The 55163-nt window shown below is 54.6% G+C and carries 65 protein-coding genes, 1 tRNA gene and 1 other annotated feature (1 of these 67 running past the window's edge); of the genes, 27 read left to right on the top strand and 39 right to left on the bottom strand.

Annotation, left to right across the window (positions count from 1 at the left end; genetic code table 11):
- Positions 1-377: 377 nt before the first annotated feature.
- The 12 genes from IJT02_00485 to IJT02_00540 all read left to right on the top strand — a co-directional run bounded on the left by IJT02_00485 (position 378) and on the right by IJT02_00540 (position 11281).
- Entirely contained in the window at positions 378-1334 is a 957-nt protein-coding gene (locus tag IJT02_00485) for an FkbM family methyltransferase (GenBank protein ID MBQ7543398.1), read from the top strand.
- 174 nt (positions 1335-1508) lie between these two features.
- The gene (gene rpsB / locus IJT02_00490) at positions 1509-2324 is read left to right on the top strand and encodes a 30S ribosomal protein S2 (GenBank protein ID MBQ7543399.1); all 816 of its coding nucleotides are present in this window, start codon (positions 1509-1511) and stop codon (positions 2322-2324) included.
- 3 nt (positions 2325-2327) lie between these two features.
- The gene (locus tag IJT02_00495; protein MBQ7543400.1) at positions 2328-3200 is read left to right on the top strand and encodes an elongation factor Ts; all 873 of its coding nucleotides are present in this window, start codon (positions 2328-2330) and stop codon (positions 3198-3200) included.
- 30 nt (positions 3201-3230) lie between these two features.
- Positions 3231-3980 (top strand): UMP kinase, encoded by a 750-nt coding sequence (locus IJT02_00500; GenBank protein ID MBQ7543401.1) that lies wholly within the window; start codon positions 3231-3233, stop codon positions 3978-3980.
- 5 nt (positions 3981-3985) lie between these two features.
- On the top strand, positions 3986-4543 hold the full coding sequence (frr, locus tag IJT02_00505; protein ID MBQ7543402.1) for a ribosome recycling factor: 558 nt from the start codon (positions 3986-3988) through the stop codon (positions 4541-4543).
- Between the two features lies 1 nt (position 4544).
- Entirely contained in the window at positions 4545-5348 is an 804-nt protein-coding gene (locus IJT02_00510; GenBank protein MBQ7543403.1) for a protein-glutamate O-methyltransferase CheR, read from the top strand.
- A 5-nt stretch (positions 5349-5353) separates the two neighbouring features.
- On the top strand, positions 5354-5710 hold the full coding sequence (locus IJT02_00515; GenBank protein ID MBQ7543404.1) for a hydrogenase maturation nickel metallochaperone HypA: 357 nt from the start codon (positions 5354-5356) through the stop codon (positions 5708-5710).
- Positions 5707-7728, top strand: coding sequence for a UvrD-helicase domain-containing protein (locus IJT02_00520; GenBank protein ID MBQ7543405.1), 2022 nt, complete (start codon positions 5707-5709; stop codon positions 7726-7728). The genes IJT02_00515 and IJT02_00520 overlap by 4 nt, the downstream gene beginning before the upstream one ends.
- Positions 7688-8245 carry a dephospho-CoA kinase gene (coaE, locus tag IJT02_00525; protein ID MBQ7543406.1) on the top strand — a complete coding sequence of 186 codons (558 nt, stop codon included), beginning with the start codon at positions 7688-7690 and terminating at the stop codon, positions 8243-8245. Before IJT02_00520 ends, coaE begins: the two co-directional genes overlap by 41 nt.
- Positions 8242-10056, top strand: a complete 1815-nt coding sequence (gene pepF, locus IJT02_00530) for an oligoendopeptidase F (GenBank protein MBQ7543407.1) — start codon at positions 8242-8244, stop codon at positions 10054-10056. Before coaE ends, pepF begins: the two co-directional genes overlap by 4 nt.
- Positions 10053-10895 (top strand): HAD family phosphatase, encoded by an 843-nt coding sequence (locus IJT02_00535; protein MBQ7543408.1) that lies wholly within the window; start codon positions 10053-10055, stop codon positions 10893-10895. The genes pepF and IJT02_00535 overlap by 4 nt, the downstream gene beginning before the upstream one ends.
- A complete protein-coding gene (locus IJT02_00540) occupies positions 10889-11281 on the top strand; it encodes a signal peptidase II (GenBank protein MBQ7543409.1) in 393 nt (130 codons plus the stop codon). The genes IJT02_00535 and IJT02_00540 overlap by 7 nt, the downstream gene beginning before the upstream one ends.
- Positions 11282-11299: 18 nt before the next feature.
- On the opposite strand, the gene IJT02_00545 is transcribed toward IJT02_00540, so the two are convergent.
- From IJT02_00545 to IJT02_00610, 14 genes are all read right to left on the bottom strand, one after another.
- Complete coding sequence (locus IJT02_00545; GenBank protein ID MBQ7543410.1) at positions 11300-11704, bottom strand: Rrf2 family transcriptional regulator; 405 nt, start codon at positions 11702-11704, stop codon at positions 11300-11302.
- Entirely contained in the window at positions 11704-12990 is a 1287-nt protein-coding gene (locus IJT02_00550) for an O-acetylhomoserine aminocarboxypropyltransferase/cysteine synthase (protein ID MBQ7543411.1), read from the bottom strand. The genes IJT02_00545 and IJT02_00550 overlap by 1 nt, the downstream gene beginning before the upstream one ends.
- An 84-nt stretch (positions 12991-13074) precedes the next feature.
- Positions 13075-13536, bottom strand: a complete 462-nt coding sequence (locus tag IJT02_00555) for a hypothetical protein (protein ID MBQ7543412.1) — start codon at positions 13534-13536, stop codon at positions 13075-13077.
- A complete protein-coding gene (gene argF, locus IJT02_00560; protein ID MBQ7543413.1) occupies positions 13533-14471 on the bottom strand; it encodes an ornithine carbamoyltransferase in 939 nt (312 codons plus the stop codon). The genes IJT02_00555 and argF overlap by 4 nt, the downstream gene beginning before the upstream one ends.
- An 87-nt stretch (positions 14472-14558) precedes the next feature.
- Complete coding sequence (locus tag IJT02_00565) at positions 14559-15956, bottom strand: LCP family protein (GenBank protein ID MBQ7543414.1); 1398 nt, start codon at positions 15954-15956, stop codon at positions 14559-14561.
- Between the two features lie 9 nt (positions 15957-15965).
- Positions 15966-16553 carry a nicotinate-nucleotide adenylyltransferase gene (gene nadD / locus IJT02_00570; GenBank protein MBQ7543415.1) on the bottom strand — a complete coding sequence of 196 codons (588 nt, stop codon included), beginning with the start codon at positions 16551-16553 and terminating at the stop codon, positions 15966-15968.
- Complete coding sequence (gene obgE, locus IJT02_00575; GenBank protein ID MBQ7543416.1) at positions 16550-17845, bottom strand: GTPase ObgE; 1296 nt, start codon at positions 17843-17845, stop codon at positions 16550-16552. Before obgE ends, nadD begins: the two co-directional genes overlap by 4 nt.
- 63 nt (positions 17846-17908) lie before the next feature.
- A complete protein-coding gene (gene rpmA / locus IJT02_00580; GenBank protein MBQ7543417.1) occupies positions 17909-18190 on the bottom strand; it encodes a 50S ribosomal protein L27 in 282 nt (93 codons plus the stop codon).
- Positions 18191-18192: 2 nt separating this feature from the next.
- Positions 18193-18519, bottom strand: a complete 327-nt coding sequence (locus IJT02_00585) for a ribosomal-processing cysteine protease Prp (GenBank protein MBQ7543418.1) — start codon at positions 18517-18519, stop codon at positions 18193-18195.
- A 1-nt stretch (position 18520) separates the two neighbouring features.
- Positions 18521-18835 carry a 50S ribosomal protein L21 gene (rplU, locus tag IJT02_00590; protein ID MBQ7543419.1) on the bottom strand — a complete coding sequence of 105 codons (315 nt, stop codon included), beginning with the start codon at positions 18833-18835 and terminating at the stop codon, positions 18521-18523.
- Positions 18836-18933: 98 nt separating this feature from the next.
- Entirely contained in the window at positions 18934-19440 is a 507-nt protein-coding gene (locus IJT02_00595; protein ID MBQ7543420.1) for a hypothetical protein, read from the bottom strand.
- Positions 19382-19771 carry a glycosyltransferase family 2 protein gene (locus IJT02_00600; protein MBQ7543421.1) on the bottom strand — a complete coding sequence of 130 codons (390 nt, stop codon included), beginning with the start codon at positions 19769-19771 and terminating at the stop codon, positions 19382-19384. The genes IJT02_00595 and IJT02_00600 overlap by 59 nt, the downstream gene beginning before the upstream one ends.
- Positions 19772-19968: 197 nt before the next feature.
- Positions 19969-20184, bottom strand: coding sequence for a heavy-metal-associated domain-containing protein (locus IJT02_00605; protein ID MBQ7543422.1), 216 nt, complete (start codon positions 20182-20184; stop codon positions 19969-19971).
- Between the two features lie 3 nt (positions 20185-20187).
- Positions 20188-21714, bottom strand: a complete 1527-nt coding sequence (locus IJT02_00610; GenBank protein ID MBQ7543423.1) for a carbon starvation protein A — start codon at positions 21712-21714, stop codon at positions 20188-20190.
- A 96-nt stretch (positions 21715-21810) separates the two neighbouring features.
- Here IJT02_00610 and IJT02_00615 point away from each other — a divergent pair, with 96 nt between their 5' ends.
- Both IJT02_00615 and IJT02_00620 read left to right on the top strand, forming a co-directional pair.
- Complete coding sequence (locus IJT02_00615; GenBank protein ID MBQ7543424.1) at positions 21811-22500, top strand: aspartate/glutamate racemase family protein; 690 nt, start codon at positions 21811-21813, stop codon at positions 22498-22500.
- A gap of 47 nt (positions 22501-22547) precedes the next feature.
- Positions 22548-23723: a hypothetical protein gene (locus IJT02_00620; GenBank protein ID MBQ7543425.1), complete on the top strand. Its 1176-nt coding sequence runs from the start codon at positions 22548-22550 to the stop codon at positions 23721-23723.
- Positions 23724-23761: 38 nt separating this feature from the next.
- On the opposite strand, the gene IJT02_00625 is transcribed toward IJT02_00620, so the two are convergent.
- The 6 genes from IJT02_00625 to IJT02_00650 form a co-directional block, all read right to left on the bottom strand.
- Entirely contained in the window at positions 23762-25270 is a 1509-nt protein-coding gene (locus IJT02_00625) for a YifB family Mg chelatase-like AAA ATPase (GenBank protein MBQ7543426.1), read from the bottom strand.
- Positions 25267-25878, bottom strand: coding sequence for a DedA family protein (locus IJT02_00630; GenBank protein MBQ7543427.1), 612 nt, complete (start codon positions 25876-25878; stop codon positions 25267-25269). The genes IJT02_00625 and IJT02_00630 overlap by 4 nt, the downstream gene beginning before the upstream one ends.
- Positions 25878-26900: a class II fructose-bisphosphatase gene (gene glpX, locus IJT02_00635; GenBank protein ID MBQ7543428.1), complete on the bottom strand. Its 1023-nt coding sequence runs from the start codon at positions 26898-26900 to the stop codon at positions 25878-25880. The genes IJT02_00630 and glpX overlap by 1 nt, the downstream gene beginning before the upstream one ends.
- A 120-nt stretch (positions 26901-27020) precedes the next feature.
- Positions 27021-27509, bottom strand: coding sequence for an ACT domain-containing protein (locus tag IJT02_00640; protein ID MBQ7543429.1), 489 nt, complete (start codon positions 27507-27509; stop codon positions 27021-27023).
- Positions 27510-27589: 80 nt separating this feature from the next.
- Positions 27590-29944, bottom strand: a complete 2355-nt coding sequence (locus IJT02_00645; GenBank protein MBQ7543430.1) for a PBP1A family penicillin-binding protein — start codon at positions 29942-29944, stop codon at positions 27590-27592.
- Between the two features lie 122 nt (positions 29945-30066).
- Positions 30067-30681, bottom strand: coding sequence for a hypothetical protein (locus tag IJT02_00650; GenBank protein MBQ7543431.1), 615 nt, complete (start codon positions 30679-30681; stop codon positions 30067-30069).
- 126 nt (positions 30682-30807) lie between these two features.
- Here IJT02_00650 and rpmG point away from each other — a divergent pair, with 126 nt between their 5' ends.
- From rpmG to IJT02_00700, 10 genes are all read left to right on the top strand, one after another.
- Complete coding sequence (gene rpmG / locus IJT02_00655; protein MBQ7543432.1) at positions 30808-30957, top strand: 50S ribosomal protein L33; 150 nt, start codon at positions 30808-30810, stop codon at positions 30955-30957.
- A gap of 55 nt (positions 30958-31012) precedes the next feature.
- Positions 31013-31088: transfer RNA gene (locus IJT02_00660), tRNA-Trp, on the top strand.
- Between the two features lie 24 nt (positions 31089-31112).
- The gene (gene secE, locus IJT02_00665; protein MBQ7543433.1) at positions 31113-31328 is read left to right on the top strand and encodes a preprotein translocase subunit SecE; all 216 of its coding nucleotides are present in this window, start codon (positions 31113-31115) and stop codon (positions 31326-31328) included.
- A gap of 1 nt (position 31329) precedes the next feature.
- Positions 31330-31866, top strand: coding sequence for a transcription termination/antitermination factor NusG (nusG, locus tag IJT02_00670; GenBank protein MBQ7543434.1), 537 nt, complete (start codon positions 31330-31332; stop codon positions 31864-31866).
- 39 nt (positions 31867-31905) lie between these two features.
- Complete coding sequence (gene rplK, locus IJT02_00675; GenBank protein ID MBQ7543435.1) at positions 31906-32331, top strand: 50S ribosomal protein L11; 426 nt, start codon at positions 31906-31908, stop codon at positions 32329-32331.
- Between the two features lie 49 nt (positions 32332-32380).
- Positions 32381-33085, top strand: coding sequence for a 50S ribosomal protein L1 (locus tag IJT02_00680; protein MBQ7543436.1), 705 nt, complete (start codon positions 32381-32383; stop codon positions 33083-33085).
- Positions 33084-33215: a sequence feature (ribosomal protein L10 leader region), on the top strand. (Overlaps the previous gene by 2 nt.)
- 18 nt (positions 33216-33233) lie before the next feature.
- Positions 33234-33773, top strand: a complete 540-nt coding sequence (locus tag IJT02_00685) for a 50S ribosomal protein L10 (GenBank protein ID MBQ7543437.1) — start codon at positions 33234-33236, stop codon at positions 33771-33773.
- A gap of 45 nt (positions 33774-33818) precedes the next feature.
- The gene (gene rplL / locus IJT02_00690; GenBank protein MBQ7543438.1) at positions 33819-34196 is read left to right on the top strand and encodes a 50S ribosomal protein L7/L12; all 378 of its coding nucleotides are present in this window, start codon (positions 33819-33821) and stop codon (positions 34194-34196) included.
- 71 nt (positions 34197-34267) lie between these two features.
- Positions 34268-34636 (top strand): hypothetical protein, encoded by a 369-nt coding sequence (locus tag IJT02_00695; protein MBQ7543439.1) that lies wholly within the window; start codon positions 34268-34270, stop codon positions 34634-34636.
- Between the two features lie 68 nt (positions 34637-34704).
- Entirely contained in the window at positions 34705-35289 is a 585-nt protein-coding gene (locus IJT02_00700) for a DUF4234 domain-containing protein (protein ID MBQ7543440.1), read from the top strand.
- 42 nt (positions 35290-35331) lie between these two features.
- Here IJT02_00700 and IJT02_00705 read toward each other — a convergent pair whose 3' ends face one another.
- The 12 genes from IJT02_00705 to IJT02_00760 all read right to left on the bottom strand — a co-directional run bounded on the left by IJT02_00705 (position 35332) and on the right by IJT02_00760 (position 46272).
- Positions 35332-36048 (bottom strand): hypothetical protein, encoded by a 717-nt coding sequence (locus IJT02_00705; GenBank protein ID MBQ7543441.1) that lies wholly within the window; start codon positions 36046-36048, stop codon positions 35332-35334.
- A gap of 26 nt (positions 36049-36074) precedes the next feature.
- Positions 36075-37196 carry an SPFH domain-containing protein gene (locus IJT02_00710; GenBank protein MBQ7543442.1) on the bottom strand — a complete coding sequence of 374 codons (1122 nt, stop codon included), beginning with the start codon at positions 37194-37196 and terminating at the stop codon, positions 36075-36077.
- A 226-nt stretch (positions 37197-37422) separates the two neighbouring features.
- Positions 37423-38007 carry a type II secretion system protein gene (locus IJT02_00715; GenBank protein MBQ7543443.1) on the bottom strand — a complete coding sequence of 195 codons (585 nt, stop codon included), beginning with the start codon at positions 38005-38007 and terminating at the stop codon, positions 37423-37425.
- Positions 38008-38044: 37 nt separating this feature from the next.
- A complete protein-coding gene (locus IJT02_00720) occupies positions 38045-38602 on the bottom strand; it encodes a prepilin-type N-terminal cleavage/methylation domain-containing protein (GenBank protein ID MBQ7543444.1) in 558 nt (185 codons plus the stop codon).
- Positions 38556-39050, bottom strand: coding sequence for a type II secretion system protein (locus tag IJT02_00725; protein MBQ7543445.1), 495 nt, complete (start codon positions 39048-39050; stop codon positions 38556-38558). Before IJT02_00725 ends, IJT02_00720 begins: the two co-directional genes overlap by 47 nt.
- A gap of 134 nt (positions 39051-39184) precedes the next feature.
- Positions 39185-39688 carry a type II secretion system protein gene (locus IJT02_00730; protein ID MBQ7543446.1) on the bottom strand — a complete coding sequence of 168 codons (504 nt, stop codon included), beginning with the start codon at positions 39686-39688 and terminating at the stop codon, positions 39185-39187.
- A gap of 151 nt (positions 39689-39839) precedes the next feature.
- Positions 39840-41096, bottom strand: a complete 1257-nt coding sequence (locus IJT02_00735) for a type II secretion system F family protein (GenBank protein ID MBQ7543447.1) — start codon at positions 41094-41096, stop codon at positions 39840-39842.
- Between the two features lie 75 nt (positions 41097-41171).
- Positions 41172-42263: a type IV pilus twitching motility protein PilT gene (locus IJT02_00740; GenBank protein ID MBQ7543448.1), complete on the bottom strand. Its 1092-nt coding sequence runs from the start codon at positions 42261-42263 to the stop codon at positions 41172-41174.
- 11 nt (positions 42264-42274) lie between these two features.
- Positions 42275-43957: a Flp pilus assembly complex ATPase component TadA gene (tadA, locus tag IJT02_00745; GenBank protein ID MBQ7543449.1), complete on the bottom strand. Its 1683-nt coding sequence runs from the start codon at positions 43955-43957 to the stop codon at positions 42275-42277.
- Positions 43958-43990: 33 nt separating this feature from the next.
- Positions 43991-45085, bottom strand: a complete 1095-nt coding sequence (locus tag IJT02_00750; GenBank protein MBQ7543450.1) for an EpsG family protein — start codon at positions 45083-45085, stop codon at positions 43991-43993.
- A 57-nt stretch (positions 45086-45142) separates the two neighbouring features.
- Entirely contained in the window at positions 45143-45883 is a 741-nt protein-coding gene (locus IJT02_00755; protein ID MBQ7543451.1) for an EpsG family protein, read from the bottom strand.
- Positions 45880-46272, bottom strand: a complete 393-nt coding sequence (locus IJT02_00760) for an EpsG family protein (protein MBQ7543452.1) — start codon at positions 46270-46272, stop codon at positions 45880-45882. The genes IJT02_00755 and IJT02_00760 overlap by 4 nt, the downstream gene beginning before the upstream one ends.
- A gap of 95 nt (positions 46273-46367) precedes the next feature.
- Here IJT02_00760 and IJT02_00765 point away from each other — a divergent pair, with 95 nt between their 5' ends.
- Positions 46368-47624, top strand: coding sequence for a histidine--tRNA ligase (locus tag IJT02_00765; GenBank protein ID MBQ7543453.1), 1257 nt, complete (start codon positions 46368-46370; stop codon positions 47622-47624).
- A gap of 48 nt (positions 47625-47672) precedes the next feature.
- Here IJT02_00765 and IJT02_00770 read toward each other — a convergent pair whose 3' ends face one another.
- The 3 genes from IJT02_00770 to IJT02_00780 form a co-directional block, all read right to left on the bottom strand.
- On the bottom strand, positions 47673-48341 hold the full coding sequence (locus IJT02_00770) for a hypothetical protein (GenBank protein MBQ7543454.1): 669 nt from the start codon (positions 48339-48341) through the stop codon (positions 47673-47675).
- Positions 48342-48696: 355 nt separating this feature from the next.
- On the bottom strand, positions 48697-49548 hold the full coding sequence (gene speE, locus IJT02_00775; GenBank protein ID MBQ7543455.1) for a polyamine aminopropyltransferase: 852 nt from the start codon (positions 49546-49548) through the stop codon (positions 48697-48699).
- On the bottom strand, positions 49545-50735 hold the full coding sequence (locus IJT02_00780) for an FprA family A-type flavoprotein (protein MBQ7543456.1): 1191 nt from the start codon (positions 50733-50735) through the stop codon (positions 49545-49547). Before IJT02_00780 ends, speE begins: the two co-directional genes overlap by 4 nt.
- 97 nt (positions 50736-50832) lie before the next feature.
- On the opposite strand from IJT02_00780, the gene IJT02_00785 reads away from it, so the two are divergent.
- Entirely contained in the window at positions 50833-51999 is a 1167-nt protein-coding gene (locus IJT02_00785) for an iron-containing alcohol dehydrogenase (protein MBQ7543457.1), read from the top strand.
- A 7-nt stretch (positions 52000-52006) separates the two neighbouring features.
- Here the strand turns inward: IJT02_00785 and IJT02_00790 are convergent, their stop codons facing one another.
- Genes IJT02_00790 through IJT02_00805 form a run of 4 tightly spaced genes read right to left on the bottom strand, consistent with a single transcriptional unit; the run spans position 52007 to position 54528 of the window.
- Positions 52007-52264 (bottom strand): hypothetical protein, encoded by a 258-nt coding sequence (locus IJT02_00790; protein ID MBQ7543458.1) that lies wholly within the window; start codon positions 52262-52264, stop codon positions 52007-52009.
- A complete protein-coding gene (rsmG, locus tag IJT02_00795) occupies positions 52236-52886 on the bottom strand; it encodes a 16S rRNA (guanine(527)-N(7))-methyltransferase RsmG (protein MBQ7543459.1) in 651 nt (216 codons plus the stop codon). The genes IJT02_00790 and rsmG overlap by 29 nt, the downstream gene beginning before the upstream one ends.
- Complete coding sequence (gene hisB, locus IJT02_00800; protein ID MBQ7543460.1) at positions 52887-53474, bottom strand: imidazoleglycerol-phosphate dehydratase HisB; 588 nt, start codon at positions 53472-53474, stop codon at positions 52887-52889. It lies immediately after the preceding gene.
- Entirely contained in the window at positions 53461-54528 is a 1068-nt protein-coding gene (locus IJT02_00805) for a histidinol-phosphate transaminase (protein MBQ7543461.1), read from the bottom strand. The genes hisB and IJT02_00805 overlap by 14 nt, the downstream gene beginning before the upstream one ends.
- Before the next feature lie 119 nt (positions 54529-54647).
- Between IJT02_00805 and IJT02_00810 the strand changes: the two genes are divergently transcribed.
- Positions 54648-55163, top strand: partial view of a CBS domain-containing protein gene (locus IJT02_00810; protein MBQ7543462.1) — the 5' end (the start) only. It continues 2112 nt past the right edge of the window; 516 of the gene's 2628 nt are visible here — the first part of the coding sequence; it begins with the start codon at positions 54648-54650; its stop codon lies off the right edge, out of view.

The raw sequence follows: 55163 nt of genomic DNA on the forward strand, positions 1-55163 counted from the left end.
CTACCTGCAGGCTCTGCTGAAGATAAAGCGGTTTGCGAACCAGTTACCGAGAAGCAGGAGGTTCCGCCTGATGGATGAGCTGAACAAGACCGTAGACAGCATTGACCCAACGATATATGGTTTCGAGGAAAAGCTCGGGGAGATTGAGGCAGGAAGATAGTGTGCTATAATCTCGGAAAAATTTTGCAGAAAGGTGTAGACAGAAATGCATGAACTGTGTATAATCACGCATCACGCATCACGCATCACGCATCACGCAGCACGCATCACGCTCATAGTCTGCCTGTAATTTCGCACAAAGATAATTCCGCGTCCTGCAGAACAAACAAAAATTCTGCGGGACGTTTTTTGTGTCTGTCTGTTTCGGAGGCCGGGCTATGGGAATAATGAAAGCACTTGCGCGCAAACTTACAGGCAACAACAAGCTGATTAAACAGATGGTGCGAAGACATTATGACAACGGACATTATATCCGTGCCGCCGCTGTAATGGCGTGGATGTTCCCGCTCAGAAAGTCCGCTGTGCTCAACTCGGAACTGCGAACTCTCAGATTCATAAACTCGAAGGAATATTACTCGGAGCTTCATGATTTGTGGAAAGTTGACATGCCCGAAGGCTATTCGCTCGTGCGCTTAGGCCGTGAACACGACGGAGGATATATTCTGCTGGATGATTTTGCTCCAGGCGGCACAGCCTACTCCTTCGGAATAAGCACAGATGTTTCGTGGGATAAGGACATGGCGGGGCGCGGCTACGATGTCTTCATGTACGACCATACTATCGACGGCCTGCCCGAAGAGAACCCGCGCTTCCACTGGAGCAAGCTGGGCATCGCTGACGGCATCGTTCAGGACGACAGGCTCAAGACACTTGATGAACTCATCAGGACCAACCATCACGAGGATAAACGCAACATGATTCTGAAGATGGATGTTGAGGGCGCAGAATGGGGCTTCCTTGAGCGGGTGAACCCCGACACGCTACGGCAGTTTGGGCAGATGACGTTCGAGTTCCACAACGTAACGGATCACCCGAACCCTGAACTGGTGCTCGAAGTTTTCAGGAAGATCAACAGGACTCACCAGCTTGTACACATTCACGCAAACAACAACGGAATTTACGTCGAGGCCGGCGGAAAAAAATTCTGCTTTGTGACCGAGCTGTCATATGTTCTGCGCGACAAGTATACTTTCACGGGAAAGTATGATCCTGTTTTGCCGCTGGACATCGATTCGCCGAACATGTTGAACTTGCAGGATATTGAGCTTGGCCGCTGGAACGAGCGTATGAATCTTGCTGACAACATGATGAGTGCTTCGATGGTCGTTAGATAATTATTCGCATTTCACGAAAGCTCCCCTTTAACATGAGGGGGGCTGTTTTTTTGTGCTATACTTACCCCACACCAAAATAAATTTACTCGTTCATCTATCGCTAAAGGTGTCCTGCGCTCTGCTCAGGATTGCGGGTGAACGTATACATCAACCTTTAGGAGGTATTTATTCTTTATGGCAGTAGCTAGTATGAAGCAGTTGCTCGAGTGCGGAGTCCACTTCGGACATCAGACCCGCCGCTGGAACCCCAAAATGAAGCCCTACATCTTCACCGAACGCAACGGTGTCTACATCATTGACCTGCAGAAGACCGTCAAAGGCCTCGACCGCGCTTATGACTTCATCCGCGAGACAGCCGCAGCCGGCGGACATATCCTCTTCGTCGGCACCAAGCGTCAGGCTCAGGAGACCATCCGCGACGAAGCAACAAGGTGCGGACAGTTCTACATCAACCAGAGGTGGCTCGGCGGTCTCATGACCAACTTCCCGACCATCAGGCGCAGGATTTCCCGTATGCTCGAACTCAGGAAGTACGACGAGGAAGGCACGTGGGAAGAGTTCACCAAGAAGGAAATCGCCATGATCAAGAAGGAACAGCTCAAGCTCGAGAAGTATCTGGGCGGCATCGCCAACATGACTTCCACGCCTGATGCAATCTTCCTGATTGACCCCCGCAGAGAAGAAAACGCAATCGCTGAAGCACGCAGGCTTCACATCCCGGTTGTCTCAATTGTCGACACCAACTGCGACCCCGAAATGATCGACTACCCCATTCCCGGCAACGACGACGCAATACGCGCAATCCGCCTCATCACCGGCCTCATGGCTAATGCAGTCATCGAGGGCAGGCAGGGTGAAGACGCTGTGATTATCCCCGTTCAGGAGCTCGGAGCAGTTGACGTGATGAGCGACGAGGAACGCATGGCAGAGCGCGAGAGGCTGCACGAGGAGTACGAGGGCAACATTGACGACGAAGGGATGGAGGCATAACTGATGGCAGAGATTACAGCCGCAAAGGTCAAGGAACTCCGCGAGCGTACGGGCTCGGGAATGATGGACTGCAAGAAGGCTCTTGCCGAGACCGGCGGAGACATGGAGAAAGCAATAGACTACCTCCGCGAGAAAGGCTTAGCGAAGGCGGCCAAGAAGGCAGAGCGCACGGCATCTGACGGAAGGGTCTTCCACGTTGTGAGCCCGGACGGAAAGCTCGGCGTAATGGTCGAGATCAACAGCGAGACGGACTTTGTCGCGAAAACGGACGAGTTCAACGGGCTCGGAGATAAGATAGTCGCACATCTTGCGGCCAAGAGCTACCCGGATGTTCCGGCACTCCTCGAGAGCGTACACGAATCCGGCTCAACGATCAGCGAGCTTGTTACGTCAATCATCGCGAAGCTCGGGGAAAATATCGTCCTCAAGAGGTTCGCGCGTTACGATGCGGAGAACGGAAAGGCTTTCTGCTACATCCACAGCAATTACAAGGTCGGCGCGCTCGTCGAACTTGACGCAGAGGACAAATCCGCAGCAGATAAGGCAGAGTTCGCGGAGCTCGGACATGAAATCTGCATGCAGATTGCCGCAGCAGCACCGCAGTACCTTGTGCCCGAAGACGTACCTGAAGACGTTATCGAGCGCGAAAAGGAAGTTTACCGCACCCAGCTTCTCGAAGAGGGCAAGCCCGAGAAGAAGATAGAGTTCATACTTCCCGGCAAGCTCAGGAAGTTCTACGAGACAGTGTGCCTTCTGGAGCAGGAATACATCCGCGACGGCGACAAGAGGATAAAGCAGCTCCTCGAGGAAGCCGGAAAGAAGCTCGGCACGAAGATAACCGTCAGACGTTTTGAGCGTTTCGCTATAGGCGAGTAACGGAATACAGATTATCCCCAGTGTGAATGAATGTTTGCGCTGGGGATATTTCTATCAACGGAGGCTGATAACGTGTACAAACGTATATTGCTGAAGCTGTCGGGCGAGGTCTTGGCCGGAGAAAAACGCACAGGGCTGGACTTTGCGGAAGTGAGGAAGTTCGCGGATTGCATGGCGGAAATCCAGCGCGCAGGCCTTGAACTCTCCGTAGTTATTGGCGGAGGGAACATGATTCGCGGGCGCGACGCTCTGGACTACGGGCTCGAACATGCGCAGGTTGACGCTATAGGGATGCTCGGCACGGTCATGAACGCCCTTGCGCTGAAATTCTCTCTGCAGAGTTTGGGCGTAAAGGCGGAAGTTCTCTCGGCTGTCGGAATGCCTCCCGTCGCGGAACTCTACAGCCGCGAGCGCGCAAAAAGTCTTCTTGCGTCGGGTTACGTCGTAATCTTCGGGGCGGGTACGGGGCATCCGTTCTTCTCGACGGACACTGCGGCGGCACTCAGGGCAGCAGAACTCGGGCTCGACTGCATAATCAAGGCTACTAAGGTCAACGGCATCTACACCAAAGACCCGGCCAAGTTCCCGGATGCTGAGTTTCTGCCGGAACTGACTTACAGCGAGGCCATAGCGCGCGGGATTGAGGTAATGGACACTGCGGCGTTCGCGCTGTGCAGGGAGAACAGGATACCCGTCCAGGTGATGAGCATTCACGAGGAAGGATGGGCAAGGAAGATTATTGACGGCGTAAAAACCGGAACAATCGTTAAGGAGGAGTAATTGTCATGCCTAAGGATGAGCTGGTAACTCTGCGCGAGAACATGGACAAAGCTATAGCGTTTCTTCAGAGCGAGTACCTTTCGATACGGACAGGCCGCGCACATCCCGGACTTGTGAGCGACATCAAGGCCGACTACTACGGAACACCGACTGCCATCAAACAATTAGCCAACATCACGATACCAGAAGGCCGCGTGATTCAGATTGCGCCTTTCGACAAGGGAGCGTTGAAGGCGATGGAGAAGGCAATCTTGGCCGCCAACATCGGAATGACCCCCCAGAGCGACGGCACGGTCATAAGATTAACCCTGCCGGAACTCACGAAGCAGAGGCGCGTGGAACTCACGAAGATTCTCGCGAAGAAGGCAGAGGACGCAAAAGTCGTCATCAGGAACTACAGGCGGGACGCAATCGAGGCACTCAAGAAGCAGGAGAAAGCCTCAGAGATAACTGAAGACGACCTCAAGAAGCTGACGAAGGAAGTTCAGGACATAACGGACAGCTACATCAAGAAGATAGACGAGGTCTACGAAGTTAAGAAGAAGGAAGTATTGGAGGATTAGCATGGAAGAACGCAGTCAGTATAATTCACCGGGCTACACGACGTTCAAGATGAAGCTCAAGAAGTTAATCGGCATCGACCTGAACTCCTACAAGGAGCAGATTCACCGCCGTACTCATGAGCTTATGGCGCGCTGGGGCTGCAAGACATACGACGAATACTACGACATGATGAGCAGGGACGAGAAGAAGCTCCGCGAGTTCCTTGACCACCTGACAATCAACGTCTCGGAGTTCTTCAGGAATGACTCGCAGTGGTGGAAGCTGAGGGACAAGATAATTCCCGAGCTCATCGAGAAGCGCAAGACGAAACGCCTCAAGCTGTGGAGTGCGGGCTGTGCAACGGGCGAAGAGCCTTACTCGCTGGCGATACTCTCTGCAGTCTGCGGGCTCGACCAGATGAACCCCGTGCTTGCCGCCGACGTGGATGCCGGTGCGATAGCCGCCGCACAGAGAGCTAATTACCGCAAAGCCAACCTGCTGAACGTCCCGAAAGAGTATCTGGCAAAGTACTTCACGACGAAGGACGCGGGGCAGACTTATGACGTAGTGCCGGAAATCAAGCGCAGAGTTTCTTTCAAGAAGATGAACATGATTGATGACGCGTTCGGGGGCGGGTTTGACCTGATACTCTGCCGGAACGTCGTAATCTACTTTACTGCTGACACGAAGACGAAGCTCTACAAGAAGTTCTTTGACGCGCTTGCCCCCGGCGGGTATTTCCTTGTGGGTTCGACGGAACAGATATTCGGCTACCAGCAGATAGGCTTCGAGTCGGCCGGGCCGTTCCTGTACACGAAGAAGTAGCTGGCATGTACGAATTTCAGCTGACGAACAGACTGAATAACACTCTGCAGGACTTGTGCTGGAGGTTATGCCTCAGCAAGGTGAGTAGGGTCATGATAAAGGTCGGAGGCTTCAGGAAGATTAACCCTGAGCTGATGGCCTTCATCTTTTCGTCGATCTCGCGGGGTACTCCTGCGGAAGGAGCAAACTTGTCCGTGATGATAGTTCCTGCGGCGTTCAGGTGCTACGAGTGCGGGAGGACATGGACGACGACGGAGGACGCGGAGTTCCAGTGCCCATACTGCGCGGGCAGAAACGTTGACCTTCTGAGCGGGCTGGAGATGGCGATAGATTACCTTGAAGCAGAGGAAGCGCGTATATGACGGACATACTCAAAGGCTTGTCGCCTGAGCAGCAGGAAGCGGCGACGTACACTGACGGTCCGCTTCTGATTCTCGCGGGAGCAGGGAGCGGCAAGACGCGTGTACTTACGCACAAAATCGCATGGCTTATCGCTGAGGGCATAGCAGCACCGCAGGACATCATGGCCGTAACCTTCACGAACAAGGCCGCCGGAGAGATGCGGACGAGAATCGACGCGCTTGTTCCGGGCGGGACAGCAGGACGCATCCAGGTGAGCACGTTTCACGGTTACGGGCTGAGATTCCTCTTTCGGAACAGGGAAGCAGTCCAGAAGATGCTGAAGCTGAGGGAAGGCTTTGCTGTGTTCGACAGGGAGGACTCGCGCTCGCTGGTGAAAGAAATTCTCGAGAAGGCACAGCCTGAACGCGAGGTGTCTGCGGCAGAAGTGCTCGATATAATTTCGCGGGATTATACTATGTGGTCTCCTACGTCAGGGGACAGGTTCATTCAGGACGAATGGATGATGGACATTGCCGACACCTACAGGTCAACCCTGCGGGAGCTCAATGCCGTAGACTTCGACGACCTTATGATTCTGCCCCTCATTATGATGGAGCAGGATACTGCACTGAGGCGCAGGGAACAGGAACGCATCAGCTGGCTTCTCGTTGATGAGTATCAGGACGTGAACAACGCACAGGACCTTCTTCTGCGACGCTACCTTGTCGGCCCGGAATGCACGATAAACGCCGTCGGAGACCCTGACCAGTCCATCTACGGCTGGCGTGGAGCGGACATCAACGTCATCCTGAACTTCACGCACGAATACCCGCGCGCAAAGACGATCCGGCTCGAGCAGAATTACCGTTCGACGAAGATGATACTTGACGCGTCGAATGCCCTCATCCGCAACAACGTCAAACGTCTCAAGAAGGAGCTCTACACTGCCCAGAGAGCGGGCGACAGAATCTACTCGCTCATAGCTGGCAGCGACTGGCAGGAGGCAGACTTCCTCGTGAGGGAGATAGACCGGCTTCACAGGGTAAAGTATTTCCCCTACGGACACATAGCAGTGCTTTACCGGCAGAACGCGATGAGCCGTGTAATCGAGAAGTGTTTTTTGGAGAACGACGTGCCCTACAGGATAATTCGCGGGGTATCGTTCTATGAGCGTATGGAGGTCAAGGACGTTCTGGCGATACTGAAGCTCGCGCTCAACCCGTTGGACAGCGTGTCGCTCGAACGTGTCGCGAAGATAAAGAGCATCTTCGAGGGCATGGGCGCGAAGTCCCTGCAGAGCTGGAACGAGTGGCTGTCGTCGCAGTTAATCGGCATCATCAACAACCCGTTACAGCTTTGGTCATCAGTAGCTGGCGGAGCGTGGAACGTCAAGGGCAAGGCCGGAGCGTCAATGAAGAAGTTCGCTGCCCACATGTGCGCGCTCCACGAGCTTGCTGACGGCGGAATAAGCGCGGCGGTTGACTACGTGCTCAACGACATGGGTTACGCCGGACACCTCCAGAACTACGACAAGGAATCGTACAACGACAGGATCGACAACGTCAGGGAGCTGAAGTCCATCGTTCCTGACGGAGACCTGCGGGAGACGCTCGCTGAGGCGGCACTCTTTACGGACGCTGACACTGCCCGCGACGACAGGGACTCCGTTAATCTCATGACACTTCACGCGTCGAAGGGGCTGGAGTTCCCGATAGTGTTCATGGTCGGGCTTGAGGAAGGAATTTTCCCGCACAACCCGCGCGCTGACTGCACAGACCCTGATGCCGACATTGAGGAGGAACGCAGGCTCTGCTACGTCGGAATGACCAGAGCAGAAGTGAAGCTGTACATGACCTGTGCGCGTTCGAGGAGGCTTTACGGCGGGCATCAGGAAAACGACATGTCGCGCTTCCTGCTGGAGATTCCCGACGAGTGCAAGGAAGTTGACGACAGAGGGATATTCAGGAGCGGTACATTCACGGACAGGGGACGGGGCTATGGCGGTTACGGCAATAACAGGGGAAATCGGCTCTGGTAAGTCAACGGCATCGCATATCTTGGCCGGACTTCTGGGGTGCGAATACATCAACGCTGACAGCATCGCCAAATCCCTTTGGGAACGTTCGGATGTTAAGGCACGCGCAGCCGGACGCTGGGGCAGAGGGATTCTCGACGCGTCGGGCAGGATAATTCTTGCTCTTGCCGCAGAACGAATCTTCTCCTCGAAGGCCGAGCACGACTTCTGCAACGCCCTGCTTCATCCGCTCGTGATGTCCGAGCTTCAGGAGATGGTGCAGGGACGTGATGCTGTGCTGGAGATTCCGTTATTGCCCGAAGCAGGACGGCCGAAATGGATAGACAGAGTGATCTACGTTGCGGCCAAGTTCGAGACAAGAGCTGAACGCGTCAGGGCGAGAGGCTGGGACGCGGAGGAACTCAGGAGGCGTGAGAGCTTCCTTCTGCCGGAACGCGAGAGAATAGCGGTGTGCAACATAGTGATACGCAACGACGGCGGAACAGACGAATTACAGCGACAACTTGAGGAGGCAAAATGACGACAAACGAAGTGCCGGAGAGAAGCAGTATTCCGGCAAAAGACAAGTGGAACTTAGAGGCAATATACTCAACGTTTGAGGACTGGCAGAAGGCTTATGACCTCACAGCAGAAAGCATCGAGGCTTTGAAGGCTTATGCAGGAAGGCTCGGCGAAGGTTCTGACGTGCTGCTCGAGTTCATCAGGAAGGACGAGGAAGTCTCACTCGAGCTGGGCAAGCTCTACGCCTACGCGAACATGAAGAGCCACGAGGATCTGCGCGAGTCCAAGCCGATGGAGATGGCGAGAATGAGTGAGAGCCTGCTGGTGAAGTACACTGCGGCGGTGTCATTCTTTGAGCCGGAGATTCTTGCTCTGCCACACGAATACATCAACGACTGCATAAAGAACGAGCACGAACTTACGCGCTATGAGTTCTTCTTCAGGAAGTTACTGCGCGAACGTGAGCACATTCTTCCTCGTGAACAGGAGGAGTTATTGGCGAAGGCTGGAGAGATGCGCGCAGTCCCGGAAAACGCGTTTGCCCTGCTGACTGATGCTGATATGCCGTTCCCGAACATCACTGACGAGGACGGCAACACTGCGGAGCTCACGGAGGAACGCTGGTACAGGTTCAGCCGGAGCAAGGACAGGCGGGTAAGACATGATGCCTTCATGGGAATCTACGGGACTTACGCGAAGTTCCGCCACGCAATCAGCGCACTCTATGCCGGCTCGGTGAAGGGAGACGTGTTCTACGCGCGCGCAAGGCACTACAAGGACAGCCTCAGCATGGCATTGTTCGGCGAGAACGTGCCCGAAGAAGTCTATTCCAACGTTGTGGACACAGCCCGCGAACACTCAGCTTCATTGATGCACAAGCTGGTCTCCCTGCGCAAGAAAGTGCTGGGGCTGGATGAGTTCCACTTCTACGACCTCAACGCCCCGATCTCCCGCGAACCTGAGAGAAGGTACACGTTCGACGAAGCAGTCAGCCTCGCGGTGAAGGCACTCGCTCCGCTGGGAGAAGAGTACTGCGCTGACTTCATGAAGGGAATCTCCGAACGCTGGATAGACATCTACGAGAACAAGGGCAAGCGCAAGGGAGCATACTCTTGGGGCTCATACGGCACGAATCCCTACGTACTGCTGAACTTCGACGGAACGCTTCACGATGTCTTCACGCTCGTGCACGAGATGGGGCACAGCCTGCACAGCTACTATTCCCGAAAGCACCAGCCGCAGGTCTACGCGGATTACACGATACTTCTTGCTGAGGTTGCCTCGACGACGAATGAAGCACTGCTCCTCGAGTACCTTCTCCGCACCAACGATGACCCGGAAGCGAGAAAGTGGCTTCTGTCGTACTATTATGACATGGTGCGGGCGACGTTCTTCCGCCAGGCGATGTTCGCGGACTTCGAGCGCGAGACGCACACCTACAGCGAATCCGGCGGTGTCCTTACCCCCGAATACCTCGACGGCTTGTGGCGGAAGCTCAACGCACAGTGCTACGGCCCGGACATGGTCATTGATGACGAGCTTTGCGCGGAATGGGCACGAATACCGCACTTCTACACGGCGTTCTACGTCTACAAGTACGTTACGGGCTTCACGTCGGCAAATGCTTTCGCGTCGGCGATACTCAGCGGCACGGACGGAGCAGTCGACCGCTACCTGAAGTTCCTGAAGAGCGGAGGCAGCGACTACAGCCTGAATATTTTGCGCCGTGCAGGAGTTGACCTTACCGAGAAAGCACCGTTTGAACGCACGATGCAGACTTTCTCCGAGAGGCTCGATGAGGGCATGAAGGCTTGGGGGATATCTGAATGACGAAGCTGATTGCGTTTGACCTCGATTTTACCCTCCTGAACGCGAAGAAGGAAGTTACGCCTGAGACGATGCGCGTCCTGAAACGTGCGGCTTCTCTGGGGATAGAGATTGTCCCTGTAACCGGCAGGGCGTGGGGCGCAGTACCTGAGGCCGTGAAGTCGATGGAGTTCGTGCGCTACGCGGTAACCCTCAACGGAGCAGAAATCTACGACGTGAAGAACGGGAAAACTCTTCATGAAGCATTGATGCCCGTAGAGCTGGGAATAACGCTGTGCCGTGTCATTGACGGCTTGGGCACTGTGTATGACTGCATAGCCGGAGGGCAGAGGTACATGCGCCGCGAGAACTACGACAGGATAGAGACCATCTCTGACGGCGAATGGCAGACGAACATAATACGCGGCTCGTCGCTTCCCGTTGACGACATAGAGGCCGCAATAGCCGGGACAAACGGCATCCAGAAGATGCAGATCTACACGAAGGATAAAGCCTTAAGGGAGAACCTGCTTTCTGCTCTGCCTGTGGTGTTTCCTCATGCGCTGTTCACGTCGTCAGTCCCGAACAACATCGAGATTAACGACCCGAAAGCGAACAAGGGCGAGGGCTTGAGGTTTATTGCTGGGCATCTTGGCCTGCCGATGAGCTCAACAATGGCATTCGGGGACGGCCTTAACGACCTCGAGATGATCCGCGCGGCAGGAATAGGCGTAGCGATGGGCAACGCGTGCAACGAGCTGCTTGAAGTCGCTGACCATGTTACGAGCGACTGTGAACATGACGGAGTTGCTGAGGGGATAAAGACCTTTACCAGCCTGCGTGGGGGTGGACGACGATGCTGATTAGCGTCAGTGTGATACTGTTCTGCGTTCTGGCCGAGCTGTTCGGGAGGTCTGCGGTTCGGCGGTTCGTGTCGTACAGCTACAACAGCGGGGCGGCGTTCGGGTTTCTTCGGGACAGTCCGGCAATTCTCCTGAACCTCGAAATCGCGATGAATATTATTGTGGTTCTGCTCCTAATTTTCGGGAAGATGCGGACGATGACACGCGTAGGACTGTCGATGATGCTCGGCGGTGCAGTCTCTAACCTCGTTGAACGTCTAGTTTGGGGGCACGTAATCGACTGGATACCCGTGCCGCTTCTGCCCTTGAAGTTCAACCTGTCGGATGCGTTCATTGCGCTCGGTGCAGTGATAGTGTTCATTATGTTAAATTCCCCCCGAAGATAACCTCAGGGGGAACATTCATTATTTCTTCATCAAATCAGCAAGGGTCAAGCCGTCAAAGAAGTCATTAATCACTTTCCCGAGCCTTTGCCACATCGGAAGTGTCCTGCAAGTTCCGGCTCTCGGGCAGCTGTTGGGCTCGCAGGTCATGCACTCGACCGGCGCAAGTTCCTCGTTCATCGCACGAAGAACATCACTGACTCTGACATTCTCGGGGCTTCGGCCAAGACGGTAGCCGCCCTTCTTGCCGTGAGCAGTCTCTACGAACTTTCCGCGCGACAAGGAGGCCATGAGACGCTCAGCGTATTTCCGCGAGACCTGCTGACGTTCAGCGAGCTCATGAGTGGTGATGAAGCCAGAGCCCTGATTTTCCGCGAGGTCAACCAGAAACCTTAACGCGTACCTTCCGCGCGTCGAGACTAGCATTACTGCTTCACAGCCTCAAAGCCGTGCCTGAGGTCGTCAAGGATGTCGTCAATGTGCTCCGTGCCTATCGACAGCCTTACGGTAGTCGGACGTATTCCCGCAGCAAGAAGCTCCTTCTCGTCGAGCTGTGAATGTGTCGTCGACGCAGGATGAATCACGAGGGATTTCACGTCCGCAACGTTGGCGAGCAGTGAGAACAGCTGGAGGCTCTCAGTGAACTTCTTGGCCGTCTCCGCTGTGCCCTTGATGTCGAACGTGAAGATTGAGCCCGCACCTCTCGGGAAGTATTTTGCGTACAGCGCGGCCTGTTTGCCTTCTTCAAGCGACGGATGGTTCACGCGCTCAACCTGCCTGTGATCCCGCAGGAACTCCACAACCTTTAAGGCGTTCTCTACGTGGCGTTCAACCCTGAGCGACAATGTCTCCAGCCCCTGAATCAGCAGGAACGAGTTGAACGGCGACAAGCACGCTCCCTGATCTCTCATCAACGTAGTGCGGAGCTTGATGATGTATGCGAGATTCCCCACAGCCTCCGTGAACACAACGCCGTGATACGAGGGGTTAGGCTTCGAGAGGCCGGGAAACTTGTCGTTCTGTGCCCAGTCGAAATTTCCGCCGTCTACAACAACTCCTCCCATCACTGAGCCGTGCCCGCCGATGAACTTTGTCGCCGAGTGCACAACTATATCTGCTCCGTACTCGATGGGTCTGCAGAGGTACGGTGTCGCAAACGTGTTGTCGACAACTAACGGTATTCCGTGCTTGTGCGCGATTTTGGCGACTGCCTCGATGTCCACAACGTCAGAATTAGGGTTGCCGAGCGTCTCCGCGTAAAGAAGTTTGGTGTTGGGCTGTATGGCCTTCTCGAAGTTCTGCGGGTCTGACGGGTCAACGAACGTCGTTGTAACTCCCTGCTCGGGAAGCGTATTCGCGAAGAGGTTGACCGTTCCGCCGTAAAGGTTCGTCGATGCAACTACGTGGCTTCCTGCTGTGGCGATGTTCTGTACGGCGTAAGTTATTGCCGCCGAGCCCGAAGCCGTAGCCAGTGCGGCAGCACCTGACTCGAGAGCCGCTATTCTCTTCTCGAACACGTCATTAGTCGGGTTCATCAGGCGTGTGTATATGTTGCCCGGCACTGTCAGGCCGAATCTTCCTGCCGCAGTCGCAGAATCCTTGAAGACGTATGATGTCGTCGCGTAAATCGGTACTGCCCTTGCGTCTGTCGTAGGGTCTGCAGTTTCCTGCCCCACGTGGAGCTGTAATGTCTCGAATCTATATTTGCTCATTGCGTATCATACCCTTTCACGATAAACATACTTTGTGGGTGTGTGAAGAATTGCGGGAAATTGTACACGCTGATTCTGCAGAGGTCAAGCCTTCCTGAACGTCAGCCTGTGTCCGTAGCCCTCAGGAAGGTATTTGAACATCAGGACGTAGACGGCACTGCTGAGCCTGTTGAGAGTGTGAGAGATTCGCAGAGTGTCTTCATGGGGGAAAGCCCTGCACGATGCAAGCTCCGTCTCCCGCACAAGCGTACGCAGAAGGTTCAAGCCCGCAGATTCACGCTTCATGTCCATGTGAGGCATGATGTGCCCGCCGTCCGGGTTGTGGGAGAGCTCGTGAAGTTCGTCCGCAGTTTTCCCCCACAGGACAAAATCTTCCTTGAAGGGTGTGCTGGATGCCTCGCAGTGCTGTAACTGCCTCACGATTCCTCTGAGTTCTTCGAGGTCAGCGATGTACTCTTCATTGTCCGAGCACGTCTGCAGAAAGATTATCTGTGCGTTGAGGCTGTCGAGCTTTCCCCTGAGAATGAATCGTTCTCCACTCTTCATGCACCTAACGTGGCGACCATTACGGCCTTGATGGTGTGCATTCTGTTTTCTGCTTCGTCGAAAACCTTTGATTGTTCGGACTCGAAGACTTCTTCCGTAACCTCGCAGCCCTTAACCGCAGGCAGGCAGTGCAGGAAAATCGTTGTGTCCTTGCCCGTTGCGCGCATAATCTCCGCGTTGACCTGCCAGCCCCCGAGCAGTGCATAACGTTCCTCCTTAAGTGCCTCTTCTCCCATCGACACCCAAACATCCGTGTAGATTGCGTCCGCTCCTTTGACGGTTTCCTTCGGGTCATTGATGACGGTGATTGTACTGTGTGCGGCAATGCTCCTGCACTTGGCCAGAAGCTCGGGGTTAGGCTCTAACTCTTTCGGTGAGCTGACGACGTAATCTATTCCCATCTTCGCACAGCCTATCATCAGTGCGTTGCTCATGTTGTTGCGTCCGTCGCCGAGATACACCAGCTTTAACCCGCGTAAACGGGAAAAATTCTCCCGCAATGTCAGGAAGTCGGCCAAGACCTGCGTAGGGTGGTCAATGTCCGTGAGGCCGTTCCACACGGGCACGCCGGAATACTGCGCCAGCGTCTCTACTGTCTCCTGCTTGAAGCCCCTAAACTCTATACCGTCGAACATCCTGCCTAGTACGCGGGCGGTGTCTTTCGCGTCTTCCTTTGCGCCGAGCTGTATGTCGTTCTTGTTCAGGTACTCGGGGAATGCCCCTTCATCGTTGCAGGCGACCGTGAAAGCACAGCGTGTCCGTGTCGATGACTTCTCGAAGATTAACGCAATGTTCTTGCCTGCTAGAGACGTTCCGCGAATGCCCGCGCGCTTCTTTGCCTTGAGGTCTGCTGCCAGTGTGATAAGGTAATCTATTTCTGCCGGAGAAAAATCCATGAGCGTAAGGAAATTCCTGCCTCTGAGATTTACTGCCATGATGTTAATGAACCTCCTGTGTTGGGATGAAGGCGATTATATCACGGCAAAAAATTTACCCCGCACACTCTCTGCACGGGGCGTGTCCTATGAGTTCATGTTCTCTAGGCGGCTGAACAATTGCTCCTTGTCGTGCCCTAGTATCAGCGTCAGTGATGTTGCGCGCCTGTCCTCCTGCACAAGGCGTTCATTGGTGATCCCGCAGAGTTCCGCAAGTGCCATCGCGCTCTGCCGTACCGTCTCGTCTCCGTTCGGCGGGTAAATTATGCTCGAAGCCTTGTAGTCGTAGTGCCTCGCGTTGCCCGTGTACGGAACCTCAATGCCTATGCGCTGGAATATCTGCGCCGCACGTTTGCCGATGCCCTTTTCGCCGTCGCCGTTGAGGATTCTGATGCTCATTATCTGGTCTCTGAGCTCCGCTATCTTCTCGTTGTCGAAGCCCGAAGACGAATCGCTGGCTTCCCTCTCGTCGAGGTTGATGCTCTCCGTGCTCTCAAGCAGCGTGTCATCAGCAGGCGGGAGCTTGGCCGCAAGCTGGAGCGAGAACGCGTTGTTGTCCAGAATCCAATAGCTTACGTTCTTGCTGAAGCCCGTTTTGCCCGGTGCCATGAACATCTTTATACGGTCGGGCGGGAGTGAGTTCGCGAACTGCAGGAGCTTCAAGGCCTCCAGCGGCGCAAGGTCGGTGTCTATCGCGTCCATGACTTCATTGAGGATAGCAGGAAGTTTCGTGATTATCGTCGGAGTCTTTATCTTCTTCATCATGATGTCGATGAACTTCTGCTGTCTCCTCACGCGGCCGATGTCGCCCAGCGGGTCATGCCTGAACCTCACGTAACCCAGCGCAGTCTTGCCGTTCATGTGCTGCTGTCCCGCCGGGATGTTGATGAACAGTTTGCCCGAGTAGTCGTTGTAGACCATGCGCTTATCAACGTAAATATCAATTCCGCCGAGTATGTCGACGATGCGCGGAAAGCTCTTGTAGCTTATTTTCACGAAGTAGTCTATCGGCATCCCCGTGAGGTTCACCAGAGTTTCGCGCAGAAGCCTTATTCCGCCGTAAACGTAGGCGTGATTAATCTTGTCCCAGCCCCGCGAAGGAATGTACACCCTCGAGTCTCTGGGTATCGACGCAATCCTGAGGCCGGGATTCTGCGCGTCGAAGATAGCCAGTGCTATCGCGTCAGTCCGTGAGCCTCCCTCGACGTTGTCCAGTCCCACAACAAGAACGTTCACCGTTCCGCGCGCCGTGCTGTCCTTCTGCGACGAAGGCTCTGCTACGGCAAGCTCTGTCTCCTCACCCTGAGGCTGAGGCTGCTCGTCCTGAGGCTGGGCAGTCTGTGATGTGGCGGCGGCTTTGGGCTGAGCTTTCGGCACGGGCAGAGGGTTGGGGTCGTTGAGGAGCTCGGCAAGGCGGAAGGCTGCTCCACCGACCATTGACGACGCTATCACGAAAATTATTCCCAGAATCTTAAGCACTCTCATAAATTCAAATCATCTCCTGTATAGGTTGTTCGACTCAATATATATCTCGACAAGGTGAGGCACAAGAAACCTGATGCCCCGCCTTTCTCTGGAACGTTCGCGGATCTCTGTGCTGGATATGGCGAACTGCGGGATCTCGATATATTTTAGCTTATCACGAATGAATTTAGGGAGTGTTTCTATTCCGCTTACCGGGTAGCCCGGCCTTCTTGCAGTTACGAGGGTGCAGAGCTCGGGGATTTTCTCGAACTCGAACCATGACGTTATAGAGAGCATTGCATCAAGCCCCGTGATGAAGAACAAGTCTTCAGGAGCTATCCCCGACTCCACGAACGCCCTCAGCGTGTCGACTGTGTGCGTTGATTCTTTGCGGTCAATCTCGATTCTAGAGACCGAGTACTCCAGCACTCCTGCAGTCGCGAGCAGGGTCATCGCGTACCTGTCCTCTGCGGGGGTAATCCTGCTTTTGTGCGGAGGGTCGCCGGTCGGTACGAAGATGAGCCGGTCAATCCCAAGATTTATGCGCGCCTCCTCTGCCGCCAACAAGTGCCCGTAATGTATCGGGTCGAACGTTCCGCCCATTATTCCCGTCTTCATGCTATTGTCTCCGGCTCAAAGTCGAACTCTACGTCGCCGATGTACACCTTGTCCCCTTCTCGTGCACCTGCGGCCTCCAATGCTTCCTCAACGCTGAGAGCCTTAAGCAAGCGGGCGAACTTCTGGAGCGCGTCTTCATGTTCAAAGTTTATGCGCGACACTGAACGCTCAAAGTTCTCGTGCTCAACCCTGAAGCTCCCGTCGGACTGTCGGATTATCTTCACGGGTTCTCTAGACGAACGCCCGGAAGACTTCTTGCGCGGCAACTCCGTAATCTCCTCTTCAGGCTCAAGCACAACAGCAGGTGTCTTCCTTACGAGGTCAGCTATTGCGCGGATGAGTTCAGGGATGCTGTCGCCGGTCAAGGCACTCACCGCCATATACCCGAGCCCTCTGCTCTCTGCCTCCTCACGCAGCAGCGCGGAGTTAGTTTCTGTGCCTTCAAGGTCTGTCTTGTTGCCGACGACGATTCCGGGCCTGTCCTCCAAGCCTTTGCCGTACTCGTGAAACTCATTCAGCAGTGCATTGAACGTGGAGGCAGGGTCAGGCTGCGAGAGATCTATAACGTGAACGATTATTCGTGTGCGTTCGACGTGCCGGAGGAACTGCAACCCTAACCCTTTGCCCTCGTGAGCACCCTCAATGAGGCCGGGCATGTCCGCAATCACTATCTGTGTGTCATCTACAGAGAGCACCCCGAGATTCGGTGAAAGCGTCGTGAACGGGTAGCCCGCAATTCTGGGATGTGCTCCGCTGATGGCCGAGAGAATGCTGGACTTCCCTGCGTTCGGAAAACCCGCAAGCCCGACATCAGCAATCAGCTTCAGTTCAAGCGTTAAGTTTCTCTCTTCGCCCGGGTCTCCCTTCTCCGCGAATTTCGGTGCGCGCCTCGAGGAAGTGGCGAAGTGGGAATTTCCGCGTCCCCCCTTTCCGCCGTGTGCCGCAATGAATCTCTGTCCCGGCACAACCAGATCCGTCAGCACCTGTCCCGTCTCCGAATCCTTCACGAGAGTCCCGCACGGTACGGAAATCACGAGGTCTTTTCCCCCCAAGCCGGAACGATGCGCGCCTTCACCGTGCCCGGCGTGTCCTGCCTGAAAGCGTCGGTCATACTCGAAATCAGCGAGCGTAACGATTCCGCCTTTAGCCTCGAGGATTACGTCGCCGCCTTTGCCGCCGTCTCCGCCGTCTGGGCCGCCTTTGGGGACGAATTTTTCACGACGGAAGGATAATGCTCCGTTTCCGCCGCGTCCTGCCCTCACAAAAATTTCTGCTAAGTCTGCAAATTTCATGTCCTGATAAAAAATTAGCCCCCTGTCGCAGGGGCGTGATGATGTTATGTCTCTGTATTTCCGCTATTCTGCGGGCACAACTGATACATACTTGCGGCCAAGTTTCTTGTGGTAGTTCACTTTGCCGGGCACGAGCGCAAACAGCGTAAAATCCCTGCCGATTCCGACGTGCTTCCCCGCGTGAACCTGAGTCCCGCACTGCCTCACAAGGATGCTCCCTGCTGTTACGTCCTGCCCCGCGAAAACCTTGATCCCGCGATACTTGGGCTGGCTGTCGCGTCCGTTGGTGGAGCTTCCCTGCCCCTTCTTGTGCGCAAAAAACTGAAGGTTGAATCTCTTTGTCATCGTCAAATTTCCTCCGTTGTAAGTCTAATGTACTTGGGATTCTCTAGAGCTATCTGCCTGAGCGAACGTGCAGCTGTTTCTGTGAGGAGTGATAACCTCTCCTGCTCGGAACTTGGCCACACTGCCCGAATTACGGGGACTCGTTCGTCTGCCTCGACGTTCAGGCCTTGAACCTTCGCGATGTCCTCAAGCCCCAGAATAAGCGACTGCATCAGCGTGCTCACTGCCGCACATATCACGTCGTTTCCGCTCCAGCCGAAGCCGGAATGTCCCCTGCTCTCAATCCCTGTTAATGTTCCCCCGCTGTAGTAGAGAGTTACGCGCGTCAAGCTAGCCTTCGATGTTCCTGATGACTACCTCAGTAAAGTACTGCCTGTGTCCGCGCATCTTCCTGTAGTTCTTCTTGCTCTTGTACTTGAACACAAGAACTTTGTCCGCGCGTCCCTGCTTCACGATTTCCGCCGTAACCCTTGCGCCGGTTACGTAGGGATTCCCGAAGCGGGCTTCCGTGCCTTCTCCTCCGACTGCTATAACCTTGTCGAAGATGATTTCTGTGCTGGTCTCGCCCCCGAGACGCTCTACCCTGAACTTGTCGCCGACGTTTACGCGGTACTGTTTTCCGCCGGTCTCGATAACTGCAAACATATACATTTCCTCCTTACGCCGGACAAAGGCCCGCAAATGGCGCGGTTAAGCCTGAGCCGTGCGAGAATGTGTGCGATGCGGAGAATTATAGCATACGGCTACACGTGGGAGAGTATTTCTGTGTCGTGCACTTCATTGCGGTCATGGTCTGTGAAGTCGCTCATTGGCCGCATGCCGCTGAGGTGGTCTGCCATGCCGCGTATCCTTTTTTCCTGATACTCCTCGAGGGATTTGCTGAAGTAGTGGTTGACGCGTATCTTGCTGAAGTGTACTTGTTCGGTGATGGGGCCGCGAACTATCCGGCCGTCTTCATCCAAGTTATGGAAGCCTCTGCGGTATGTCGGGAAGTGTACATGTCCGTAAAAAAATACCTTAGTCGGGTCGCATATAGTCTTGATGTGCTGGTTAGCAGGGAAGTCATCTTCTGCGCGCATCGTGTAATTCTCGAGGACTCCGCCTTCCGGCTTCGTGATGTGTCCGCTTGAACCGAATATGCACCAGTTCACGGCGAGGCCTCCGGCGTTCGGGTGAGAGGTCATGAACTCATCAACGAACTCGTATAGATTGCTTAGTCCCCCCCCCCCCATTCGTAGAATTACGTACAAACATAAACTCATCCGCGTCAATGAAGCCCATGTACTTGAACTTGTGTCCGTAATCGTGAAGAGCCATGTTGTACGCATCAATCTGGCGAGCCTTGCCTCTTATTGCGTGATAGGTTACAAGTCCCGCATCGATGTACGGACTAAGGACTTCGCGGAAATTATCCGTGCTCTCGTTGTCGTAGATTATGAAGTGCGAGACTCCCTGTTTGCGGTGAAACCCTATCCACTCTGCAATATACGGTGCTTCATTCTTTGCGATCAGGACGAACGCCAGACCTTTGCGCCCGGGCATGTTCTTGGCGCGGAAATATCCCAGCATCTTAATCATCATGAAAGGCGAGATAAGAATCTCCAGCAGGCGTAAAATCTTCTTGTCTGAAGTCAGATTACGGCATCTGTAGAGAAGCACATTGTACGCGCATAAATTATGCAGAACCCGCAAGCACTTTGCAAACATAATATTTTCTCTCCCCAGAAAAATAAAACAGGCCGCGCATTTTCAGCACAGCCCGTGAAATCATAAAGTCTTTATGCCGCTTCTATCTTCGCGACATCGTAGCCCGCCTCGTCGATGGCTGACCTTATCGCCTCGTCAGCAACATCCTTCGCGAGCGTGATTACCGCCGTCCCGGCATCAAGGCTCACATCAGCCCCCGTAACGCCGTCAAGTCCCTCTAATGCTTCCTTGACGTGCTTCACGCAGTTCTGGCAGCCCATGCCTTCAACGTGTACAACCTTCTTCATGCGTTATGCCGCCTTCTGAGCTTTCGACGCAGGCACAAACGTCGTGAACCAGTAGATCGCGAAGAACAGCATAGCCGCGATTATGCCGATTCCGTAAGCCACATTGCGCTCAAGCATGAGGTAGCACTCTGGCGCAATGCAGAAGTACGTGATGCTTACTGCACTCATGAACATTGCAGGGATAGCCGCGATGAAGCCCTTGCCTGCTCCGACGTTGCGCGCGAGGTACACAGCACCTGCCCACAGCGCAATCATCGCAAGCGTCTGGTTCGACCACGAGAAGTAACGCCACACTATGCCGTAATCGAGGAAGGAGATTGCGTAACCTGCCGCCAGCAACGGAACAGCCAGCATCAGTCTCGGGGCAAAACCCTTCTGTTCAATGCCGAACCAGTCAGCGAGTGTTAAACGTGCGCTCCTGAATGCCGTATCGCCTGACGTAATCGGGCACGCAACAACGCCGAGCAGTGCAAGAATGCTCCCTATCGGCCCGAGAAGCCCAACGGAAATCTGATAGACGCTCGTTGAGTTTCCGCCTCCGACAGCAAGAAGCCCCGCCGTCGAGAACCCGCCGTCCGTTCCGTTGTAGAACGCGATACCGGCCGAAGCCCAGATGAGCGCGATGATTCCTTCAGCGACCATTGCGCCATAGAACACGAAGCGTCCCTGACGCTCGCTCGTGAGGCAGCGTGCCATCATCGGGGACTGCGTCGCGTGGAAGCCGGAAATTGCTCCGCAGGCAACCGTGATGAACATCAACGGCCAGATAGGCATTGTGTCAGCCTTCGGGTGCATGTTGTACAGGCCTTCCCACAGCTCAATCATCGGCTTCGTTCCCTGAATGTGGTTGTAGACGGTCATTCCGCCGATGCCGATTGCCATGAAGATAAGGCACAGACCGAACACGGGATAGATTTTGCCGATGACCTTATCGATGGGAAGAAGTGTCGCAAGGAAGTAATACACGAGGATTACGACCGTGAGAATCTTCGTCCAGTCAGCCGCACCGTAGCCCATGAACATAGCAGGAGCACCGCCAGCCGCACCTACAGCACCGCTCGTGCCCTGAGTGAGCATCAGCGCGAGAAGTCCTGCCGGTCCTACCATGAAGACAACGCCGACCATTACGAGCAGGACGACAGAGAACAGCCTCATAACCTGAAGCATGAAGCCGCCGAGATATTTTCCCGTAATCTCCGAGACGCTTGCTCCGTCGTTCCTCATCGAAAGCATTCCGACAAGGTAATCATGAACTGCTCCGGCAAAAATTGTCCCGAAGACTATCCACAGATAAACCTGAGGCCCCCAGATTGCGCCGGTAAGTGCACCGAATATCGGCCCGAGCCCCGCGATGTTGAGGAGCTGAATCAGGAAAGCACGTCCCGGAGTTATGGGCACGAAGTCAACTCCGTCCTCTTTCCTAGTGCAAGGAGTTTCCCTATCGTCAGGCCCGAAAATAGCGTTGACGATTGCACCATAAATACAGTAGCCCAGCACGAGAAGCACCAAGCCGCCAAGAAATGAATACATTAAACGTTTCTCCCTTCTTAAGTTGTGGTAGTATGGATAGCAGAATTTTAGTCCGTTCATGAATAAAATCAAGCATTCACAAAGGAGGTTATCATTATGCAGACGTTAGGAGTACTCGGCGGAATGGGACCTGCGGCATGTGCTGAGTTCCTGCGAATCTTCGCGCGCGACTGCCCGGCTAAGGACGACTCGCAGCACCCGAAAATTATCATGCTCTCTGACCCCGAAACGCCCGACCGCAGCAATGGCATCATGGGTCTCGGCCCTGACCCTCTGCCGGTAATCAGGAAGAATCTTCTTCAGCTCGCACAGTGGGGCGCGGATGTCTTGGCCGTTCCGTGCAACACAGCACACTACTTCATCGACAGGTTCAGGGACGAGCTTCCCGTGCCGCTGATACACATCGTTGAAGCGACGGTAGAGGCCGCGAAGGAACTTAGTCAGGGGAACTGCTCGTGGCTTCTTGCGACTGACGGGACGCAGAAGAGCCTGATTTACCCTGCGTGCGCCGAGAAGATGCATTATCACTTCCTGAAGCCTTCGCCTTCACAGCAGGAGAAGATTCAGCACTGCGTACGTCTGGTGAAGGCAGGAGACATGGCTTCAGCAGGAGAGACAATGCGCGACGTGGTGAATGAGCTTTGGGGAGAACGTAACGTGCCGGTAACTATGGGCTGTACGGAGCTCCCGCTGGCGTATGAGGCATCCGGGCTTCCGCTTGAACGCCAGGTGTCGAGCCTCAAGGCACTCAGCGACGCGTGTATCCGTGTCCTGTATCAGCAGTAATGTTATAATCAGGCGCAAAAAATTGACCAGAAAGGATTGATTTGCTCATGCCTTATGATGACATGAACGACGAAGAAGAACTATCATTGCTCGACATATTCACTATATTGTGGCGGAGGAAAGGGCTGATAATCTTCCTGACTGTGGTGTTCGGAGGAGCGGCGGCATTCTACGCGTTCACTGCTCCGTTCATCTACAGGGGAGAGTGCAGGATACTTCCTTCCGGAAGCGGAGGTGCCAGCGGACTTATGGCACAGCTCGGAGGACTTGCCGGCCTCGTAGGACTTCCCAGCACAGCGACCAACGGGCAGATGATGATCGGCATACTTCAGGGAGACACGGTTGTTGATGCGATAATCGACAAGTTCAACCTCATGGAGGAGTACGAGCAGGAGATTCGCCTTCATGCACGGACGGCAACCCTCAAGAATCTCGAGGTCAACGAGGACACGAAGAGCGGTATCATCAGCGTGGCCTTCCTGAACAAAGACCCGCAGAGAGCCTCCGACATCGCCAACGCGTTTGTTTATGAGCTGCAGAAGAAGGTGCAGGATCTTTCGGTGAAGGACGCACAGCAGAAGCGCGAGTTCTTCGAGAATCAGTTACTGCAGGCACAGCAGGAGCTCAACACTGCGGAGGCTGACATGATGAAGTACCAGCAGGACAGCGGTGTCATCGAGCTTGGTTCGCAGACGGGCGCAATACTTGCATCAATCAACAGCCTGCGCAACAGGATTGCGGCCAAGAACGTCGAGATTTCCACCCTGAGCAGCTACGCCCGCAAGGACAACCCGCGCCTGAAGCTGCTGCAGTCGGAGCTTGAAGCCATGACGAAGGAGCTCCGCAGTCTCGAGGAACAGCAGAGCAGGCAAGGACGGAGCTCAAACAGCGACCTCTTGGCCTCAGTCGGGCAGGTGCCTGAGCTCGGGATAGAGTATCAGCGTTACATGAGGAATCTGCAGTTCGCAACGGCGAAGTACGAGCTGATGATGAGGCAGTACGAGAGCGCGCGTCTCAGCGAAGCCAGCGACATTTCGACGATACAGATCGTTGACCCTGCGACACCGCCGGACTACAAGTACAAGCCCAAGCGTGCAACGATAACCCTTGCCGGAGGGCTTGGAGGCATGTTGCTCGGTGTGTTCTGGGCATTCCTCACCGAACATATCAACGAACTCCGCAAGACCAGAAGACAGCGCGATGATGACGACGACGACTATTAGCACCAGCAGAAGCTCTCCTTCACGGGGGAGCTTTTCTTTTACCCTCTGCCGTAACCCTGACGGTACATCAATGCTTCAGCCAGATGCTTCTTCCCGATGCGTTCATCGCCGGACAAGTCCGCAATAGTACGCGAGACCTTTAGCACCCTGCTCATTCCGCGCCCGGAAAGGTTGAGCTTGGCCGCCATAAGAGCAAGGTAGTCGCGTTCTGCATCCTGCAGGATCAGGCATCTCTTCACCAGCTTCTCGGGAATCTCTGCGTTGCACGTGTAACCGTACTCACGCCACCTGTCCTGCTGAATCTTCCTTGCACTGATTACGCGCTTGCGGATTGACGCGCTGGACTCGGGAGGGTTGTCCTTGTCGGTGAAGGATAACAGCTCGTCGGGCGTGAGCTTCGGGACGTGAATCTGCAGGTCTATCCTGTCCATGATGGGCCCGGAAAGTTTCCGCTTGTAGCGTTCGAGGTCTCCGGCGGTGCACTTGCAGGGAGTTACGGGATCTCCGGCGTAACCGCACGCACAGGGGTTAGCGGCCAAGACCAACAGCACGCGCGACGGGTAAACCACGCTTCCTGCTGCCCTGCTGACCGTGATGAACCCGTCCTCAATCGGTGCTCTGAGGCTCTCCGTGAGGTCTCTGCGGAACTCCGTATACTCGTCGAGGAACAGCACTCCCCTGTGAGCCCGCGAAACTTCTCCCGGCCTAAGGTCGCTTCCTCCTCCGCAGACTGACACGGTGCTCGCGGTGAAGTGTACGGTTCTGAACGGACGCTCTCTCGTGGGCTTGCTGTCGTCTCCGAGAGTACTGCGGATTAACAGCGTCTCGACGAGTTCATCATCGGTGAGGGGCGGGAGAATCCCTGCGATTGCGCGGGCAATGAGTGTCTTTCCGCTTCCCGGCGACCCCACAAGAAGGAGGTTGTGATGTCCTGCGGCGGCGATCTCTGCGGCACGTCGGGCGGCAATCTGCCCCTTGATGTCCGAGAAGTCAGGATCAGCGTTTTCTGGCACATCAGGCACGAACGCCGGAGGAACAGGACGCGGCTTCTCCTCGCCAGACAGCATCATGAACAGTTCGCTGAGGCTGTCAGCGCAGTACGCTTCAACTCCCTGAACCAGCGCGACTTCTTCAGCGTTTCCGCCCGGAACGTACAGCGGGATACCCATCTCGCGCGCAAGGAACGCCGCAGGTACTGCACCCCTCACCCTCCGAAGCCGTCCGTCCAGCGCAAGTTCACCCATGTATAACGCTTTGGGTGCGTCTTTGAGGTGGCCGGTGGCCTGCATCATTCCGAGTGCTATCGGCAAATCCAGAAGCGCGCCTTCTTTCGGGATGTCAGCGGGCGCAAGGTTGACGGAGATTCTGCCCTTGAGGTTCAGGCCAAGAGAACGCAGAGCCGCCCTCACGCGCTCCTTCGACTCGCGAACCGCAACATCAGGCATCCCCACAATATTTATCGTGAACAGCCCGCCGGTTATCTCAACCTCGACTTCAACCGACAGCCCCTCAATTCCCTTGAGAGTTACGCCGAGAATCCCGCTCATGGCTTCTTCTTCATCCGCAGGAAGAGCACGTACCCTCCCGCAATCAGCACAGCCAGCCCGACGCACGCAATTGTGATAACGTGAAGGTACTCCTTCAGCAAGTCCTGATGCTCGCCGAGAAGATACCCCGCGAACGTCAGCACCACAACCCACGCTCCTGCCCCTATCGACGTGTAGAGGGTAAAGGTCTTCATGGGCATTCGTGCTATCCCTGCAGGAAGCGAGATGTACTGCCTTATGACGGGGAGCAAACGCCCGACGAGCGTGCTGATGTGCCCGTGCTTGAGGAAGAACTCATCGGCTTTGTTGACGCTCTCGGGGGACACGAAGAAGTATTTTCCCCACTTCAGCAGGAACGGGCGGCCGAATTTTACCGCTATCCAGTAATTGAACAGCGCGCCCAAGAGACTGCCGGCGATTCCTGAGAGCAGGACTAGAGAGAGGGACATTTCACCTTTCCACGCGAGATAACCCGCCGGAGGCATGACCACTTCACTCGGAAAAGGGAAGAACGATGATTCGAGGAACATCAGGGAGACTATCCCTGTGTAGCCCATCCTGCCGATTGTGTCGACAAGCCACGCTGTGAGTGCGCTGATGATGTGCATTACAGGCCGAGATCCTCTTTGACGGTCGGATCGTAGGCGATGTTTCCGCCCATCTCCTCGAGCTTCTTCTGTGAGTGTGTTGCAGAGATGAAGCGGATTGTCCCGGAGCTGCTTCTCATGCACAGGGAGTTTGTCTCGATGTGAGCACCGTGATAGTGCACTCCCTTCAGCAGGTCTCCGTCAGAACCTCCTGCCGCCGCAAAGAACACGTTGTCGCTCTTCACGAGGTCGTCGATAGTCAGGACAGTGTCCTTCGTGAGGCCGCGTTCTTTCGCCCGTGCTTCGTCCTCGTCGTTGCGGAAATAGGGCTGGCACTGCATATTAGCGTCAAGGCACTTCATTGCGCACGCGGTGATTACGGCTTCAGGACTCCCGCCGATGCCCAGAAGAATATCTGCCGACTCGTGGCCGGGAAGGCTCGTCATCAGTGCACCAGCAACGTCGCCGTCTCCGATGAGCCTAACTCGTGCTCCCATTGCACGGACGCGTTCGAGAATCTCTCCGTTGCGAGGACGGTCAAGCATTACCACTGTGGTTTCCTCGATCTTCTTGCCCTTAGCCTTCGCGACTATCCTTACGTTGAACTCTACGGGTGCTTGAATGTCTATGTACCCTGCGGCTTCCGGGCCGGTAACTATTTTGTTGAGGTAGAACAGGTTGTCCGGGCTGAACATCGTTCCTCTGGGTGCGGCGGCTATTACGCTGATTGCCCCGTCCTGACCCTGCGCGACGAGACGCGTTCCGTCGATGGGGTCAACCGCGATGTCAACTTCAGGGCCATCACCCGTCCCTACTTCCTCGCCGTTGAAGAGCATCGGTGCTTCATCCTTCTCGCCCTCGCCGATGACTACGACTCCCTTCATCGCAACACCGTGAAGAACGTAGCGCATTGCCTCAACGGCGGCGCGGTCAACCTCGTTCTTGTTGCCGAGCCCGAACCAGCGGCCGGAGGCCATTACGGCGGCTTCTGCAGAACGTACGAGCTCCATAGCAAGATTCTTGTCCTGTGCGAATAGTGCCATTAAGAACTTCCTCCCTCGAAAAATTTTGTGTGTGTGATTATTGTGAGTGGTATTGCTGAGATTATAGCAGAAAAAATCCCCCCCGATTGCTCAGGAGGGATGCTCGTCAAGATTCTGCGGCTACTTTATCTCTGCTCCGGCTTCCTTCAGAACAGATACTGCCTTCTCGATGTCAGTGATGTTGAAGATGAAGTAGACTTCATTGCCGTTCTGATCGAACATGTACAGATGATCGATGTTCACGCCCGCCTCAGCAAAAACCTTGAGCACCGAGTTCAAGCCGCCGGGAACGTTAGGAATCTCAATCGCAAGCACGTCCTCGATTGTCGGGGCGAATCCCGCCTCTTTCAGGACAGCCGCCGTTGCTTCAGCGTCGTCCGCCATGAACAGAGCATGTGTGTCGTTCCTGATTGTTACGCCGTTGAGGTTGATTTTGTGGTCAGCTATTACCTGCGTCATCTTCTGTACGCTGCCCGGCTCGTTCGGAGAGGGGACGACAACCTGCTTCAGCCTGAGCACCTTTTCGCCGTTGAGAGCATACGCCGACGCACACGCAAGAACGACCAGCACCAGAGCCAGCCACAACACCGCTAAACGCTTTGTCTTCATGATGATAACTCCTTTGTTGGTTGGGATAAAACTCACCCAGTTTATATATATATATATATATTGTCAAGCGTTGATACCAACTAATTCAGTCCGTATTGCCTCAGCAGCTGCTGGTAACGCTGTTCGACCTCGTTCATCTTGGGCTCCTGCCTCTTAGGTGCAGGCGGGTTCGGTCTGGGAATCGCCGCGCGTGTCTCCTGCGCAGTAACCTGCTGTGCCGCCTGTGCTTCACGCTCCTGCCTCTGTGCCTCCTTCTTGGCCGAAGCCTCGCGTTCCTTCCTCTGCATGTTCGCATAGTACGTGTCATCCTGCTCAACGAGGAACAGTCTCGGGCCTCTCGGGTCACTGTCCGCCGCCTTGTAGCTCCCGCCGTGAATAGGGCATGACGCAGTAGGTGATTTGCCCTTCGGGAAGAACAGCGGCACACTCTGACAGCCTCCCCTTGCGCGGTAGCCCGAAGCCCTGCAGATAGACACCTTGTCGACTTCAACCCACGACGGAGGAGGCGCGAAGTTCGCGGGAGTCTTCATCTCCTGCACTGCGTACTGCATGAACTTCCTCCACACCGGCGCGGCCATCGTTCCGCCGAAAGCACGTTTGCCCATCGACTTGTGGTCATCACGGCCAACGTATACCGCCGTAGTCAGTCCCGGGACTCCTCCGCAGAACCACGCATCAATGAAGTCGTTTGACGTTCCAGTCTTGCCGAAAACGTTGACGTTCTTGATTGCGGCGGGCTTGCCCGTGCCGGATCTCACCGCGTCCTGAAGCATCGAACGTATCGCGTACGCTGTCTCGGGACGGAGTGCCTGCGAACTCGCAGTGTCTCTGTGCTCGAGGATGTTGCCGTCCCTGTCCTTAATCTCGCGTATCATCTGCGGGACTATCCTCTTGCCGCCGTTGTTGAAGCAGTTGAACGCCACAGCCATTTCCAGCGGAGTAAGGCTCGCTGAACCCAGCGCAACAGACAAATCATTCGGCAGGTACTTGGTCTCAATGCCCATGTTGCGTGCCATCTGAACGATAGCGTCCGTCCCGATGTATGCCGCTACCCTGACTGCAACGGTGTTGTATGACTGCACGAGCGCGCGCTGTAGCGTAACTTCTCCCGCGTAACCGTTGCTGGAGTTGTGGGGAGACCAGCCCTTGTTGCCCGCCCCCTTCTTCTTGAAGGTTATCGGCGCGTCAAGGAAGTGGTCACTGGGCATTACGTCTTCTTCGATTGCGGCGGCGTAAACTATCGGCTTGAAGCTCGAGCCAGGCTGACGGACTGCCTGCGTAGCACGGTTGAACTTGCTCTCCTTGAAGTCCTTTCCCCCGACGAGCGCGAGAACCTCTCCCGTATCTGCCTCTATGCAGACAAGTGCTCCCATCACGTTCTTGTTGAGCCCCTGAATGCACTCACGGGCTTTGTCCTGAAGATTAACGTCAAGAGTTGTGTATATCTGCATTCCTCCGCTGTAGACCTCATCCTTCCCGTACTTTGGGAGCAAGTCATTGAACAGCAGGTGCGACACGAAATACGGCGCGCGGTTGAACTCCTCTATCTTGTTGGCGGGCTTGGTGTTGAGGACGAGTTCCTCGTCATAAGCCTCCTGCCTCTGCTCAGCCGTAATCCACCCCAGCGTCTCCATTCGCGACAGTACGTAATTCCGGCGTGCCTTGTTGTTGCTCTCGCTGGAGATGGGGTTGTAGCGTCCCGGGTTGGCGATTAATCCCGCAAGTGCCGCCGACTCCGCCAAGTCCAGATCTCGTGCTGACTTGTCGAAGTATGTGTGTGCGGCTGTCTCTGCTCCCCATGCTCCGTGCCCGAAGTTTATCGTGTTGAGGTAGAGCTCCAGAATCTTGTCCTTCGGGAAAAGTTTCTCCAGCCTCATCGCGATGATGATTTCTTTCGCCTTCCTCGTTACGCTCTTTTCGTGGGACAGGAACAGGTTGCGTGCCAGCTGCTGTGTTATCGTGCTTGCACCCTGAACCTTCCCGCCCTCGACAACGTCAGTCCACAGTGCGCGCATTATCGAGCCGATGCGTATGCCTCCGTGTTGGTAGAACGCAGAGTCCTCTGCCGCGAGCACTGCACGCACAAGATGAGGAGAGATTTCGGCCAAGTCTTTCGGTGTCCTGTTCTCAATGAAGAGACGCGCTATGACCTCGCCGTTCCTGTCGTAGAGGATTGACGGGAGGCTGTTCTTGGGGTTGGCGAGCTCGAGCATACTCGGCAGGTCTTCGGAGATCTTGACGACGTACCATGCTACTCCTGCGCTGAGTGCTCCCGTCGCTAGAAGCACAACTAACAGAAGCGACATCATTATCAGCTTCAGGACGGAGATGCCTTTCTTCTTCTTGCGCGGTTTGACCGGCTTTCTCTGCTGCGGCTGTGATGGTTTAGGGGATGCTTGCGGTTTTGTCTGCTGTCTCGGCCTCTGCTGGCTCATGAACAATATCTCGTCCGGGTCTATGCGGAAATTTCTGCCCTGTCCGTTCGGCGGGCGGTGCGAACTGCTTCCGTTCATGCAGATTGATTGCTCCTTTCTGTCTCTGTATGGCTCAAATCATATCACACACGCTCAAAGATTCGGATTATTCCGCCCTTGCGCCTGTGCCCTGTGTCCCACATGTTGCGGAGGCCGAACCACAAGAACTCCCCGTAAGTTACCGTCATCACGCGGAGTTCGCCGCCTCTGTCCTCGTAACCCGCGAGGTTGAACCAGTGCCAGTTGAAGTCGTCGAGCGCGGGGTCTTGGTGCATCAGCATGAGGTACGACACGGGAAACCCCCTGTCTATCTGGCTGGTTACTGCCTCAGCGAACACCTCATAACTCACGCTCCCGGAAAGTCCCTCGAGAACCAGCGAGGAACATTTCACGCTGGCGAGGTAGTCGGAGAAGCCGCAGATGTACGTCTCGAGGAAGTCTATCCCGTGATAGCGCGGGTAAAGGTACGGCTTCATCATCGAGGAGAAGTTCAGGAAGTCCGCGCGCGAAATGCTGGAAGGGTCAAACGGGTAAAGCCTACGGAATCTGTCGTGCTTCCCCGCCAAGTACATGCAGACATCGCACGCCGTAACAGCTCCGCAGCCGCCCTTGTTCATGTCCCACTCGACGAGGTCGTCCTGATTCCCGCCGGGAAGGCCGTCAATCATGAAGTAGTCGAGAATTTTTCTGTGTTCCAACTCGTTATACACCTTCTGAGAAAATTTGTACTATTCTACAGCATGATAATCACCTCCGCGCTCATTGGAATACTGTGCTACAATACTCCCCGTTTTCACACTCAACGACGAAAGGAATAATTTTGCATGGCAGACATCATCGGACTTACGTGCACACAGTGCAAGAGGCGCAATTACACCACGACCGTCAACAAGAAGAAGCAGGCCAAGAAACTCGAGCTCAAGAAATACTGCAGGTGGTGCAACGCCCCTACGGTACACAAAGAGTCGAAGTAGCAGGTTGCTAAAACAAGAGGCCTGTTGTAGAATTTAGCCCGTTAATTTTTGACGCAGGTCCGTGGCTCAATTGGCAGAGCACTGGTCTCCAAAACCGGGGGCTGCAGGTTCGAGTCCTGCCGGGCCTGCCATTTCTTTATGAGGACACCAATATAATGGCAAAGACAACCGCAGAGAAAAAGACCAAGCTGGCCGCGCTTAAAGACTTCATCCGTGAAGCCAAAGCCGAGCTCAAGAAAGTAACTTGGCCGACGCGCCGCCAGATATGGTACTGGACAATAATCGTGATAGTGTTCACGCTTTGTGTGTCGCTGTATCTGGGGCTGATAGACTTCGTTCTTGCGTGGCTGTTCCGCACGCTCTTAGGTTAATATGCCGGAAGAACGCCGCTGGTACGTCGTACAGACCTACGCAGGCTACGAGAAGAGAGTAGAAGCCGATCTGCGTCAGCGCATCAAAGCGATGAAGATGCAGGATAAGATCTTCGACGTTCTTATACCTACAGAGACTCACATTGAGATCAAGGATGGCAAGAGCCGCGAGGTTACCCGCAAGCTTTACCCCAGCTATGTGATGGTAGAGATGATCTTTGATGCTCAGTCATGGTACGCAGTCCGCCACACCGAAGGCGTAACGGGTTTCGTCGGTGCAGGAACGTATCCTATTCCTCTGTCTCAGGAGGAAGTCGACCGCGTAATGTCTGGCATGAAGAGCAGCAAGGAAGACCCCAAAGTCCAGATAGACCTGAAGATCGGCGACGTGGTGAGGGTAACCGAAGACGGCAACATGAAGGGTTACACCGGGCCGGTCGTGCAGATAGACGCGAAGAGGGGCAAGGTGAAGTTCCGCACGGAGATGCTGGGCGGAGCAGAAGTAGAGACCGACTACAAGTCCTTAGAGAAAATCTGAGGAAGTAGCACGTAGATACAGAAAGGAAAAATTTTTATCATGGCTAAGAAGGTAGTAGGGCAGATAAAGCTGCAGCTTCCTGCCGGAAAGGCAACTCCCGCGCCCCCTGTAGGTCCGGCACTCGGACAGCACGGCGTGAACATCATGGAGTTCTGCAAGCAGTTCAACGCCAAAACTCAGGATCAGGCGGGGCTGATTATCCCTGCAGTGATTACGGTCTACGCGGACAGGAGCTTCACGTTCGAGCTGAAGACTCCTCCTGCGGCGGTACTGCTGAAGAAGGCGGCGGGCATAGAGTCCGGCTCAGGCGTGCCCAACAAGACGAAGGTAGGCAAGATTGCGCGCGCGAAGGTGAAGGAGATCGCCGAAATGAAGATGAAGGATCTCAACGCCAACGACGTGGAAGGCGCAATGAGGATGATCGAAGGCACAGCCCGTTCAATGGGGCTTGAAGTCGTCGACTAAGAACAATTGCGGGAGAGTAACTTACTCGCGATTACCGCAGGAGGCAGACATGAAGAGAAGCAAGAGATACCGTGAAGCCGCAGAGAAAGTAGAAGCCGGAAAGCTGTACGGTCTCCGCGAAGCTGTGGAGCTGTTCAAGACCATAGCGACGGCCAAGTTCAACGAGAGCATAGAAGTCCACGTGAGGCTGGGGATAGACCCGCGCCACGCCGACCAGCAGGTCAGGAGCACGGTGAGCCTTCCGCACGGGACGGGCGTAACCAAGAAGGTGCTCGTCATCACGCAGGGCGAGAAGATCAAGGAAGCACAGGATGCCGGAGCAGACATCGTGGGCGGAGACGACATCGTCCAGCAGATTCAGGGCGGGTTCATGGACTTCGACGCGGTTATAGCCACGCCGGATATGATGAAGTCAGTCGGCCGTCTGGGAAAAGTTCTCGGGCCCCGCGGACTGATGCCCAGCGCAAAGACAGGGACAGTAACGTTCGAGCTCGCCAGCGCGGTCAAGGAGATCAAGGCCGGACGTGTGGAGTTCCGTGCGGACAAGACGGGCATCACCCACAACGCCGCAGGAAGGCGTGATTTCAGCGTTGATGACCTGTACGACAACGTCAAGGCACTGCTTCAGGCTATCTACCGCGCACGTCCCGCATCGGTCAAAGGCACGTACGTCAGAAGCATAGCCATCGCGCCGACGATGGGGCCCGGAATTGCAGTAGACCCCGCGCTGGCACAGAAAGAATTAGCACTGTAAAAATTTTTCCCGCAATCCGCAGACAACAGGGGCAGAAATGCTTAATCATCCTGTCGAGGAGAGAGAGTTACTGAATAGAGAATAACGCTCCTCCTGTGATGTATAATGGGGGAGCTTTTTTGCGGACTTAAGGAGGTGAACACAAAGAATGCCGGCACAAATCAAGTATGAGTTAGTAGACGGTCTCAGAGAGAAGCTGTCGAGGACAAAAGCAGTATTCGTAGGCGAGTATCGCGGAATGACGGTAGAGCAGAGCACAATGCTCCGCCACAAGGTACGCGAGGCAGGCGGTGAGCTCAAGGTTGCGAAGAACACGCTGTTTGCGATCGCCATGAAGGAAGCAGGCCTCGAGGCACTTCCCGAGAGCATGATGAAGGGGCCCAACATCTTTGCGCTGTGCTATGACGACCCAGTAGCAGTCGCTAAGGTGCTCAAGGAGTACGCGAACGACAAGACGCAGAAGGCCTTTATCCTCAAGGGAGGACTTCTCGAGACGCAGCAGCTTGACCTTGCACAGCTGATGGCACTCGCGGATCTCCCGCCGAAGGAAGTCATGCGCGGACAGGTTGTCAGGACAATCGCCGCACCGTTATCGGGGCTGGTCAACGTTCTTGCTGGTACGATGCGGAATTTCGTTACCTGCCTCGACCAGATACGCGCAAAGAAGGAAGAAGGAACAGCCGCGTAGTTTTTTGGCTGTCGAACATTACAATTTTACGGAGGAAAAATTATTATGACCAAAGAAGAAATCATCCAGGCTATCGAGACAATGTCAGTGCTTGAGCTTTCGGAACTCGTGAAGGCTCTCGAGGAGAAGTTCGGAGTGAGCGCATCAGCCGCCCCCATGATGATGGCAGCAATGCCCGGCGCAGCAGCACCCGCCGCCGCAGCTGAGGAGAAGACAGAGTTCGACGTGGTCTACAAGGGGCCCGGCGCGAACAAGATCGGTGTCATTAAGGTAGTCCGCGAGATCACCGGGCTCGGCCTGAAGGAAGCGAAGGAGCTTGTTGACAACCCGCCGAAGAACATCAAGGAAGGCGTGTCGAAGGAAGAGGCAGAGGAGCTCCAGAAGAAGCTGGCTGAGGCCGGAGCAGAAGTCGAGGTCAAGTAGCACAGGTGAAAATTGCAGAGGCTCAGGCATTAACGGGCCTCTTTTTGTTATGTGAACGGAGGTTTTGACGAATGAGCGCAAATAACACCCCGAAACCCGCAGACAGGAAGAAACAGATAATCATCGGAGTAATCGTCGCAATTCTCCTGCTGAACATCATGTGGACGGTTATGCAGAACAAGTTCACGCCCAAGCTCGACGGCGTAAAGACCGACGTAGCAGGGATAGAGCAGAGGCTGGCCAGGATCGAGCAGGGAGGCCTGTCCGATTTCGCGAGCCTTAAGGAAGATTTCGAGACACTCAAGGCAGTATCAGCGAAGTTCTCCGAGCAGGCTAAGGCGATGCTGAAGGCCGAAGAGGAGCAGCTTGCGTACCTTGAAGCTCAGGTTGAGGCGCAGAAGGCACGCGTCGAGGAGCTCAGGAAGTTAGCGGCAGAGTAGCACGAACACAGACCATCGATGCCCCGGCGGATTGACCTGCTGGGGTATTCTTGTAAGGGGGAGCAATCATGAACTGTACGAAATGCGGAGCACCGATCGATGCTCAGGATGAAGTCTGCGAGTACTGCGGGACACGAACGCCTTACGGTGAACGTATGCTCGAGGAACACAGGAGGCAGGAGGAAGAGGCCGCCCGCCGTCAGGCACTGGACAATCTGCCGAAGATGAAGCATGTCTCTGTGGCGTTTGCAGTTTTCCTGCAGATAATAACTATCGGAGGGTATGCAGCTTACTGGTACGCGACAAGAATACAGTCTCTCAACGCGCTGGGGACATCGAAGAAGTTTCCGGCATGGTGTGCGGGGATACTGGGTCTGGCGTGGTGCGCAATGATTCTCTTGCCGGGCGGCGGTAATGCTGCGGGGCAGGAACTCTTCAACTACGCGTCAGGTATCGTGTTCGTCGCGTCGATATATCTTGCGTTCTCTGTGAGGGGGATGCTTCAGGAATACGCGTCCGGCTTCATGGAGAGGAGTGTTGCTGTGGCGACTGTCGCTCCGTCGGGAATGATGCTCGTGCTGTTCGGGCCGCTGTACCTTCAGGCGTGCGTGAACCGTATGATAGCGATGAGGTATCTAGCTCCGAAGATATAAGAGTGTCCCCTCCTTGCTCGGGAGGGGATTTATTTATGCGTGCTATTTCGCGTGAAGTACTGCCTCGTTGCGTTCCCTGAGGGCACGTTCCGCCAAAGTGCAGGCACGCTGAACTTCCGCAGTGTCCTTACCCTTAGCCGCGTCCTCGAGAGCCTCTACAGCCTCCTCAAGAGCGCGCTCGATCTTTCTGCCTGCCGGTGTCGGGTCAGAGTAGAGTATAGACTCCGAGAACCTCATGACCTGAGAGATTATCTGTGCCGCAGCGTCAGAGGCCTTGAGGTCGTCGGCGATGTAGCCTACTTTTGCGGCCAAGTGAGCGAGGTGCTCGCGTCCCTCTGCCTGCTGGCGGGTCGTAGCGTCAGAGAGCTTCAGCTCCGCCATGTTCATCAGCACCATAGGCACAAGGAACACCGCCAGTCCGGCGACGTGAATCAGCAGGTATTTGACTGTGGTGAAGGGATAAAGTGCGTTCCCGACGGCCATAACGATGACGAACAGGAAGTACACGAACCCCAGAATGAGCTTGCTGAAGCCTACGGGGATATTCTTGCCGCCGTTGCTGCGCCACGCGATGCCCATAGCCTGCAGGGTCTGGAGCACGAACGCAACTCCCAAGAACGCGACGGAGATCCAGAAGGTAGTACCGCGCTGCTCAGGAGTCGTGAGGAAGTAGATGAAGAGTGCCGCGACCGCCGCGATGAGTGCCGAGAGAAGGAAGATGTTGAATACCTGACGGAGTTTGCTGAAAAACTTACCCATGATAATACTTCACCCTTTCGAGAAAATTAGAGCTGATGTCCGCAGTTCATGCAGAACTTTGCGCCCGGAATCAGCTGGCTTCCGCAGTTCGGACAGACCGCCGCCATCTTTGCCCCGCAGTTCATGCAGAACTTTGCGCCTGCCGGTACTGCCTGCCCGCATGACGGACACACGGTGTTGCTCGGGTTCTGCGGGATCGGAGGTGTCGGCTGTGCTTGCGGCTGTGGCTGGGGCGTGCCCTGAGGGTTGATGTACTGCCCCATCTGCGAGGCCATCTGCCCGAAAGCTCCTCCCATTCCCATGCCCGCACCGAGACCTACGCCTGCGCCGAGAAGTCCTGCTCCGCCCTCGTTCTTGGCCGCGCTCTCCATTACGTCGAACGAACGCTTCTGCTGGTAGTTGTAGCCCATGACGTTCATCGTCGCACGTTCCGCCATTGCCGCCTTGAGTTTCTTGATGCCTTCGTCGTCGTCAACAACGTTCACCGAGCCGAAGTAGAAATTTAGCGGCTCAATCCCGAACTCCTGGAACTCCGCGCGTATCTTCCCGACTGCTTCATTGGACATGTCCTCGAGGTACGCGCTTATCTCGAAGATGTTGACCTTCTTCTGTGCAATGTACGTTGAGATCATGTCGCCCATGCGAGAGAGTATCAGCCCCTTGAAGTACGCCTCAACGTCCGCGCGGGTGAGGCTGGACTTGTTGCCCGCGAGTTTCAGGACGAACTTCCGGCTGTCGTCTACCCTGATGCCAAACTGTCCGTATGCCCGCACGTAAATCGGTATCTGGTACTCCGGGTCTCTGAGGAGAATCGGTGTCGGAGTTCCCCACTTGATGTCGAGGAGGCTGGCTTTGTTGATGAACCAGACAGCTGCCTTGAAGGGGCTCTCACGGCCGGTCGCGAGCTTGAGCAGTCCTCCGAGAAGAGGGATGTTGTTCGTCGAGAGGGTGTGCCTTCCTGCGCCGAAGAGGTCGAGAGCCTGACCGTCAGTGAAGAGTATTGCTTCCTGTGCTTCGCGCACCACTAACTGCGTCCAGTTGCCGAGCTCGTCGCTCTTGGCGGGGTTCTTCTTGTCGACGTAACGCCACGCGAGGATGTCGTTGGTGTTGATGCTGTCGTCCCACTGCACTACCTGAATTATTGCCATGTTATCACGCTCCGTTATATAGTTCTGTATCTGCCTCTATCATAGAGACTATTTCGCCCGCGTTCAAGTGTATTGTGTCCAAGCTTGACGGTGCAGGAACACCCAGTCTCTGCGTTCCTGCATGGATTACCCCTCCTGTGAGAGTCTGTGCACAGAAAATTATACTGCATGAAAGCACAAAAAAACGCCCTCCCTGACGAGAAGGAAGAGCGCAACGATCCGAATGTTACTGCTCCAAGTCCAGAACGAGCATTGCAGGATACCTAGAACCTGTAGCAGAAGCCGAATAGTCGCCGCGGTTAGCCGTACCCGGCTGAGAATACAGAAGACCTATGGACTTTGCACGCGATGCCAGCTTCTCCTTCACCCGCGTGTCGTTGTCATTGGGCATCTGGTACACTACGTACCACTGTTTACCGTTATTGGCATAATCAAGAGCGTACAACCCTCCCGAGCTGTCCTTAGCACCTCGTTGCTGAGAGTTGAGAGACTTGTCGCCTTTCTCAAGCCCTGTGTTGCCGAGATATGGCAGGATATCCATTATCGTTACTACATCGTCCTGTCCAAACTTGCCGTATTTGCCGTCCGCTTTGAGTACTTCTCCGTTGCTGTTAACTTTGTCTATGTTGTCCGCGTACCACGCAAGAGTAGCTGTCTTCAGGTTGCGAAGGTTGCTGATTATGTCATTTGCCCTCGCCGAACTCACAGCTTCCGTGCTGGACAGCATCATCATCGCCGCAAGAATACCTATCACCACAATTACGATCAACAATTCCACAAGCGTGAAACCTTTCCGCTTAATACTCTTCATTGTTCTTCCTCCTCCTAAAACTTCTGCCGCAACGGCTCTAGCGTACCCTGAACCACACACCGTCAGTACCGCCGTTATACGGCAGGGCAGCATCCCCGTCTTTGCCCTTGCCTCTCTGAAGCCCAGAAGCTCCAGCACGGCTCGCCAGCTTCTGCCTAACCGCTGAATCAGAGAGCATACCTCCCGTGTATTTCACATACCATTCGCAGGGGAAAGTCCCGGATACAGGGTCTATGTCATAACCTTCAAGGTTTTCCCTTCTCTGGCTGGCAGACAAGTATCTTACGACATCCGCACTAACGGGCTTGCCAGGATTCGCGAGTGCTTTCGTCTTGTTCCCGAAGACGTCCAGACTGTCCGTGTAGAGCATCAGTGCCGCCTGCTTCCAGCTCATGAGGTTGGTGATGATGTTGCTGGCGTTCGCGCTGGAAACGGACTCTGAGCTTGAGAGCATCATCATTGACGCGAGGATGCCCATCACAGTAATCACTATGAGAACCTCAACCAGCGTGAAGCCTTTCCGCACAAAAACGCTCATCGCACCGGCCTTACCGCACCCGCAGGTACACGGTGTTCTGATCCTTGTAGACATCATTCGTCTTCGTTGAATCTGATGTAGACTTCAGGCCTACGGATGATGCTCTTGCCGCCAGCTTCTGCTTCACCGCAGGGTCAGCAAGGTAGCCGCCGGTGTATTTCACGTACCACTCGTAAGGGAAGCTGCTTGTTGCACGCTCGATGTCGTACCCTTCAAAGTTATCCGTTACCTTGTTGTTGGCGAGGTATCTTATCACGTCAGCACTCTTCGGCTCGTTCCCGGCAAGGCTGGCCTTCGCTGGGTTGTTGAAGACATCGAGGCTGTCCGTGTAGTACATCAACGCCGCCTGCTTCCAGTTTACGAGGTTGCTGATGATGTTATTGGCGTTCGCGCTGGAGACGGACTCAGAACTCGACAGCATAATCATTGACGCGAGAATGCCTATCACTGCAATCACTATGAGAATCTCTACCAGCGTGAAACCTTTGCGCATAAATCTCTTCACCTCATGTTTCCTCCTTTCGTAAAAAAACCCCGTCCCCATTTTGGAGCTGGAGACGGGGAAAATCGTTCTTTACCAGCTGACTCCTCCGGCTGAGGCCTTCAGAAGTTCAGCTGGACTTCCGTGCAATGTCGCGACTAGGGCTTGACCACAAACATACCTGCATGACTCTCAGCGACATAGACATCCGAAGACTTCAGGGTGTTCGTTGCAGTATCGCCGCAAAGACCTACAGACGCGGCGCGCGCAGCAAGTTTCTTCTTCACGTTTGTGTCGGAGACCTCGCAGTACACGTACCATTCATTGTTGTTGCACTTCTTGATGCCGTACCCTCTGTAGCTCGTCTTGTCGTTACCACCGGTATTGAGATAGCTCAGCACGAGGTCGAACGAACCTGTCGCTGTTGTTGCATTGGAAGCTACGAGACCGTCTGTCATAGCACCAGCAGAGTCCAGCCTGTCGACGTACATTGCCGTCGCCGCAGTCTTCAGGTTGCGCAGGTTGCTGATGATGTTGTTCGCGCGCGCTGAACTCACTGCCTCAGTGCTCGACAGCATCATCATTGCCGCCAGAATGCCGATTACCACGATGACAATCAGCAGCTCCACAAGGGTGAAACCCTTACGCTTAATACTCTTCATTGTTTGTTCCTCCTTAATGTTTGTACAGAGTGTTTCCATCTTACAGCCCACAAGCGCGTGTAGTTTGTGATGTACATTCCTCCTCCACAGCCACCCCATTATATTACGTAAATTACCTAATGGGGGGGGGGGGCAAAAATACTTACTTTTCCTACGACAGCTGGACTATCGATGATGTTATCGGCGCAAATATTGAGATCGCTATTATAGCAATTATTCCGCCAACAAACACTATCATCATCGGTTCAAGCAGTGATGTCGTTGCCTTCACCTGCTCGTCCAGCTCCTGGTCATACCACACCGCAACACGCTCGAGCATCGTGTCGAGGTGTCCCGTCTCTTCGCCGATCCTCATCATCTGCGACACAAGTACCGGGAAAATCCCCGCCTGCTTTGAGGCCTCGCCGAGCGATATTCCCCTCATGACTCCCGTCCTCAGATGCTGGTAGCCCTCGCGAACCGCCTCGTTGCCCGCAGTCCCTTCCGCCATCTCGAGCCCTCTCACGATGGGTACACCAGAGCTCGTCAGAGCCGACAGCGTACGGCTTGAACGTGCCATCGCGGACTTCAGCAGCAAGTCCTTCAACACAGGAATCTTCAGCTTCAGCTTGTCCATGAAGGGACGGGTTGCCTTGTTCCTGCTCAGTGCCTGCCAGCCCAGAACAATACCTATCGTTACGAGAGCTATCACGTACCAGTACTGCCCGAACCAGTCCCCAGCGTTGAACATCGCCGTCGTTATCGCGGGAAGCTCGATGTTCAGCGTCGCGAAGACCTCCTTGAACTTCGGCACGAGGAACATGAAGAAGAACACCAGAATCACCACCGCGAACGTCATCACGAACGCAGGATAGAACAACGCGCTACGAATCTTCGCCCTCAGTGCCTCCTGCTTCTCGAGGAGTATCGCCGACTGTTCCAGAGCATCACCGAGCATTCCGCCTTCCTCTCCTGCCTCCACTAGGGACACAAGCAATGCGTTAAATGCCTTCTGTCTGCTCATTGCCTGGCTGAGCGGCATTCCTCTGTCAAGCATGTTCTTGATGTCCTGAAGTGCCTTGCGCAACGAGTAATTCTTCTCGGACTCGGAGATGATGTTTATCGCGCTCGACAGTGCAAGCCCCGCATTCTCCATCGTCGCAAGCTGGCGGAAGAACACCATCAGGTTCTTCAGCGGAACTTTGCCGCTGCTGAAGATTGCTCCCAAGTCCATGCTGAGGATTGACTTCAGGCCTCCGCCGCCCGTCTTCTTCTTGTCCGAGCCGGTCAATGAACCGTGTGCGTTGAGGCTGATTACTATCATTCCGCGCTCTCTCAGCGTCTTGAGGGCTGACTTCTGGTCATCAGCTTCGGCATAACCCTCGATGATCTGGCCGTCAGCAGTCCTGGCACGATACCTGAAGTTCATTGCTCCGCCTCCTCGCTAAACTTTAGGATTCATTGTCCATTGTACACGTTATTCTGCTTATTGCAAACCATAATGCTACATACCCGACGATAGCATTCGCTCAAGTTCCGGCTGGTCGTACGCGAAGTCCTTAGCGGTTGCCCGCGAGATCCTGCCTTCCCTGAACAGCCTCACCAGATCCTGCTCCATCGTGTGCATTCCCTGAGCAAGGCCGGTCATGAGTGCGTTGCGGATGCTGCTGGTCTTGCCTTCTCTTATGCTCGCTCGAATTGCGGGGGTCATGATAAGAATCTCGGTTGCGCAGACCCTTCCCTTTACGTCCGACGTTGGGATGAGCTGCTGAGAACATATCCCCAGCAACGTATACGCAAGCTGAAGGCGAATTTGGTTCTGCTGGTGCGGCGGAAAAACGTCAACGATGCGTTCGATTGACTGTGAGGCATCCTGTGTGTGCAGTGTGCCGAATACCAGGTGTCCTGTCTCTGCCGCAGTGATTGCCGCGCTGATGGTCTCGAGGTCGCGCATTTCTCCGATCATTATCACGTCCGGGTCCTGCCTCAAGACGTGCCTGATGCCCGACGCGAAATTCTCCGTGTCGTGCCCGACTTCACGCTGATGAATCACTGACTTGGCCGGAGTGTGGATGTACTCTATCGGGTCCTCGATAGTAACGATGTGTGCCTTCCTCTGCTGGTTAATCTCGCCGATTATTGCCGCGAGGGTTGAGCTCTTGCCGTGCCCGGTCGGTCCTGTCGCTAGGAACAAGCCTCTGTGCTTTGCGGACATGGTCTTGAGGACTTCGGGGAGGCCAAGTTCATCGAGCGAGCGGATCTCCGACGGAACGAGCCTGAAGGTGAAGCCCACGCCGTTCATTTCGCGGTAGAGGCTGCCCCTGAACCTCTGCTTGTCGAACGTGTAGGCAAAGTCGAGGTCGCCGGTCTCGTTGAAGCGTTCCCACTGGCTCTCATCTAGGATTGAGTGCGCAAAGTCCCTGAGTGCTTCGCGCGAAAAGATTCCCGTCTCGTCGATGTAGTTCAGTTCGCCGTGAACCCTGAGTGCCGCGCGGTGTCCTGAGCTCAGGTGAATGTCGCTTGCGCCGGAACTTATCGCCAGCCTGATTAGTGTCTCGAGGTTATTGTCCTGGTCGGTTGTGTGGAACTTGTGCATGAATCTTCCTCCTATAATGTAGCTGTAAGTACTTCCTCTAGTGATGTGTAGCCCTGAAGAGCTGCGTTTATCCCTGCTCTGCGCAGTGTCTTCATGCCGTTGTTGATTGCTGCCTCGCGGAGCTCCATGTCGTCAGCTCCCTTGAGAATCATCTCGCGCAAGTTGTCGTTGAGCACCATAAGCTCATAGATTCCGCGCCTGCCTCTGTAGCCGTTCCTGCAGTGCTGGCAGCCTACCGCACGGAAAGCTGTGCTCCCTTCAGGAAGGCCGAGCTTCTCGCAGGTTGCTTCGTCGACAGAGTATTCTTCCCTGCAGTTAGGGCAAAGGCAGCGGACGAGCCTCTGCGCGATTATCCCCGCAAGCGAAGCCGACAGAAGGAAGGGCTGAACTCCCATGTCAATGATTCGCGTTGCCGCGCTGGGTGCGTCGTTTGTGTGGAGCGTCGACAGTACAAAGTGCCCCGTCAATGCCGAACGTATTGCGATCTGTGCGGTGTTGGTGTCGCGTATCTCTCCGATCATGATCTTGTCCGGGTCTTGGCGCAATATCGAGCGTAATGCGCTGTCGAAGGTCAGTCCGGCTTTCTCGTTGACGTTGACCTGATTTATGCCGGGAATGTAGAACTCTACGGGGTCTTCTACGGTGATGATATTAATGTCGGGATGGCTGATTCTCCTCAGCATTGAGTAGAGGGTTGTGGACTTGCCGCTTCCTGTCGGGCCTGTTGCGAGGAGGATGCCCCACGGCATTGTGCAGAATTTCTCGATCTGTGCCATGTCGTCATCCTCAAAGCCCAGCTGTTCTAGCTCAACAAAAGAGTGATCTCTGTCGAGGATACGCATGACTATTTTTTCGCCGCTCATTGTGGGCAGGGAGCTTACGCGCAAGTCTATGTGCCGTCCGTCAATCGTGGTGAGGATTCGTCCGTCCTGAGGCCTGCGCTTCTCAGCGATGTCCATTCCGCTCATGATCTTGATACGTGATATGACCGTCGGGTGAAGGCTTGCAGGGTACTCAAAGTGAATGTAGAGCTGGCCGTCAACACGGTAACGTATTCTGCTCATCTGCTCGTATGCTTCTACGTGGATGTCCGACGCTCCTTCGCGGACTGCCTGAGAGATCATGTCGTTGACGAGTTCGATCAACGGAGCGTCGTCGGGGCTGGCGGTTGCGGTTGTTGCGGACAGGGGAGTGTACACGTCGCCCTGAATGTCAACGTCGGTGAGTGCGCTTGCGAGGTTTGTGCTGAAGTCGTAGAGGCGCGAGAGGTTTCGCAGGATGTCGTCGCTGCCGGAAGTTGCTATGCGGAGGTCGTGGCCTGTCAGAAGCCTGACTTCGTCCTGAGCCGGTAGGTCGAGGGGGTCGGACATGGCGATCAGGAGAGTGCCGTCGTCATCGAGAGAGAGGGGAATAACCTTCAGGCGTTCGGCGACGTGCTTGGGAATGAGCTTGATTGCGTCGTCCTGAGCCTGGTAGCGGTCAAGGGAGATGAACTGAAGCTCGAGCTGTACGGCCAGAGTCTCGGCGACTTGGGTCGGTGTCATGGCGTTGATGGAGACGAGGATTTCGCCCAAGCGTTTGTCGGAAGTCAGCTGAATCTTGAGGGCGGCATCAAGCTGGTCTTGGCTGACGAGGTCGTATTCGCGCAAGATTTCGCCGAAGCGTTTCCGCTGGGTGAAGACAAGGTCCTGCAAGTGTGTGAGTCCTCCTTCTGTCAGTGTATCGTGCTAAAAGATTATGGATCTGTACGGCAATGTCCCGTTAAATTGCACTCTTATAACATACACGGTGTACCAGTATACCAGCGACACGAAGACTACGATGATGCAGTAAAGAGCCTTCATGCTCTTTTCCCGTACTATGGACGGTATGGAGGCAACAAGCATAACGTTAGCGAAGCTGAAGTAAAACAGCAGACGTGTCGCGGAAATGCTGACCATCAGCCTGTACAGCAGGTTGAAGGCAAGATTGTACGTGTAGAACCTGTACACCTCGTCCCCGAATACGCATTGAGCTCCGTGCTTGTAGATCGAGAACATCAAGAGACTGCCGAAGACGAGCCCTGATGTTGCGTAGCTGCCTATGTCGACATAACGCTCAAAGCCTTGATAGACAGACAATAACGGTATCGTGGTCGTAATGAAAGCTATCATGTACTTTGCCGTAAAAATCCCCAGAAGGATTCCGTACAGGGATATGTTCCTGAGGCGGTCGGGCATCTTCGTGGTTATGAGCCAGTGAAACCCCAGAAAATAGATCAACGCTATCAGTGCCGACGTGTGAAACATCGAGGCTATAACAACGCAGATGATGAAGCGTTTGTAGCGTCTGTGCTCCAGGTCAGGGAGGACCATGAAGATGATTGACGAAGCTATGCACTGCCGCATGAAGTTGTACGTCTGGTTGTAATACACTAGGAAGAACAGCAGCAGGATGAACGGGAACGGAGCATATTTTCTGTGCCTGTACGCTCCGATGTAGACGCACGTGATGGTGATGAGCTGGTAGATGAAGAAGTTCACGTTGAGGGATCTGAACAGTTTCGTTGATGCGTAGGTAATGAATGACCAGCCGAGTTCTCGGGAGAGCTTGTTATCCCCAGCGACGAAGCCCCAGAAGGTACTGGCGTTGAGAGCCTTCTTAAAGTGCGGGAACGCGTAAGTTACAGTATCGTTACCTACTCCATACGCGCGAAGCCCGCCCATCACGCATGGAATCATGATGCTTATCACGGAAAAGAAGATCATGACATCCCTGTTCTTTGCGCGGGATGCCCAGTAAGCAAAAAACGTCGACATTGTGAACATTACCATGTATGCCATTGTCCGATTCCTCCACGAGGGAAAATTTCTAGGATGCGATTATATTCTGATATTTTATCAGCTGAAGATAGAGTGGTACGGCCAAGTTTGGTGAGCTGGGAAACCCAAAGCTGATTTCGCCAAGAGGTATTCCCGATACCAGTAAAGCACCACCACAGAGATAGTTACTGCCAAGAAAATCGCCCTCAAGTACTTGTCTTTAACCAGACGATGAAGTGAGGCAAGTGCATAAAGGTTGATGTAGTCCAAGTAGTCAAGCAGCCTCCAGATTGTGTATCCTCCTATAGTTGAGTACATGGCGCAGGCCAGCAGAGCATTGATCTTGTAGTATTCGTCCTGCTTTGCCGGGAATAACCTGCTCGCATTCTTGCCATAGACGAACAGCATGATTATTACGGCTATGTTCTGGAAGATATTGGCACGGAACTCCTGCGTGTTGCCGATCTGCATGAACATCAGGCTGTATTGCGGCGGAAGGAATGACATGCTCTCGACGACAGACAGAATCAGGTTCTGCAGGAAGAACATGGCAATAATTATCACGTAAGGAATCCACGAGACACCGCGCCCGGCATGAAGCGACGAGTTCACTTTTATGGTGAACCAGTACACGCACATGATCGACACGACGGCCAGCAGAGCCGAATAGTGGAAGAGCGAAGCTATCAAGACATACATCATGAACTTCTTGTAGTCCTCGCGTCTGAGACAGTAGAATCCCGCGAAGATAATAGCTTCTGCCATGCTCTGCCGCATCTGGTTATACGTACGCTGATAGTGTATGAAGTAAAACATCATGAGTGCCAGGGGGGGGGGGCAACTTTCCTGAACCTCCAGCAACCCACATACACGCAGGCTACTGTGATAAGCTGATACGCAAACAGTGCGCCGTTCGGATGCTGGAAGAGATTGGCGAAAGTATAGCACACGATTTTATAGAGCGGCTCCCGGATTGTGGCATCGTGCGTCATGAAATCGTAAAAACTTATGGAATATATAGCGTCCAGTGCATCGCGGTAACCGTATCCTCCAGTATCAGTCCCGACGCTCTTTGCCCGCAGTCCGCCGAGAAAGACAGGTATCATGATGCTTATGATTGAGTAGAGGATAATGGTGCTTTTCCTCTTGGAGCGCGATGCCAGATAAGCAAAGTACAAGGAAGCCGCGTAACAGACCAGATATATCAAGTAAAAATCTCCTTCCGCAGAAGTTATAGTGGATTATAGTTTGGTATCATTAATCGGTATATTCTAGCATTACTGCAAAGGAGTTGGTGTACTGTATGGCTGTTATAACTGCACCAAGAGGAACGCGCGATATTCTGCCGTCCGAATCATGGAAGTGGGCATACATCATAAAGACTGCCTCAGAGACAATGAGGGACTTTGGCTTCAGCGAGATTCACCTGCCGGTCTTTGAGCACACGGAACTGTTTGCGCGCGGAGTAGGAGAGACGACGGACATTGTCGAGAAGGAGATGTACACCTTCGAGGACAGGGGAGGCCGGAGCATAACCCTCCGTCCCGAAGCGACCGCCGGAGTAATGCGCTGTGCCCTCGAGAACAACCTGTGCGCTCAGGGTGCAAGCGCGAAGCTCTGGAACTGGGGGCCGATGTTCCGGCACGAGAGGCCGCAGAAGGGACGTTACAGGCAGTTCTACCAGATTGACGCGGAGTTTCTGGGCGTTGCCGGACCGATGGCTGATGTTGAGGTTATCTCGCTGAGCCTTGAGCTCTTCAGGAGGCTGGGGCTGAAGAACCTCGAGGTCGTCATTAACTCCGTAGGCTGTGAGAAGTGCAGGCCTGTCTACCGTCAGAAGCTCGTAGAGTACTTCACGGCTCACAAGGACTCGCTGTGTGAAACATGCCTTGACCGCCTCGACAGGAATCCCCTCCGCATCCTCGACTGCAAGAAAGAGTCGTGCGGCCAAGTTGCGGACGGAGCACCCGACATCTTCGATTCATTGTGTGAGGAATGCCGCGAGCACTTTGCTGAAGTCCGTGCGGGGCTCGAACGTTTAGGGTTCACGTACAGAATGAGCAAGAGACTCGTTCGCGGGCTGGACTACTACACAAAGACGGCGTACGAGATTCTTTCGGGCGACTTGGGGGCACAGAACGCAGTCGCTGGAGGAGGACGCTACGATAACCTTGCGAGCGCAGTCGGCGGCGGAAAAGTTCCCGGCGTTGGGTTCGCGTGCGGGCTCGACAGGATTGCTCTCGTGATGGAGGAACAGGGCTGCAGCTTCGGGGAAGCTCCGGCGGTCTCGGTGTACTGCGCGGCTCTGGACGATGAATCGCGGGGAAGTGTTCAGGCCTTGACGTACGAACTCAGGAAGGCGGGAATCTCTGCGGAGTGCGACACTGCGGGACGGAGCTTCAAGGTTCAGATGAGGAATGCCGGTGCGTGCAGGTTTGCGTGCATAATCGGGCAGGAGGAACGCGAGAAGAATTGTGTTGCCGTCAAGGACCTGCAGAGCGGCGAACAGGTGAGCGTGAAACTTGAGGAAGCAGCGAACTTCGTGAGGGCTCGCCTGTAGAGAGAACATTCCCCTCAGCGCATCTCTGGGGGGAAGTTGTCTGATCAATCAACGCGAATTAGCGATATGCTGGTAGATACTTCGAGGCGACGGAGGCTCTTTCTCAGTCTTCCAAGTGAGTTTATGAAAATCGCAGGCCTTAGCACAAATTTTCACTCTTTCCTCAGAGTAATCCTCGCGCATGATTCTCTGCAAGTTATGGTTAACGTAATCTGATATGAATGGAACTCTGCTCCACTCTTCATAGTATTGTTCTGCCGCCATCAGGAAAAACATATGGAAAATGTAGTAGTGCAGCATGTAGTCATACTTTCTCCAGTACTCGAAATGCAAGTCCCTTACGAGTGTGAGTATAGGATCATGAGCGTCAGAGACTATGAACCAATTTGAGGGGACATCGGCGAACTCAAATAACCTGAAGACGAACAGCGGCAAGTGCATAAGGTATTCTGTTTCTCTGCCTGTGCAGAAGACTGTAGAGTCAATCCATGTGCCGCCATGTTCAATGAGGAGCTGAAGCCTCAAGAGATTGGCGTATTTTGTGTTGTCGATGATGCCTTTGCGGTGCTTGTCGTTGATGAAGCCGGGAAGGGTTACGTAGTCAGAGATGTTATGCTGGTCGAGGGTGATAATTTCCTTGTCGGGATGCCAGCGTCTCAGTGATGCCAAGCAGGCCTTGCAGATGTCCGGAGTCTCGTTAATACCTTGCAGCCACAACCACCAGATTACGTTACGCCCCCCCCCCTGCTAGTGGTTTTACGTAATCGTAATTCGCCACGAACGAGCTGAATTTTCGGCGAAGGTAATAATACTTTGGGTAGAAATCTAGACTAAGGGGAAGTACATTCACGCAAGTCCTTCTTAAAAACTCTCCATATTGCCCGCTGAGAATCAGATTCTTTGCGGCCGTCAGCTTTTTCTTAATGCTCATACTCTCCTCCTCAAGGCTTTTACCAATCATGAAGCCGCAGGTAAAAATTGATATTGGTTCATTGTACCACATCAGGATAGGAAACCGTATTAATTTCCCAGCACAAAAAATCCTCCCTGCAAGTGCAAGGAGGAGTAATCCTTACTGCAACATCTCTTCTAGGAACGGCGGCAGAACAAACGAGGCTCTGTGTATTGCGTTCGTGTAGTAGCGTGTCGGTGCAACGTCCCTCACAGGCTCTGCAGGGTCATCCTTCATTGACGCAAGCCCGTACGTCCACATTCCGCCCGGGTACGTCGGAACTGCTCCCCAGTACATACGCACGACAGGAAACACCTTCCGCATCTCCCGTATCGCCTGCGCCATAAGTGCCGCATCAACAAACGGCGACTCCGTTAATTCCGAGAGCATAGCTTCAGGAGTCATGACGCGCTTAACGTCGTCGTAGAAGCCCGACTGGAACAATCCCGCCGCAAAGTCCACAGGGTCAGTGCTGTCGATAATCACAACATCATAGCGTTCCTCTGTCTCGCGGATGAACTTCATTGCGTCCATGCACCTGACATCCGCCCTCTCGTCCGCGAACGAGCACCCCGCAAACGGTAAATACTTCTTCGAGCACTCTATGACTCTCTCGTCAATGTCTATCAGCGTGCACTTCTTCACGCAGTCATGCTTCAGGACTTCGCGCATTATTGCCCCGTCTCCTCCGCCGATGATTAGCACGTTCGAGGGGTTATTGTGTGCGCACAGCGGAACGTGAGCCATCATCTCGGAGTACGTGAACTCGTCCTTCTCCGTGAGCTGGTATGCTCCGTCAAGCATCAGCACCCTGCCGTATTCCTGTGTATCCGCAATAAGCAGCTCCTGGTACGGTGTCTGCTCGACGTGAAGGATGTCCTTTGCCCGCATGGACAGTATGAGGTTGTCCGAGCTGTACTCGCTGAGCCAGAGTTCATTGCGGCGTTTGGGGTAGGTTACGTAGTCCGTCATGCAATCGCCGCCCCGAGATTCTTCCCGAGCTCCTCGCACTGCGCAAGGTCTTCGTCCGTCGCTGAAGCGTAAACCTCAACCGCAGGCCCGACAACTTCCAGCTTGCTCTTGGCCGCGTAGTCCTGCAGTGCCGTCAATGCTCCCTTGCTCCATGAATAGCTCCCCGCAACTCCGACGACCTTGTTCTTGGGCATACGGTTAAGGAGCTTAGAGCACAGAGCATCCATCGGCGGGAAAAGAAGCGTGTTGTACGTGCAGGCCATCAGCGCAAAGGCCTTGAACCTCCAGATGTCGCGCAGAATATATGACGGGTCAGAGCGTGAGACATCGTAAAGCCTCACGTCCTTAATGCCAGATTCAGCAAGTCCTGTGCTCACTGCCTCAGCCATCATTCTTGTGTGCCCGTACATTGAGCCGTAAACCACAACTGCGCCGGTCTCGCCTTCACACCTGCTCCACTTGTCATAGAGCGAGATTACCTTCTTGGGGTCATCACGGAACAGCGTACCGTGCGACGGGAAAATCTTTGCGATTGGGAGTCCTCCGAGCTTCTTCAAGGCAGCCTGCACAATGTTGGAATACTTGGCCACAATGCACGCATAGTACCTCAGCATCTCGTCCTCCCAGCGCGCAGGGTTCTTCTGGTCGTCGAAGATTCCGCCCTCGTGTGCTCCGAAGCCTCCGAACGAGTCATTAGAGAACAGAACACCGGTAGTTGTGTCGAAAGTTACCATGCTTTCCGGCCAGTGAAGCATCGGAACAGTCGCGAACTTCAGCACGTGCCCGCCCAAATCCAGAGTGTCGCCGTCCTTCATGGCTATGATGTTCTCGTCGATGCCGTGATAACCTTTCAGCATCGGGACAGTCTTTGCGTTGCCGATGAACTTCAGCCCGGGCCAGCGCGTCAGGAGCTGTGAGATCAGTCCTGCGTGGTCAGGCTCCATGTGGTTCACGACGAGGTAGTTCAGCGGACGGCCTCCCAGTGCCTGCGTGAGCTTGATGATGTATTCGTCGAGGTACGGGCCCTTGACCGTGTCGATTGCCGCAGTTGCCGTCGAACCTAAGACAACGTAAGCATTGTAGGCGACTCCCTGAGGCAGAGGCCAGAGAGACTCGAACATGTCGGTCTCGTAATCGTTTACGCCCGTCCACCATGTATCTTTGTCAGCAAGAATTGCCTTGTACATGAATTATCAATCTCCTTTGCTGCAATTGAACTCAGTTATTGTAGTATAAACCTGTATAATTTGCAGATACCGTAAAAATTTTTCAGGAGGGCAAAGCATGAACAATTTTGTGTGGCACAATCCGACAGAATTAATCTTCGGCAAAGACACCGTGAAGGAACTCGGGCCGAGACTCAAAGCTGACGGCATCAAGGGAGTGCTGTTGGTGTACGGAGGCAAGGGGACATTCAGGAGCGGAGCATACGAGCAGGTTACGGACATGCTCAGCAAGAACGGAATACGCTTCTCCGACGTGAACGACGTGAAGCCCAACCCGTTAATCAGCAAGGTACGCGAGGGAATCGCGCGCGTGAAGGCCGGAGGGATAGACGCGATACTTCCCATCGGCGGGGGGAGCGCGTTCGACACGGCGAAAGCAATTGCGGCGGGAGCATGTTACGGTGGCGACATCTGGGACTTCTACGCGAGCAAAGGCAAAATCACGAAGGCTCTGCCGGTTTACGGAGTGCTTACGGCTTCGGCATCATCGAGCGAGGTCAACTGCATTTCCGTAATCAGCAACCCCGAAACTCAGGACAAAATCTCGATGTCCGCACCGTGCCTGTATCCTGTCGTGTCGGTGATTGACCCGTCGTTTCAGGTAACACTTCCCCAGAAGCAGACGGTCTACGGCGGAGTAGACATAATAGCCCACGTTCTGGAGAGAGTGCTTGACGGCGATGAAGCCAGCGAACTTATGGACGCTCAGGGTTACGCACTGATACGGACGATGATGCGTGTAATCCCTCAGCTCATCGATGACCCGAAAGATTACGACGCGAGGGCAGAATACGCCCTGGCGGGGGCAATGGCACACTGCGGATTCTTGTCGATGGGAAGGAAGACGCGCGGAGACTTCTCCTCACACAAGCTGGGACACTCAATCAGCCTGCTTTACGGAGCACCGCACGGAGCTAGCTTGTCGGTGGTTATGCCTGCGTGGTCAAGGTATCTCTGCGAGGAGAACCCTGATCCGTTCATCAGGCTGGGCGAAGAAGTTTTCGGGATTTACGACGGTTCTGACGAGGACAGGGCGAACGAGGCTATCGACTCCCTCGAGGACTTCTTCAAGGAGATCAACGCTCCGACGACGCTGCGCGAACTTGGCCTGAAGGAAGAAGACATCCAGAAGCTCGCGGATAATGCCGGGAAGCTGCTGCCTTACGGGAGCTTGAAGGTGCTCACAGCGGAGGACATACTGGAGATCTACAAGCTGGCGTATTAAGGCAAAGCTAGGGGTGATTGTTCTTCCGTCCCTTAGTGAGGAACAGCCACCCCTGCCACATCCCGAACGCCGTAACTACCGGCACGGCACACAGCGCGGCCAGCACCGGCCATCCGTTCTTCGCGAGCCAGTCCGACAGCCACACTCCCAGAAACGCATACCCCGCCACAACCAGCCCCGCAGACAGCACGCGTCCGAACATCATAACCTCACGCAAACCCTTCAGCTTCATCGTCTCACTCCCAGAAATGATCTGTACCAGCAAGTCCTTCGCGTCTCGGAAAAACTGCAGGGCACTTCTTCTGCTTCTTCCAGAGGACTATACACTTCGACGTGCCGCCGTAAAAGTGCAGTGCCGGTTTGCTCAGGCCGAGCATTCCCCATTTGTCCGCAACCTCCGAGACTTCCTCATGAACCTTCTCGCCCTTGAACGTCAGGACGTGCCCGCCAACCTCCACCAGAGGCGACAGCAATTCCGCGCACACTCCGGCGGACGCAAGAGCACGCGCTCCCGCAAGGCTGAAACTCTCTCTGTGTTTGCGCGCAAACTCCTCGCTACGTGAACACACAACCTCAATATTGGAGAGCCCCAGCTCAGCGATTATACTTCTCACGGCCTCGCACTTCTTGGCCACGCTGTCGAGAAGTGTAACGCTCAGGTCAGGACGGTACACAGCCCACACAATGCCGGGCAGTCCGCCGCCGCTCCCAACATCAATTACTCTTCCTTCTTTCGGAAGGTACTCCAGCGAGAGCAGACAGTCCTGAACCTGAAGGGCGTAGATGTCGTCAGCTCCTCGAGTTCCCGTCAGGCGTGCGCGCGTGCAGGAGGCCAAGAGACCGGCGAACTTGCGGAGCACAGTCTCCTGCGCAGAGTTCTCCACCACCTACAGCACTCCCTTTGTCGACGGAACCTCGTCCTCGCTGTCAGGGTTGATGCTCACTGCATGAGCTATCGACCGTGCCGCAGACTTGAACGCTCCCTCGATGATGTGATGTGCGTTTGTCCCAGCCATCTGCCGGAAGTGCAGCGTACATTGTGCGTTCCTCACAAAGCCCAGCCAGAACTCCTGCGCAAGTTCCGTGTCAAAGTCCCCGACCTTCGGTGAGGTTATGTTCATGTCCCAGCCGAGATATGCCCTTCCCGAAAAGTCTACCGCCGTGAGAATCAGTGCCTCGTCCATAGGCAGGATATAGCTCCCGTAGCGGTTGATGCCCCTCTTGCTCCCAAGTGCCTTCGCGAACGCCTGCCCGAGACTTATCCCCACATCCTCAACCGTGTGGTGATAGTCCACCTCGTAATCTCCCTTGCACTTCAAGAAGAGGCCGAAGCCCCCGTGTGCCGCAAACAGCGTCAGCATGTGGTCAAGGAAGCCGCACCCCGTCTTTATCTCACTCTTCTTGCGCTCGTCAAGCATCAGGTTGAGTGCTATCGTCGTCTCTTTCGTCTCCCTGAAAATATCACCGGCTCTCACGTTCAACAACTCCTTTCACAACTTCCAGAAATACCTGCATCTGTTCCGCAGTGCCGATAGTGATTCTGTTCCAGTCATCCAGCACAAGGGGTGAGCTGAAATGACGGATGATTATCTTGTACTTCTTCAAGGCCTCGTAGATCTTTACGCCCGCAGCTCTGCTGTGTTTCGCAAACAGGAAATTAGTGCTCGAGTCCAGCACCTCAAAGCCCATCTCGCGAAGCCTGCTCGCCGTGTTGTCGCGAACCTTGCAGATCATCGCGATGTTCCGGCGGGTGTAGTCTTCGTCCTCGAGCGAACCCAGAGCAGCCGCCTGCGTCATTGCGTTGACGTTGTAGGGAGCGATGGCGTTCTTGACGGCGCGGATGTCAGCAGCTAGTTCATCGCAGCACATGCACCAGCCTAATCTTGCGCCTGCGAGAGAACGGGACTTCGAGAATGTCCTTACCACTATGAGATTGTCGTACTTGCGGATGAACCTCACAGCAGACTTTGCGCCGAAATCAACGTACGCTTCATCAACCACGATGAGGCTGTCGGGGTTAGAGGAGATTATCAGCTCGAGTTCCCCCGTGTCGAGTGCGAGGCTTGTCGGAGCGTTGGGGTTGGCGATGAAGACTGTCCGCCCCTCAAGGTTAGTGTAGTCCTCCGTGAGAATCTTGAAGCCTCTCAGCGGAATTGTCGTGAAGTTCACGCCGTGAAGCCCGGCAAGTATCTTGTAGAAGGAGTAGGTGATGTCGGGGAAGGCAGCTCCTTTCTCGCAGAGTGCCATAAAGATGAAGCTGAGTATCTCGTCAGAACCGTTACCGAAGACGATGTTTGAGGGCTTTATGCCGTTGCGTCCGGCGATGGTTTCTGCGAGTCGTCGGCAGTCAGGGTCAGGGTAGTAGTTGAGGCCTTCTGCGGCCTTGTAGGCGTAGGCTATGGCTATTGGCGAGGGCGGGAAGGGGGACTCGTTGGTGTTGAGGCGGATGTAGCCCTTCATGCTCTCGACTTCTTCGGAAGTGTCGTAAGGCGTGAGCGAGGTGAACTTAGAGTGCAAGAACTTGCTCATAGGTCAATAAGGATTCCCTTCATGGAAAATTTTTGCGTAATCATAGCACAGAGAGTTGACGGCGGAACAAATTGCGTTATGATTTTGTCTATCCCAACCATAAAGAGAGAATACAGACCATGCACTTAATAACAAGCCATCTCAATACAGACTTTGACTCCCTCGCCAGCATGATAGCCATCCAGAAGCTCTACCCTGACGCTGTCATCTGTCCTCCGGGCTCAATGAACCGCAAAGTCCGGGACTTCATGTCCAAGCACGGCCGACAGTGGGCCGCAAAAATCCTCAAGCCCAAGAAAATACCCCTCGATGAAGTTACCCTCATGATCGTTGTCGACACACGCTCGCGTTCGCGCATCGGACCTTTCGCCGCACTCGCAGGCAGGCAGGACGTAGCAGTCCACGTCTACGACCACCATCCAGCAACACCCGACGATATTCCTGCAGAAGAGTTTGTGTACGAGCCCATAGGCGCGGCAACAACCATGATCCTCGAGCACCTCCTCAACGAACGCAAGGACATCACTCCCGACGAAGCAACCCTGTTCGCACTGGGAATCTACGACGACACCGGCGCAATGACCTACGAGACTACGACAGAGCGCGACATTGCGGCGATAAGCTACCTGCGGGAA

This window comes from Synergistaceae bacterium, assembly GCA_017450125.1.
In the GTDB taxonomy this organism is placed as follows: domain Bacteria; phylum Synergistota; class Synergistia; order Synergistales; family Aminobacteriaceae; genus JAFUXM01.

What these genes read in the sequence shown, in the direction of transcription:
- IJT02_00755 (MBQ7543451.1), bottom strand. Translation starts at nt 45,883, where the DNA reads ATGATGTTTTACTTCATACACTATCAGCGTACGTATAACCAGATGCGG.
- IJT02_00615 (MBQ7543424.1), top strand. Translation starts at nt 21,811, where the DNA reads ATGCAGACGTTAGGAGTACTCGGCGGAATGGGACCTGCGGCATGTGCT.
- rplL (MBQ7543438.1), top strand. Translation starts at nt 33,819, where the DNA reads ATGACCAAAGAAGAAATCATCCAGGCTATCGAGACAATGTCAGTGCTT.
- rplK (MBQ7543435.1), top strand. Translation starts at nt 31,906, where the DNA reads ATGGCTAAGAAGGTAGTAGGGCAGATAAAGCTGCAGCTTCCTGCCGGA.
- IJT02_00700 (MBQ7543440.1), top strand. Translation starts at nt 34,705, where the DNA reads ATGAACTGTACGAAATGCGGAGCACCGATCGATGCTCAGGATGAAGTC.
- speE (MBQ7543455.1), bottom strand. Translation starts at nt 49,548, where the DNA reads ATGACGGACTACGTAACCTACCCCAAACGCCGCAATGAACTCTGGCTC.
- IJT02_00550 (MBQ7543411.1), bottom strand. Translation starts at nt 12,990, where the DNA reads ATGAGCAAATATAGATTCGAGACATTACAGCTCCACGTGGGGCAGGAA.
- IJT02_00605 (MBQ7543422.1), bottom strand. Translation starts at nt 20,184, where the DNA reads ATGAAGAAGGTTGTACACGTTGAAGGCATGGGCTGCCAGAACTGCGTG.
- IJT02_00640 (MBQ7543429.1), bottom strand. Translation starts at nt 27,509, where the DNA reads ATGAAGACAAAGCGTTTAGCGGTGTTGTGGCTGGCTCTGGTGCTGGTC.
- IJT02_00780 (MBQ7543456.1), bottom strand. Translation starts at nt 50,735, where the DNA reads ATGTACAAGGCAATTCTTGCTGACAAAGATACATGGTGGACGGGCGTA.
- rpsB (MBQ7543399.1), top strand. Translation starts at nt 1,509, where the DNA reads ATGGCAGTAGCTAGTATGAAGCAGTTGCTCGAGTGCGGAGTCCACTTC.
- IJT02_00485 (MBQ7543398.1), top strand. Translation starts at nt 378, where the DNA reads ATGGGAATAATGAAAGCACTTGCGCGCAAACTTACAGGCAACAACAAG.
- IJT02_00715 (MBQ7543443.1), bottom strand. Translation starts at nt 38,007, where the DNA reads ATGAAGAGTATTAAGCGGAAAGGTTTCACGCTTGTGGAATTGTTGATC.
- IJT02_00545 (MBQ7543410.1), bottom strand. Translation starts at nt 11,704, where the DNA reads ATGCTAGTCTCGACGCGCGGAAGGTACGCGTTAAGGTTTCTGGTTGAC.
- rpmA (MBQ7543417.1), bottom strand. Translation starts at nt 18,190, where the DNA reads ATGACAAAGAGATTCAACCTTCAGTTTTTTGCGCACAAGAAGGGGCAG.
- IJT02_00785 (MBQ7543457.1), top strand. Translation starts at nt 50,833, where the DNA reads ATGAACAATTTTGTGTGGCACAATCCGACAGAATTAATCTTCGGCAAA.
- glpX (MBQ7543428.1), bottom strand. Translation starts at nt 26,900, where the DNA reads ATGGCACTATTCGCACAGGACAAGAATCTTGCTATGGAGCTCGTACGT.
- IJT02_00740 (MBQ7543448.1), bottom strand. Translation starts at nt 42,263, where the DNA reads ATGCACAAGTTCCACACAACCGACCAGGACAATAACCTCGAGACACTA.
- IJT02_00510 (MBQ7543403.1), top strand. Translation starts at nt 4,545, where the DNA reads ATGGAAGAACGCAGTCAGTATAATTCACCGGGCTACACGACGTTCAAG.
- IJT02_00735 (MBQ7543447.1), bottom strand. Translation starts at nt 41,096, where the DNA reads ATGAACTTCAGGTATCGTGCCAGGACTGCTGACGGCCAGATCATCGAG.
- secE (MBQ7543433.1), top strand. Translation starts at nt 31,113, where the DNA reads ATGGCAAAGACAACCGCAGAGAAAAAGACCAAGCTGGCCGCGCTTAAA.
- IJT02_00705 (MBQ7543441.1), bottom strand. Translation starts at nt 36,048, where the DNA reads ATGGGTAAGTTTTTCAGCAAACTCCGTCAGGTATTCAACATCTTCCTT.
- obgE (MBQ7543416.1), bottom strand. Translation starts at nt 17,845, where the DNA reads ATGAAATTTGCAGACTTAGCAGAAATTTTTGTGAGGGCAGGACGCGGC.
- coaE (MBQ7543406.1), top strand. Translation starts at nt 7,688, where the DNA reads ATGGCGGTTACGGCAATAACAGGGGAAATCGGCTCTGGTAAGTCAACG.
- IJT02_00750 (MBQ7543450.1), bottom strand. Translation starts at nt 45,085, where the DNA reads ATGGCATACATGGTAATGTTCACAATGTCGACGTTTTTTGCTTACTGG.
- IJT02_00765 (MBQ7543453.1), top strand. Translation starts at nt 46,368, where the DNA reads ATGGCTGTTATAACTGCACCAAGAGGAACGCGCGATATTCTGCCGTCC.
- frr (MBQ7543402.1), top strand. Translation starts at nt 3,986, where the DNA reads ATGCCTAAGGATGAGCTGGTAACTCTGCGCGAGAACATGGACAAAGCT.
- pepF (MBQ7543407.1), top strand. Translation starts at nt 8,242, where the DNA reads ATGACGACAAACGAAGTGCCGGAGAGAAGCAGTATTCCGGCAAAAGAC.
- IJT02_00680 (MBQ7543436.1), top strand. Translation starts at nt 32,381, where the DNA reads ATGAAGAGAAGCAAGAGATACCGTGAAGCCGCAGAGAAAGTAGAAGCC.
- IJT02_00515 (MBQ7543404.1), top strand. Translation starts at nt 5,354, where the DNA reads ATGTACGAATTTCAGCTGACGAACAGACTGAATAACACTCTGCAGGAC.
- IJT02_00710 (MBQ7543442.1), bottom strand. Translation starts at nt 37,196, where the DNA reads ATGGCAATAATTCAGGTAGTGCAGTGGGACGACAGCATCAACACCAAC.
- IJT02_00720 (MBQ7543444.1), bottom strand. Translation starts at nt 38,602, where the DNA reads ATGATGTCTACAAGGATCAGAACACCGTGTACCTGCGGGTGCGGTAAG.
- IJT02_00645 (MBQ7543430.1), bottom strand. Translation starts at nt 29,944, where the DNA reads ATGAGCCAGCAGAGGCCGAGACAGCAGACAAAACCGCAAGCATCCCCT.
- argF (MBQ7543413.1), bottom strand. Translation starts at nt 14,471, where the DNA reads ATGGCAGTAAATCTCAGAGGCAGGAATTTCCTTACGCTCATGGATTTT.
- IJT02_00625 (MBQ7543426.1), bottom strand. Translation starts at nt 25,270, where the DNA reads ATGAGCGGGATTCTCGGCGTAACTCTCAAGGGAATTGAGGGGCTGTCG.
- nusG (MBQ7543434.1), top strand. Translation starts at nt 31,330, where the DNA reads ATGCCGGAAGAACGCCGCTGGTACGTCGTACAGACCTACGCAGGCTAC.
- IJT02_00495 (MBQ7543400.1), top strand. Translation starts at nt 2,328, where the DNA reads ATGGCAGAGATTACAGCCGCAAAGGTCAAGGAACTCCGCGAGCGTACG.
- IJT02_00500 (MBQ7543401.1), top strand. Translation starts at nt 3,231, where the DNA reads ATGTTTGCGCTGGGGATATTTCTATCAACGGAGGCTGATAACGTGTAC.
- IJT02_00630 (MBQ7543427.1), bottom strand. Translation starts at nt 25,878, where the DNA reads ATGCACATCATCAGCGCACTCACAGCGTGGCTTGTCGACACAATCGGC.
- rpmG (MBQ7543432.1), top strand. Translation starts at nt 30,808, where the DNA reads ATGGCAGACATCATCGGACTTACGTGCACACAGTGCAAGAGGCGCAAT.
- IJT02_00600 (MBQ7543421.1), bottom strand. Translation starts at nt 19,771, where the DNA reads ATGATGATTAAGATGCTGGGATATTTCCGCGCCAAGAACATGCCCGGG.
- IJT02_00555 (MBQ7543412.1), bottom strand. Translation starts at nt 13,536, where the DNA reads ATGAAGAGTGGAGAACGATTCATTCTCAGGGGAAAGCTCGACAGCCTC.
- IJT02_00695 (MBQ7543439.1), top strand. Translation starts at nt 34,268, where the DNA reads ATGAGCGCAAATAACACCCCGAAACCCGCAGACAGGAAGAAACAGATA.
- nadD (MBQ7543415.1), bottom strand. Translation starts at nt 16,553, where the DNA reads ATGAAGACGGGAATAATGGGCGGAACGTTCGACCCGATACATTACGGG.
- IJT02_00535 (MBQ7543408.1), top strand. Translation starts at nt 10,053, where the DNA reads ATGACGAAGCTGATTGCGTTTGACCTCGATTTTACCCTCCTGAACGCG.
- IJT02_00620 (MBQ7543425.1), top strand. Translation starts at nt 22,548, where the DNA reads ATGCCTTATGATGACATGAACGACGAAGAAGAACTATCATTGCTCGAC.
- rplU (MBQ7543419.1), bottom strand. Translation starts at nt 18,835, where the DNA reads ATGTTTGCAGTTATCGAGACCGGCGGAAAACAGTACCGCGTAAACGTC.
- IJT02_00565 (MBQ7543414.1), bottom strand. Translation starts at nt 15,956, where the DNA reads ATGAGAGTGCTTAAGATTCTGGGAATAATTTTCGTGATAGCGTCGTCA.
- IJT02_00685 (MBQ7543437.1), top strand. Translation starts at nt 33,234, where the DNA reads ATGCCGGCACAAATCAAGTATGAGTTAGTAGACGGTCTCAGAGAGAAG.
- IJT02_00610 (MBQ7543423.1), bottom strand. Translation starts at nt 21,714, where the DNA reads ATGTATTCATTTCTTGGCGGCTTGGTGCTTCTCGTGCTGGGCTACTGT.
- IJT02_00805 (MBQ7543461.1), bottom strand. Translation starts at nt 54,528, where the DNA reads ATGAGCAAGTTCTTGCACTCTAAGTTCACCTCGCTCACGCCTTACGAC.
- IJT02_00730 (MBQ7543446.1), bottom strand. Translation starts at nt 39,688, where the DNA reads ATGAAGAGTATTAAGCGTAAGGGTTTCACCCTTGTGGAGCTGCTGATT.
- IJT02_00540 (MBQ7543409.1), top strand. Translation starts at nt 10,889, where the DNA reads ATGCTGATTAGCGTCAGTGTGATACTGTTCTGCGTTCTGGCCGAGCTG.
- IJT02_00520 (MBQ7543405.1), top strand. Translation starts at nt 5,707, where the DNA reads ATGACGGACATACTCAAAGGCTTGTCGCCTGAGCAGCAGGAAGCGGCG.